At 65.7% G+C, this 57671-nt stretch carries 45 protein-coding genes and 1 pseudogene (1 of these 46 running past the window's edge); 31 read left to right on the top strand and 15 right to left on the bottom strand.

Going from position 1 to position 57671, the window contains the following annotated elements:
* Together clpA and clpS are read right to left on the bottom strand one after the other, a co-directional pair.
* Positions 1-1485 carry the 5' portion of an ATP-dependent Clp protease ATP-binding subunit ClpA gene (gene clpA / locus AC1MHZ_RS12550; protein ID WP_084855707.1) on the bottom strand. The gene continues 786 nt to the left of window position 1, outside the view, so only the first 1485 of its 2271 coding nucleotides appear in the window; it begins with the start codon at positions 1483-1485; the stop codon falls past the left edge of the window.
* Between the two features lie 30 nt (positions 1486-1515).
* Positions 1516-1878: an ATP-dependent Clp protease adapter ClpS gene (clpS, locus tag AC1MHZ_RS12545; protein WP_043212233.1), complete on the bottom strand. Its 363-nt coding sequence runs from the start codon at positions 1876-1878 to the stop codon at positions 1516-1518.
* A gap of 229 nt (positions 1879-2107) precedes the next feature.
* Here clpS and cspD point away from each other — a divergent pair, with 229 nt between their 5' ends.
* On the top strand, positions 2108-2365 hold the full coding sequence (cspD, locus tag AC1MHZ_RS12540) for a cold shock domain-containing protein CspD (protein ID WP_084855708.1): 258 nt from the start codon (positions 2108-2110) through the stop codon (positions 2363-2365).
* Between the two features lie 70 nt (positions 2366-2435).
* On the opposite strand, the gene icd is transcribed toward cspD, so the two are convergent.
* Positions 2436-3692 carry an NADP-dependent isocitrate dehydrogenase gene (gene icd, locus AC1MHZ_RS12535; RefSeq protein ID WP_084855709.1) on the bottom strand — a complete coding sequence of 419 codons (1257 nt, stop codon included), beginning with the start codon at positions 3690-3692 and terminating at the stop codon, positions 2436-2438.
* Between the two features lie 429 nt (positions 3693-4121).
* On the opposite strand from icd, the gene AC1MHZ_RS12530 reads away from it, so the two are divergent.
* From AC1MHZ_RS12530 to AC1MHZ_RS12495, 8 genes are all read left to right on the top strand, one after another.
* Complete coding sequence (locus AC1MHZ_RS12530; protein ID WP_084855710.1) at positions 4122-6347, top strand: NADP-dependent isocitrate dehydrogenase; 2226 nt, start codon at positions 4122-4124, stop codon at positions 6345-6347.
* A 191-nt stretch (positions 6348-6538) separates the two neighbouring features.
* On the top strand, positions 6539-6979 hold the full coding sequence (locus tag AC1MHZ_RS12525; RefSeq protein WP_084855711.1) for an NUDIX hydrolase: 441 nt from the start codon (positions 6539-6541) through the stop codon (positions 6977-6979).
* Positions 6980-7036: 57 nt separating this feature from the next.
* On the top strand, positions 7037-8161 hold the full coding sequence (mnmA, locus tag AC1MHZ_RS12520) for a tRNA 2-thiouridine(34) synthase MnmA (RefSeq protein ID WP_084855712.1): 1125 nt from the start codon (positions 7037-7039) through the stop codon (positions 8159-8161).
* Positions 8158-8784 carry a high frequency lysogenization protein HflD gene (gene hflD / locus AC1MHZ_RS12515; RefSeq protein WP_084855713.1) on the top strand — a complete coding sequence of 209 codons (627 nt, stop codon included), beginning with the start codon at positions 8158-8160 and terminating at the stop codon, positions 8782-8784. The genes mnmA and hflD overlap by 4 nt, the downstream gene beginning before the upstream one ends.
* 245 nt (positions 8785-9029) lie before the next feature.
* Positions 9030-10400 carry an adenylosuccinate lyase gene (gene purB, locus AC1MHZ_RS12510; RefSeq protein WP_084855714.1) on the top strand — a complete coding sequence of 457 codons (1371 nt, stop codon included), beginning with the start codon at positions 9030-9032 and terminating at the stop codon, positions 10398-10400.
* Between the two features lie 81 nt (positions 10401-10481).
* Positions 10482-11648 (top strand): ribosomal protein uL16 3-hydroxylase, encoded by a 1167-nt coding sequence (locus tag AC1MHZ_RS12505; RefSeq protein ID WP_084855715.1) that lies wholly within the window; start codon positions 10482-10484, stop codon positions 11646-11648.
* Positions 11641-12075, top strand: a complete 435-nt coding sequence (locus AC1MHZ_RS12500; RefSeq protein ID WP_084855716.1) for a GNAT family N-acetyltransferase — start codon at positions 11641-11643, stop codon at positions 12073-12075. Before AC1MHZ_RS12505 ends, AC1MHZ_RS12500 begins: the two co-directional genes overlap by 8 nt.
* A gap of 244 nt (positions 12076-12319) precedes the next feature.
* Positions 12320-14281: a DNA topoisomerase III gene (locus tag AC1MHZ_RS12495; protein ID WP_084855717.1), complete on the top strand. Its 1962-nt coding sequence runs from the start codon at positions 12320-12322 to the stop codon at positions 14279-14281.
* Between the two features lie 119 nt (positions 14282-14400).
* Here the strand turns inward: AC1MHZ_RS12495 and AC1MHZ_RS12490 are convergent, their stop codons facing one another.
* The 4 genes from AC1MHZ_RS12490 to AC1MHZ_RS12475 all read right to left on the bottom strand — a co-directional run bounded on the left by AC1MHZ_RS12490 (position 14401) and on the right by AC1MHZ_RS12475 (position 22403).
* Positions 14401-15498, bottom strand: a complete 1098-nt coding sequence (locus AC1MHZ_RS12490; RefSeq protein WP_084855718.1) for an extracellular solute-binding protein — start codon at positions 15496-15498, stop codon at positions 14401-14403.
* Positions 15498-16607: an agmatine deiminase gene (aguA, locus tag AC1MHZ_RS12485; protein ID WP_482966417.1), complete on the bottom strand. Its 1110-nt coding sequence runs from the start codon at positions 16605-16607 to the stop codon at positions 15498-15500. The genes AC1MHZ_RS12490 and aguA overlap by 1 nt, the downstream gene beginning before the upstream one ends.
* 95 nt (positions 16608-16702) lie before the next feature.
* Positions 16703-17590 (bottom strand): LysR substrate-binding domain-containing protein, encoded by an 888-nt coding sequence (locus AC1MHZ_RS12480; RefSeq protein ID WP_084855793.1) that lies wholly within the window; start codon positions 17588-17590, stop codon positions 16703-16705.
* A 94-nt stretch (positions 17591-17684) separates the two neighbouring features.
* Complete coding sequence (locus AC1MHZ_RS12475; protein ID WP_482966416.1) at positions 17685-22403, bottom strand: NEL-type E3 ubiquitin ligase domain-containing protein; 4719 nt, start codon at positions 22401-22403, stop codon at positions 17685-17687.
* A 166-nt stretch (positions 22404-22569) separates the two neighbouring features.
* On the opposite strand from AC1MHZ_RS12475, the gene AC1MHZ_RS12470 reads away from it, so the two are divergent.
* The 4 genes from AC1MHZ_RS12470 (at position 22570) to AC1MHZ_RS12455 (ending at position 26784) form a co-directional block, all read left to right on the top strand.
* Positions 22570-23859 carry an NAD(P)/FAD-dependent oxidoreductase gene (locus AC1MHZ_RS12470; protein WP_482966415.1) on the top strand — a complete coding sequence of 430 codons (1290 nt, stop codon included), beginning with the start codon at positions 22570-22572 and terminating at the stop codon, positions 23857-23859.
* A complete protein-coding gene (locus AC1MHZ_RS12465) occupies positions 23852-24430 on the top strand; it encodes a helix-turn-helix domain-containing protein (protein ID WP_324815589.1) in 579 nt (192 codons plus the stop codon). Before AC1MHZ_RS12470 ends, AC1MHZ_RS12465 begins: the two co-directional genes overlap by 8 nt.
* 9 nt (positions 24431-24439) lie before the next feature.
* Positions 24440-25795, top strand: a complete 1356-nt coding sequence (locus AC1MHZ_RS12460; RefSeq protein WP_084855723.1) for a glutamine synthetase family protein — start codon at positions 24440-24442, stop codon at positions 25793-25795.
* Positions 25796-26004: 209 nt separating this feature from the next.
* Positions 26005-26784 carry a TSUP family transporter gene (locus AC1MHZ_RS12455; RefSeq protein WP_084855724.1) on the top strand — a complete coding sequence of 260 codons (780 nt, stop codon included), beginning with the start codon at positions 26005-26007 and terminating at the stop codon, positions 26782-26784.
* Here the strand turns inward: AC1MHZ_RS12455 and nudC are convergent.
* Together nudC and AC1MHZ_RS12445 are read right to left on the bottom strand one after the other, a co-directional pair.
* A complete protein-coding gene (gene nudC / locus AC1MHZ_RS12450) occupies positions 26752-27582 on the bottom strand; it encodes an NAD(+) diphosphatase (RefSeq protein ID WP_084855725.1) in 831 nt (276 codons plus the stop codon). The genes AC1MHZ_RS12455 and nudC overlap by 33 nt on opposite strands.
* Before the next feature lie 36 nt (positions 27583-27618).
* Positions 27619-28431, bottom strand: coding sequence for a crotonase/enoyl-CoA hydratase family protein (locus tag AC1MHZ_RS12445; RefSeq protein WP_482966414.1), 813 nt, complete (start codon positions 28429-28431; stop codon positions 27619-27621).
* Between the two features lie 150 nt (positions 28432-28581).
* Here AC1MHZ_RS12445 and nhaB point away from each other — a divergent pair, with 150 nt between their 5' ends.
* The gene (gene nhaB, locus AC1MHZ_RS12440) at positions 28582-30084 is read left to right on the top strand and encodes a sodium/proton antiporter NhaB (RefSeq protein WP_482966413.1); all 1503 of its coding nucleotides are present in this window, start codon (positions 28582-28584) and stop codon (positions 30082-30084) included.
* Positions 30085-30136: 52 nt separating this feature from the next.
* Here nhaB and AC1MHZ_RS12435 read toward each other — a convergent pair whose 3' ends face one another.
* Positions 30137-30529 (bottom strand): GFA family protein, encoded by a 393-nt coding sequence (locus AC1MHZ_RS12435; RefSeq protein ID WP_084855728.1) that lies wholly within the window; start codon positions 30527-30529, stop codon positions 30137-30139.
* A gap of 211 nt (positions 30530-30740) precedes the next feature.
* On the opposite strand from AC1MHZ_RS12435, the gene AC1MHZ_RS12430 reads away from it, so the two are divergent.
* The 8 genes and pseudogenes from AC1MHZ_RS12430 to AC1MHZ_RS12395 all read left to right on the top strand — a co-directional run.
* On the top strand, positions 30741-31511 hold the full coding sequence (locus AC1MHZ_RS12430) for an HpcH/HpaI aldolase family protein (RefSeq protein WP_084855729.1): 771 nt from the start codon (positions 30741-30743) through the stop codon (positions 31509-31511).
* A gap of 32 nt (positions 31512-31543) precedes the next feature.
* Positions 31544-33619: a TonB-dependent receptor family protein gene (locus AC1MHZ_RS12425; protein WP_482966412.1), complete on the top strand. Its 2076-nt coding sequence runs from the start codon at positions 31544-31546 to the stop codon at positions 33617-33619.
* A gap of 77 nt (positions 33620-33696) precedes the next feature.
* The gene (locus tag AC1MHZ_RS12420; RefSeq protein ID WP_465001941.1) at positions 33697-34896 is read left to right on the top strand and encodes an ATP-grasp domain-containing protein; all 1200 of its coding nucleotides are present in this window, start codon (positions 33697-33699) and stop codon (positions 34894-34896) included.
* Complete coding sequence (locus AC1MHZ_RS12415) at positions 34893-36671, top strand: IucA/IucC family protein (RefSeq protein ID WP_465001940.1); 1779 nt, start codon at positions 34893-34895, stop codon at positions 36669-36671. Before AC1MHZ_RS12420 ends, AC1MHZ_RS12415 begins: the two co-directional genes overlap by 4 nt.
* A complete protein-coding gene (locus AC1MHZ_RS12410) occupies positions 36656-37798 on the top strand; it encodes an MFS transporter (protein WP_084855732.1) in 1143 nt (380 codons plus the stop codon). The genes AC1MHZ_RS12415 and AC1MHZ_RS12410 overlap by 16 nt, the downstream gene beginning before the upstream one ends.
* Complete coding sequence (locus tag AC1MHZ_RS12405) at positions 37795-39549, top strand: IucA/IucC family protein (RefSeq protein WP_482966411.1); 1755 nt, start codon at positions 37795-37797, stop codon at positions 39547-39549. Before AC1MHZ_RS12410 ends, AC1MHZ_RS12405 begins: the two co-directional genes overlap by 4 nt.
* Positions 39546-40730 carry a type III PLP-dependent enzyme gene (locus AC1MHZ_RS12400; protein WP_084855734.1) on the top strand — a complete coding sequence of 395 codons (1185 nt, stop codon included), beginning with the start codon at positions 39546-39548 and terminating at the stop codon, positions 40728-40730. The genes AC1MHZ_RS12405 and AC1MHZ_RS12400 overlap by 4 nt, the downstream gene beginning before the upstream one ends.
* Positions 40731-41144: 414 nt before the next feature.
* Positions 41145-41306: pseudogene (locus tag AC1MHZ_RS12395) on the top strand (hypothetical protein); the annotation flags it as partial.
* A 176-nt stretch (positions 41307-41482) separates the two neighbouring features.
* Here the strand turns inward: AC1MHZ_RS12395 and AC1MHZ_RS12390 are convergent.
* Positions 41483-42100: a dihydrofolate reductase family protein gene (locus AC1MHZ_RS12390; protein WP_324816773.1), complete on the bottom strand. Its 618-nt coding sequence runs from the start codon at positions 42098-42100 to the stop codon at positions 41483-41485.
* A 263-nt stretch (positions 42101-42363) separates the two neighbouring features.
* Between AC1MHZ_RS12390 and AC1MHZ_RS12385 the strand changes: the two genes are divergently transcribed.
* Positions 42364-44112 carry a BCCT family transporter gene (locus AC1MHZ_RS12385; protein WP_084855736.1) on the top strand — a complete coding sequence of 583 codons (1749 nt, stop codon included), beginning with the start codon at positions 42364-42366 and terminating at the stop codon, positions 44110-44112.
* 123 nt (positions 44113-44235) lie between these two features.
* On the opposite strand, the gene ehuA is transcribed toward AC1MHZ_RS12385, so the two are convergent.
* The 4 genes from ehuA to ehuB form a co-directional block, all read right to left on the bottom strand.
* The gene (ehuA, locus tag AC1MHZ_RS12380) at positions 44236-45093 is read right to left on the bottom strand and encodes an ectoine/hydroxyectoine ABC transporter ATP-binding protein EhuA (RefSeq protein ID WP_084855737.1); all 858 of its coding nucleotides are present in this window, start codon (positions 45091-45093) and stop codon (positions 44236-44238) included.
* Positions 45093-45749, bottom strand: a complete 657-nt coding sequence (gene ehuD / locus AC1MHZ_RS12375; RefSeq protein WP_084855738.1) for an ectoine/hydroxyectoine ABC transporter permease subunit EhuD — start codon at positions 45747-45749, stop codon at positions 45093-45095. The genes ehuA and ehuD overlap by 1 nt, the downstream gene beginning before the upstream one ends.
* The gene (gene ehuC, locus AC1MHZ_RS12370; protein ID WP_084855739.1) at positions 45746-46405 is read right to left on the bottom strand and encodes an ectoine/hydroxyectoine ABC transporter permease subunit EhuC; all 660 of its coding nucleotides are present in this window, start codon (positions 46403-46405) and stop codon (positions 45746-45748) included. Before ehuC ends, ehuD begins: the two co-directional genes overlap by 4 nt.
* Before the next feature lie 62 nt (positions 46406-46467).
* Complete coding sequence (gene ehuB, locus AC1MHZ_RS12365) at positions 46468-47328, bottom strand: ectoine/hydroxyectoine ABC transporter substrate-binding protein EhuB (protein ID WP_084855740.1); 861 nt, start codon at positions 47326-47328, stop codon at positions 46468-46470.
* 271 nt (positions 47329-47599) lie between these two features.
* Here ehuB and ehuR point away from each other — a divergent pair, with 271 nt between their 5' ends.
* The 8 genes from ehuR (at position 47600) to AC1MHZ_RS12325 (ending at position 57477) form a co-directional block, all read left to right on the top strand.
* The gene (ehuR, locus tag AC1MHZ_RS12360) at positions 47600-48994 is read left to right on the top strand and encodes a MocR-like ectoine utilization transcription factor EhuR (RefSeq protein WP_084855741.1); all 1395 of its coding nucleotides are present in this window, start codon (positions 47600-47602) and stop codon (positions 48992-48994) included.
* 245 nt (positions 48995-49239) lie between these two features.
* Positions 49240-50211, top strand: coding sequence for a hydroxyectoine utilization dehydratase EutB (gene eutB / locus AC1MHZ_RS12355; protein ID WP_482966410.1), 972 nt, complete (start codon positions 49240-49242; stop codon positions 50209-50211).
* 33 nt (positions 50212-50244) lie between these two features.
* Positions 50245-51237, top strand: coding sequence for an ectoine utilization protein EutC (eutC, locus tag AC1MHZ_RS12350; RefSeq protein WP_482966409.1), 993 nt, complete (start codon positions 50245-50247; stop codon positions 51235-51237).
* Positions 51238-51270: 33 nt separating this feature from the next.
* Entirely contained in the window at positions 51271-52461 is a 1191-nt protein-coding gene (gene doeA / locus AC1MHZ_RS12345; protein WP_084855744.1) for an ectoine hydrolase DoeA, read from the top strand.
* A 4-nt stretch (positions 52462-52465) separates the two neighbouring features.
* Positions 52466-53485 (top strand): N(2)-acetyl-L-2,4-diaminobutanoate deacetylase DoeB, encoded by a 1020-nt coding sequence (doeB, locus tag AC1MHZ_RS12340; RefSeq protein WP_084855745.1) that lies wholly within the window; start codon positions 52466-52468, stop codon positions 53483-53485.
* A gap of 44 nt (positions 53486-53529) precedes the next feature.
* On the top strand, positions 53530-54996 hold the full coding sequence (locus AC1MHZ_RS12335) for an NAD-dependent succinate-semialdehyde dehydrogenase (protein ID WP_482966408.1): 1467 nt from the start codon (positions 53530-53532) through the stop codon (positions 54994-54996).
* 12 nt (positions 54997-55008) lie between these two features.
* Positions 55009-56394 carry an aspartate aminotransferase family protein gene (locus tag AC1MHZ_RS12330; protein ID WP_084855747.1) on the top strand — a complete coding sequence of 462 codons (1386 nt, stop codon included), beginning with the start codon at positions 55009-55011 and terminating at the stop codon, positions 56392-56394.
* Positions 56395-56514: 120 nt separating this feature from the next.
* Complete coding sequence (locus AC1MHZ_RS12325; protein ID WP_084855748.1) at positions 56515-57477, top strand: ribonuclease Z; 963 nt, start codon at positions 56515-56517, stop codon at positions 57475-57477.
* The last annotated feature ends 194 nt before the right edge of the window (positions 57478-57671 follow it).

Raw genomic sequence — 57671 nt, 5'->3', positions numbered from 1 at the left:
GAACGAGCCGACCGGCTTGTCCGGCGCCTTGAGCCCGGCACGGGAGAGCTTGATCGCGGTCGCCAACGAGTCGATGGCGGCATCCTGGCCGAACACGGTGAGCTTGAGGTCACGCTCCAGATTGCGCAGCAGCTCCTTGTCGGAGCTGGTGACATGCTTGGGCGGGATCCGCGCGATCTTGGCGACGATGTCCTCGACCTGCGACACGTCGATCCGCTTGACCCGGCTACCTTCCGGCTGCAGGCGCTGATAGGCGCCGGCTTCGTCGATCACGTCGATGGCCTTGTCCGGCATGTGCCGGTCATTGATGTAGCGCGCAGCCAGTTCGGCGGCGGCGCGCAGGGCCTCATCGCTGTACTCGATGTTGTGGTGGGTCTCGAAGCGGCCCTTCAGGCCACGCAGGATGCCCACGGTATCTTCCACCGACGGCTCGGTGACGTCGACCTTCTGGAAGCGTCGCGCCAGGGCCCGGTCCTTCTCGAAGATGCCGCGAAACTCCTGGAACGTGGTCGAGCCGATGCAACGGATGTCCCCGGAAGACAGCAGCGGCTTGAGCAGGTTGGACGCATCCATCACCCCGCCCGATGCCGCACCGGCACCGATGATGGTGTGGATCTCGTCGATGAACAGGATCGCCTGCGGGCGCTTGCGCAGCTCGCCGAGCAGCGCCTTGAAGCGTTTCTCGAAATCACCGCGGTACTTGGTACCGGCCAGCAGGGCGCCAAGGTCGAGGGAGTAGACGACACTCTGGGCCAGCAGGTCAGGCACCTGGCCGTCGACGATGCGCTTGGCCAGGCCTTCGGCGATGGCGGTCTTGCCCACGCCGGCCTCGCCGACCAGCAGCGGGTTGTTCTTGCGCCGGCGGGCAAGGATCTGGGCGACCCGCTCGACCTCCTGCTCGCGCCCCACCAGCGGGTCGATGCGGCCCAGACGGGCCAGTTCATTCAGGTTGCTGGCATAGGCGTCCAGGGGGTTGCTCGAGGATGCGGCCTCGCCACCCTCCTCATCCTGCATGTCCTGGTCGCTTTCGCTGTGCGAACCGTGGCCCGGCACCTTGGAGATGCCATGGGCGATGTAGTTGACCACGTCGATGCGCGCCACGCTCTGCTGCTTGAGCAGGAACACGGCCTGGCTTTCCTGTTCGCTGAAGATCGCCACCAGCACGTTGGCGCCGGTGACCTCGCGCTTGCCGGAGCTCTGCACATGGAACACGGCACGCTGCAGGACACGCTGGAAGCCCAGGGTCGGCTGGGTTTCGCGGTCCTCGTCATGAACGGGAATCAGCGGTGTGGTGGAGTCGATGAACTCTTGCAGGTCGTGCTTGAGCTTGTCGAGATTGGCACCACAGGCGCGAAGAACGGTCGCGGCGGCCTCGTTGTCAAGGAGTGCAAGCAGCAGGTGTTCGACGGTCATGAACTCATGACGCTTCGAACGAGCCTCCTTGAAGGCCAGATTGAGGGTGACTTCGAGCTCGCGGTTTAACATAGCTTCACCTCATACCCAAGTGGTCGGCGATTAACCGTCCTTCTCGATTTCACAGAGTAGCGGATGCTGGCTTTCCCTGGCGTATTGGTTGACCTGCATGGCCTTTGTCTCGGCGATGTCACGGGTAAACAATCCGCACACTGCCCGCCCTTCGGTATGGACGGTCAGCATGATCTTGGTCGCCAGCTCGCGGTTCAGATTGAAGAACGTCTCGAGCACTTCGACGACGAAATCCATTGGCGTGTAGTCATCGTTGAACAAAACCACCTTGTACATCGGTGGCGCCTGCAGGATCGGCTTGGCTTCCTGTACCGCCAGACCGGAGCCGTCGTCCTCGTTCGATTGCGGGCGATCCTGATTGAATGTTAGTCGAATCTGGCTGAGTGGTTGCATGGAAAGAATTTCATCATATCGACAGGTTAAGGTAGTGGGTTGACCGCGCAGGCCGCTTCCGGCGCGGGCGCCGTCTGACCTTGACTATCGGCAAAACGGTGTTACAACCAATAAGAACCCACCGTGGTCGATAAAGATCCGCGCAGTCAACCAGATTTTTTCGCATGGTTCGTATGCGGATGACCGGATGATACTCCAGTGATGGAGTCCTTTGCAGAGGGACATGAGGATGGCGAGCGGTAAAGTCAAGTGGTTCAACAATGCCAAGGGCTATGGTTTCGTCAACGAGGAGGGTAAAAGCGAAGACCTGTTCGCCCATTATTCGCATATCCAGATGGACGGCTACAAGACGCTCAAGGCTGGCCAGGCCGTGACCTTCGACATCGTCCAGGGCCCGAAGGGGCTACACGCTGTGAACATCTCCAACGCCGGCGCCACCCAGGCCAAGGTCGAGGCCCAGCCGGCAGGCATCACCGTACAGGCCTGACCGGCCCCACCTTCTGCAGGCACATCGGCAGCCGGCCAGCCCCGCAAGGGCTGGCCGGTTTTCATTGGCCTCACATGTGCTTGATCATCTCATCGCCGAAGCCCGAGCTGCTGACCAGCGTGGCCCCTTCCATCAGGCGCTCGAAGTCATAGGTGACGGTCTTGGCGGCGATCGCGCCGTTGGTCCCCTTGATGATCAGGTCGGCCGCCTCGGTCCAGCCCATGTGGCGCAGCATCATCTCGGCCGAGAGGATCACCGACCCCGGGTTGACCTTGTCCTGCCCGGCATACTTGGGCGCGGTGCCATGGGTGGCCTCGAACATGGCCACGGTGTCGGAGAGGTTGGCCCCCGGCGCGATGCCGATACCGCCGACCTCGGCCGCCAGGGCATCGGAGAGGTAGTCACCGTTGAGGTTGAGGGTGGCGATCACGTCGTATTCAGCCGGGCGCAGCAGGATCTGCTGGAGCATGGCATCGGCGATGGCATCCTTGACGATCACTTCACGACCGCTCTTGGGGTTCTTGAACTTCATCCACGGGCCACCGTCGAGCAGCTCGGCGCCGAACTCATCCCGTGCCACCTCGTAGCCCCAGTCCTTGAAGGCCCCCTCGGTGAACTTCATGATGTTGCCCTTGTGCACCAAAGTCAGCGATTCGCGGTCGTTATCCACCACATATTGCAGGGCCTTGCGCACCAGGCGCTTGGTACCCTCGCGGGAAACCGGCTTGACGCCGATGCCGCAATCCTGGTCGAAACGGATCTTGGTGACGCCCATTTCCTCTTTGAGGAACTTGATCACCTTGTTCGCCTCCGCAGAGCCGGCCTTCCATTCGATGCCGGCATAGATGTCCTCGGAGTTCTCGCGGAAGATCACCATGTCGACGTCCCCCGGCTTCTTGACCGGGCTCGGCACGCCCTGGAACCACAGCACCGGGCGCAGGCAGACGTACAGGTCCAACTGCTGACGCAGGGCCACGTTCAGCGAACGGATGCCCCCACCGACCGGCGTGGTCAGCGGGCCCTTGATCGACACCACATAGTCGCGCACCGCGTCGAGGGTTTCCTGGGGCAGCCAGGTGTCCTGGTCATACACCTGGGTAGCCTTCTCGCCGGCATACACCTCCATCCAGGCGATCTTGCGCTTGCCGCCGTAGGCCTTCTGCACGGCGGCATCCACCACCTTGATCATCACCGGCGAAACATCGACACCGATACCGTCGCCCTCGATGTACGGGATGATGGGGTTGTCGGGAACGTTGAGCGAATGGTCTGCATTGACGGTGATCTTGGCACCGTCCGCCGGAACCTTGATTTTCTGGTATCCCATGCTGCACTACTCCGCGTTTTCCAGGTGTGATTGGACATCCTGCGATCCAATGAGCCTAAACCACATCCGCCGACCTGCAAGGCATGCGACAACCGACCACATTGCGGATACGTCTTTGGTCTTATAAATGGGCCGATATCACTTGGCCTTGCTGATTAGCCCGAATGGTTTGGTATACTGCGCCGCGACCGAAGGGTCATCGGGGCGATCCCTAGGCAAAATGCGGACCGCCCTTGGCCATGAATGGATACCAAGCCTGGCCACTAAGCCTGTGCTGTTACCGCAGCCCAGCACTTGACGCTCGACTGATGCATCCACCATCACCGCTCGCAGCCTCTCGACTTTCCGCTCATGGCGCTGCCAGGGCGATGCGCCTACCCTGCGCACCACGAGACTCGAGCACGCTCAGCACACAGAGAGTTAACCCGCATGCCCACCCGTTCCAAGATCATCTATACCTTCACCGACGAAGCCCCCGCCCTCGCCACCTACTCGCTGCTGCCGATCATCGAAGCCTTCACCGCTTCGGCTGACATCGCCGTCGAAACCCGCGACATTTCCCTGGCTGGCCGCATCCTCGCCGCCTTCCCGGAGCAACTGGGCGCAGAGAAGCAAGTAGGCGATCACCTGGCGGAACTGGGCCAGCTGGCTACCACCCCTGAAGCCAACATCATCAAGCTGCCGAACATCAGCGCCTCGGTACCGCAGCTCAAGGCCGCGATCAAGGAACTGCAAGCCAAGGGCTTCAACATCCCGGACTACGCCGACGAGCCGGCCACCGCGGAAGAGAAGGAATCCCGCGCCCGCTACGACCGCATCAAAGGCAGCGCCGTGAACCCGGTACTGCGCGAAGGCAACTCCGACCGCCGCGCCCCGCTGTCGGTCAAGAACTATGCCCGCAAGCACCCGCACAAGATGGGCGCCTGGGCCGCCGACTCCAAGTCGCACGTTGCCCACATGACCCAGGGCGACTTCTACGGCAGCGAGAAAGCCGCACTGATCGAAGGCGATGACAGCCTGCGTATCGAGCTGGTCGCCAAGGACGGTTCCACCACCGTCCTCAAGGAAAAGACCGCCGTCAAGGCCGCTGAAGTCATCGACTGCGCCGTCATGAGCCGCAAGGCCCTGAAAGCCTTCATCGCCGAGCAGATCGCCGATGCCAAGGCCTCGGGCGTGCTGCTGTCGGTGCACCTCAAAGCCACCATGATGAAGGTCTCCGACCCGATCATGTTCGGCGTCATTGTCGAAGAATTCTACAACGACGTGCTGGCCAAGCACGCCACCGAGCTCGCCCAGGTCGGCTTCAACGCCAACAACGGCATCGGCGACCTGTACGCCCGCATCAAGGACTTGCCAGCCGACAAGCAGGCCGAGATCGAAGCCGACATCCAGGCCCTGTACGCCGTTCGCCCGGCGCTGGCCATGGTCAACTCCGACAAGGGCATCACCAACCTGCACGTACCGAGCGACGTCATCGTCGACGCCTCGATGCCTGCGATGATCCGCGACTCGGGCAAGATGTGGAACACCGCCGGTGAACTGCAAGATGCCAAGGCTGTCATCCCTGACCGCTGCTACGCCGGCATCTACCAGGCCGTCATCGAAGACTGCAAGGCCAACGGCGCCTTCGACCCGACCACCATGGGCAGCGTGCCGAACGTCGGCCTGATGGCGCAGAAGGCCGAGGAATACGGCTCCCACGACAAGACCTTCCAGATCAAGGCCGACGGCGTCGTGCGCGTGGTCGACAGCAAGGGCCAGGTACTGCTGGAGCAGAACGTCGAGGCCGGCGACATCTTCCGCATGTGCCAGACCAAAGACGCGCCGATCCAGGACTGGGTCAAGCTGGCCGTCAACCGTGCGCGCCTGAGCAACACCCCGGCGGTGTTCTGGCTGGACCCTGCCCGCGCCCACGACGGCGTCATGATCGAGAAGGTACAAAAGTACCTGAAGGACCATGACACCAGCGGCCTGGACATCCGCATCCTGGCGCCGGTCGATGCCATCAAGTTCTCCCTGGCCCGCATCCGCGAAGGCAAGGACACCATCTCGGTGACCGGCAACGTACTGCGTGACTACCTGACCGACCTGTTCCCGATCATGGAGCTGGGCACCAGCGCCAAGATGCTGTCGATCGTCCCACTGATGAGCGGCGGCGGCCTGTTCGAGACCGGCGCCGGCGGTTCGGCACCCAAGCACGTGCAGCAGTTGGTCGAAGAGAACTTCCTGCGTTGGGACTCGCTGGGTGAATTCCTGGCCTTGGCCGCTTCCCTGGAGCACCTGGGCAACACCTACGACAACCCGCGCGCCAAGGTCCTGGCCAACACCCTGGACCAGGCCACCGGCAAGTTCCTCGACACCAACAAGTCGCCTTCGCGCAAGGTCGGCGGTATCGACAACCGCGGCAGCCACTTCTACCTGACCCTGTACTGGGCCGAGGCCCTGGCCGCCCAGAACGACGACGCAGCCCTGCAGGCACGCTTCGCGCCGCTGGCCAAGACCCTGGCCGAGAACGAAGCGACCATCGTCGCCGAGCTGGCCGCTGTCCAGGGCAAGCCAGCCGACATCGGTGGCTACTACGCCCCGGATGCCGAGCTGACCGCCAAGGTGATGCGCCCAAGCCAGACCCTCAACAGCGCCATCGCCGCCCTGTAAGGTTCGCTTGAAGTAACACCACAAACCCCGGCCACGCACCGGGGTTTGTGCTTTCTGGATAAACGATTTCTGGCCGCCAGCGCGGACTCTGTGGGAGCGGGTTTACCCGCGAATGCGATGGCGAATCCACTGACGCATTCGCGGGTAAACCCGCTCCCACAAAGGCTGTGCAAGCCTCCAAGGAGCTGTTCATGACCTGGCAACCCCACATCACTGTCGCCACCGTCGTCGAGCACGACGGCAAGTTCCTCTTCGTCGAGGAGTTCAAGGCCAACCAACACGTGTTCAACCAGCCCGCCGGCCACCTGGAGCCCAACGAGACCCTACCCCAGGCTGCCCTGCGCGAAACCCTCGAGGAAACCGCCTGGGAGGTCGAACTCACCGGCGTGGTCGGTATCTACCTCTATACAGCCCCCAGCAACGGCGTGACCTACCAGCGCGTCTGCTTCGCCGCCCGCCCCGTGCGCCACCACCCCGACCGCGCGCTGGACAGCGACATCGTGCGCGCCGTCTGGCTGACCCGTGAAGAGCTGCTGGCCGACCCTGCGCGCTGGCGCAGCGAACTGGTGCCACGCTGCCTGGACGACTACCTTGCCGGCCCGCTGCACAGCCTCGCGCTGCTACGCGACTGACGCGAAGGCCTTGGCCTGATAGAATCGGAATTTTTCCCCAGATACACACCGGTAGCCATGACCAGCCCAGCATTCAAAGACCCCGCCAAGACCCGCGTCATCGTCGGCATGTCCGGCGGCGTGGACTCTTCCGTCTCCGCCCTTCTGCTCATGGAGCAGGGCTACCAGGTGGAAGGTCTGTTCATGAAGAACTGGGAAGAAGACGACGGCACCGAATACTGCACCGCCCGCGAAGACCTGGCCGACGCCCAAGCCGTGTGCGACCGCATCGGCATCAAGCTGCACACCGCCAACTTCGCCGCAGAATACTGGGACAACGTGTTCGAGCACTTCCTCGAGGAATACAAGGCAGGCCGCACGCCGAACCCGGACATCCTCTGCAACCGCGAGATCAAGTTCAAGGCGTTCCTCGACTACGCCCTGTCCCTGGGCGCCGACCTGATCGCCACCGGCCACTACGTGCGCCGGCGCGACACCGGCGAGCTCACCGAGCTGCTCAAGGGCCTGGACCCGAATAAGGACCAGAGCTACTTCCTGCACGCTGTCGGCGGCAAGGAGATCGCCCGCACCCTGTTCCCGGTGGGTGAGCTGGAAAAGCCCGAGGTGCGCGCCATCGCCGAGAAGCACGGCCTGGCCACGGCCAAGAAGAAGGACTCCACCGGCATCTGCTTCATCGGCGAGCGCCGCTTCAGCGACTTCCTCAAGCAGTACCTGCCTGCCCAGCCCGGCGACATCGAAACCACCGACGGAGAAGTGATCGGCCGCCACCACGGCCTGATGTACCACACCATCGGCCAGCGCCAGGGCCTGGGCATCGGCGGCCTGAAGGATGCCGGCGACGAGCCGTGGTACGTGCTGCACAAGGACCTCGCCCGCAACGTGCTGGTGGTCGGCCAGGGCAACGAACACCCTTGGTTGTTCTCCCGCGCCCTGCTGGCCTCGGAGATCTTCTGGGTCAACCCGGTCGACCTGGGCAGCCCGCGCCGGCTCACCGCCAAGGTGCGCTACCGCCAGGGCGACCAGGCGTGCACCCTGGAACGCACCGAGGGCGGCTACCGCGCGGTGTTCGACGAACCACAGCGTGCCGTCACGCCAGGCCAATCGGTGGTGTTCTACGATGGCGAGGTGTGCCTGGGCGGCGGCGTGATCGAGGCTGCCGAGCCCTGGAGCCCACGCCAATGACCAATCTCCAGGAGCAACTGGTCGCCCTGGGCGGCGTGTTCCAGGCTGCGGTGCTGGTCGACCGCATCGCCCGAACCGGCCAGGCCAGCGAGCCCAATATCGGCTGCATGCTCGGCAGCCTGCTGGTCCGCGACCCCAAGGACACCCTGGAGGTGTTCGGCGGTGACGACCTGAACCTGCGTGACGGCTACCGCGCGCTGGTCGGCGCCCTGGAACGCGACCCCAGCAGCCTGCAGCGAGAGCCCCTGCGCTATGCACTGTCGATGCTGGGTCTGGAGCGTCAGCTGGCCAAGCGCGACGACATGCTCGACACCATCGGCAAGCGCCTGCCGCAGATCCAGGCCCAGGCCGACCACTTCGGCCTGGTTCACGATAATGTCATCGCTTCCAGTGGAGCCTTGTACCAGGACACCCTGAGCACCTTGCGCCAGCGGATCCAGGTGCACGGCGACATGCGCTTCCTGCAGCAGGCCGGCAACGCCTCGAAGATCCGCGCCCTGCTGCTGGCCGGCATCCGCGCCGCGCGCCTGTGGCGCCAGCTGGGTGGGCACCGCTGGCAGCTGGTGTTCAGCCGGCGCAAGTTGCTCAACCAGCTGTACGACATGATGCGCGCGCCTTCCTGAAGGACCGACGCAAGCCCTGTAGGAGCGGCCTTGCGCCGCGAAAGGGCCGCCAAGCGGCCCCGGCGATCCAAGCCAGATCCAAGACCCGGGGTCCGCTGCGCGCCCCTTTCGCGGCGCAAGGCCGCTCCTACAGGGGCACTGCAACATGATTCATAGCGCTGACCTTTGGTCAGCCACCCAACTGCGGCGCAATTTTCATGTATGATATGCGCCCTTCCAAAAGCCTGACTGTCCGAGAACACCCCATGCAGCTCTCCTCGCTCACTGCGGTTTCCCCTGTAGACGGCCGCTACGCCGGCAAAACCCAGGCCCTGCGCCCCATCTTCAGCGAATTCGGCCTGATCCGTTTCCGCGCCCTGGTCGAGGTGCGCTGGCTCCAGCGCCTGGCCGCCCACCCGCAGATCGGCGAAGTGCCGGCGTTCTCCGCCGAAGCCAACGCCCTGCTGGACAGCCTGGCCACCGATTTCAAGCTCGAGCACGCCGAACGCGTCAAGGAAATCGAGCGCACCACCAACCACGACGTCAAGGCCATCGAATACCTGCTCAAGGAACAGGCCGCGACCCTGCCGGAACTGGCCAAGGTCAGCGAGTTCATCCACTTCGCCTGCACCAGCGAGGACATCAACAACCTGTCCCACGCCCTGATGCTGCGCGCCGGCCGTGACGACGTGCTGCTGCCGCTGATGCGCCAGATCGCCGATGCCATCCGCGCCCTGGCCCACCAGTACGCCGACGTGCCGATGCTGTCGCGCACACACGGCCAGCCGGCTTCGCCGACCACCCTGGGCAAGGAGCTGGCCAACGTGGTCTACCGCCTGGAGCGCCAGATCGCCCAGGTCGCCGCCGTGCCGCTGCTGGGCAAGATCAACGGTGCCGTGGGCAACTACAACGCCCACCTGTCGGCCTACTCGCAGATCGACTGGGAAGCCAACGCCCGCGCCTTCATCGAGGACGAGCTGGGCCTGGTGTTCAACCCCTACACCACCCAGATCGAGCCGCACGACTACATCGCCGAGCTGTTCGACGCCATCGCCCGCTTCAACACCATCCTGATCGACTTCGACCGCGACGTGTGGGGCTACATCTCCCTGGGCTACTTCAAGCAGAAGACGGTCGCCGGCGAAATCGGCTCCTCGACCATGCCGCACAAGGTCAACCCGATCGACTTCGAGAACTCCGAAGGCAACCTGGGTATCGCCAACGCGCTGTTCCAGCACCTGGCCAGCAAGCTGCCGATCTCCCGCTGGCAGCGCGACCTGACCGACTCCACCGTGCTGCGCAACCTGGGCGTGGGCTTCGCCCACAGCGTCATCGCCTACGAAGCCAGCCTCAAGGGCATCGGCAAGCTGGAAATCAACACCCAGCGCATCGCCGCCGACCTGGACGCCTGCTGGGAAGTGCTCGCCGAGCCGATCCAGACCGTCATGCGTCGCTTCAACATCGAGAACCCCTACGAGAAGCTCAAGGAGCTGACCCGTGGCAAGGGCATCACCCCTGACGCGCTGCTGACCTTCATCGACGGCCTGGACATGCCGGCCGAAGCCAAGGCCGAGCTCAAGCTGCTCACCCCGGCGACCTACATCGGTAACGCCGCAGCGCAGGCCAAGCGCATCTAAGCTGATCCTCGCGTTCAACGCCCGGCTTGGCCGGGCGTTTTTATTCCCGGATAAAAACTACGTTTTTTCAATAGGTTGAACATGAATCCTGATACTCCACTGCAGCTGCTCGGCGGCCTGACAGCCCGTGAATTCCTGCGTGACTACTGGCAGAAGAAACCCCTGCTGGTGCGCCAGGCCTTCCCGGACTTCGAAAGCCCCCTCGACCCCGACGAGCTGGCCGGCCTGGCCCTGGAAGAGGAAGTCGAGTCGCGCCTGGTGCTCGAGCACGGCGAGCGCCCCTGGGAGCTGCGCCGCGGCCCGTTCGCCGAGGACAGCTTCGCCGACCTGCCGGCGCGTGACTGGACCCTGCTGGTCCAGGCAGTGGACCAGTTCGTGCCGGAAGTGGCCGAACTGCTGGAACACTTCCGCTTCCTGCCCAGCTGGCGCATCGACGACGTGATGGTCAGCTTCGCAGCGCCCGGCGGCAGCGTCGGCCCGCACTTCGACAACTACGACGTGTTCCTGCTCCAAGGCCATGGCAAGCGCAACTGGAAGATCGGCCAGATGTGCGACAGCGACAGCCCACTGATCGAGCACGCCGACCTGCGCATCCTCGCCGACTTCGAGCAGAGCAACGAGTGGACCCTGGAGCCCGGCGACATGCTCTACCTGCCGCCTCGCCTGGCCCACTACGGCGTGGCCGAGGACGACTGCCTGACCTACTCGGTAGGTTTCCGCGCCCCGAGCGCCGCCGAAGTGCTGACCCACTTCACCGACTTCCTCAGCCAGTTCCTGCCCGAAGAAGAGCGCTACAGCGACGCCGACGCCCAGCCGGCCAGCGACCCGCACCAGATCCAGCACGATGCCCTGGACCGCCTCAAGGCCCTGCTGGCCGAGCACATGGGTGACGAGCGCCTGTTGCTGACCTGGTTCGGCCAGTTCATGACCGAGCCGCGCTACCCGGAGCTGGTGTCCGGCGAGGAGCTGAGCGAAGACGACCTGGTCGACAGCCTGGAACAGGGCGCCATCCTGATCCGCAACCCCAGCGCGCGCCTGGCCTGGTCGGAGGTCGACGATAACCTACTGCTGTTCGCCAGCGGCCAGAGCCGCCTGCTCTCGGGCCACTTGCGCGAGCTGCTGAAGCTGGTGTGCGCCGCCGACGCCCTGCACATCGAAAACCTTGTACAGTGGCTGGAAGACGAAGAAGGCCTGACACTGCTCTGCCAACTGGTCAAACAAGGAAGCCTGGGGTTTGCCAATGAATAAGATCAGCGTTCGCCTCGCCGACTGGCACAAAGACAACGCCGATATCCGCCGTATCCGCGAAGCGGTGTTCGTTGCCGAGCAGCACATTCCGCCAGAGCTGGAGTTCGACGCGGAGGACCAGGACGCCCTGCACTTCCTGGCCCTGGAGGGCGACTACCCGATCGGCACCGCCCGCTTGCTGCCCGACGGTACCATCGGTCGCATCTCGGTACTCAAGGACTGGCGCGGCCTGAAGGTCGGCGACATGCTGGTGCGCGCAGTGATCATCGAGGCGCAGAACCGCGACCTCAAGCAACAGATGCTCAGCGCCCAGGTCCATGCCACGCCGTTTTACGAGCGCCTGGGCTTCCGGGTGGTCAGCGAGGAATTCCTCGAAGCCGGCATTCCCCATGTGGACATGGTGCGCGACTCTCGCGAGCCGGCCTGAGATTGCGCCTCCAGCACCTGTTGTAGGAGCGGCCTTGCGCCGCGAAAGGGCTGCATCGCAGCCCCGTCGCCTTGTGCGACGACGCTCGAACCTGGGGCCGCCTTGCGGCCCTTTCGCGGCACAAGGCGGCTCCTACAGGTCTGCGCCCACCCGAAAACTGTATATCCATCCAGATAAAGCTTGCCTACACGCCCTGGCTTGCGCATTCTAGTGCTCATCATTTTCCGATGAAGCACTTCCGGCCATGCGCCTGTTCCTCTGCGAAAAACCCTCCCAGGCAAAAGACATCGCCAAGGTCCTCGGCGCCAACCGCAAGGCCGACGGCTGCTGGCAAGGCACCGACGTCTGCGTGACCTGGTGCATCGGCCACCTGCTCGAAACCGCCCCGCCCGACAGCTACGACGAACGCTACAAGCGCTGGAACCTGGCCGACCTGCCGATCATCCCGGAAAAATGGAAGATGCTGGTCAAGCCCAAGACCGCCAGCCAGTTCAAGGCAGTCAAGCGGCTGCTGGGCGAAGCCCGGGAGCTGGTGATCGCCACCGATGCCGACCGAGAAGGCGAAATGATCGCCCGCGAGCTGGTGGAACATTGCCGCTACCGCGGGCCGATCCAGCGCCTGTGGCTTTCGGCCCTGGACGACGCCTCGATCCGCAAGGCCCTGGCGCGCCTGCTGCCAGGGCAGGACACCTTCAGCCTGTACCACTCGGCCCTGGGCCGCTCCCGCGCCGACTGGCTGATCGGCATGAACATGAGCCGCCTATTCACCCTGCTCGGCCGCCAGTCCGGTTACCAGGGCGTATTGCCGGTGGGCCGGGTGCAGACTCCGACCCTGCGGCTGGTGGTGGACCGGGACCGCAGTATCACCGACTTCGTGCCCGTGCCCTACTGGGCCATCGAGGTGCAGCTGGAAAGCGCCGGGAGCGTCTTCAATGCCCAGTGGCGCGCGCCTGAAGACGCCTGCGACGACCAGGGCCGCTGCCTGAACCAGGCCCTGGCCCAGCAGGCCGCAGCCGCCATCGGCGCCGCCGGCAGCGCCCAGGTGACCAAGGTCGCCACCGAGCGCGTACGCGAAGCCGCGCCCCTGCCCTTCGACCTGGGCACCCTGCAGGAGGTGTGCTCGAAGAAGCTCGGCCTCGGTGCCCAGGAAACCCTGGACATCGCCCAGGCCCTGTACGAAACCCACAAGCTGATCACCTACCCGCGCAGTGATTGCGGCTACCTGCCGCTCAGCCAGCATGCCGAGGCCCCCGCGATCCTGGCGGCCCTGCAACGCGTCGACGCCAGCCTCGCGCCACTGCAGCCGCACCTGGAACCGCAACGCCGCTCCCGGGCCTGGAACGACGCCAAGGTCAGCGCCCACCACGGTATCATCCCCACCGCCGCCGCCAGCGACCCCTCGCGTCTGCCGCCCAAGTACAAGGCGGTGTACACCCTCATCCGCGCCCGCTACCTGGCGCAGTTCCTGCCCAACCATGAATACGACCGCACCCAGGCCGAGTTCGACTGCGTCGGCCACGCCTTGCGCGCGGTGGGCAAGCAGATCGTCGAGCCTGGCTGGCGCCGCGCCCTGCCCGAGGCGCTGACACCCGCCAAGGGCCGCGAAGCACCGCCCGCGCAAGTGCTGCCGCCGTTGCATCACGGCCAGGCCTGCGCCGTGCATGGCCTGCAGCTCAAGGACCTGTGGACCCAGCCACCCAAGCCCTTCACCGAAGGCGACCTGATCAAGGCGATGAAGAACGTGGCCAAGCTGGTGGACGACCCACTGCTCAAGCAGAAGCTCAAGGAAACCACCGGCATCGGCACCGAGGCCACCCGCGCCAGCATCATCCAGGGCCTGCTCGACCGCGGCTATCTGGTCAAGCACGGCAAGGCCCTGTCCGCCACGCCAGCGGCGTTCAGCCTGATCGATGCCGTGCCCCGGGCCATCGCCGACCCGGGCACCACGGCCATCTGGGAACAGGCGCTGGACATGGTGCAGAGCGGTGAGATGAGCCTGGAGGAATTCGTCGCCCGGCAGTCGGCATGGATGGGCAAGCTGGTACAGCGCTGCAGCGGCATGCGCCTGACCATCAGCGGGCCGCCGGTGCCGGCTGGGGGGAAAGGGGCCCCCTGGAAGAAGAAGCGGCGCGCTTCCGGGAAAGGTACCGAGAACAAAACCACCAGCCGCAAGCCAAGGCAGCCACGGCGCAAGGCCTCCAGCTAATGTATCGCCTGCCTGGCCTTATCGCGGGACAAGCCCGCTCCCACAAGGATCGCACTGTCTCCAGCGTCTGTGGGAGCGGGCTTGCCCCGCGATTGCGCCGGGGTAGGCGAACCCCAGCCTCAGGTCCCGCTCTTGAGCCGACTGAACGCCCGTGTCAGCTCGCGGTTGAACTGCTTGCCATTGTCATTCTTGCTGTACAACCGAGCCCTCACCTCGGCAGGTGGGTAGGTCCCCGGCGACTGGCGGATCTGCGGGTCCACCAAGCGGTCCGCAGCCGTGATCGCATTGGCATAGTGGATGGTATCGGTGATCGGCGCGATCACCTCTGGCCGCATCAGGTAGTCCATCAGCTTCCAGGCGGCGTCAGGATGCGGCGCATCCTTGGGCACCACCAGGGCGTCGAGCCAGATCAGCGTGCCTTCCTTGGGAATGCTGTAGTCCAGGCTGAACCCCTTGCCCGCCGCCTGGGCCTGGGCCTGGGCGATGGCCACGTTGCCATTCCATGACATCGCCACGCAGGTCTCGCCGTTGGCCAGGTCGTTGATGTTGCGGTCGTTGTCGAAATAGCGGATGTACGGGCGGACCTTGCGCAGGTGCGCCTCGGCGGCCTTCAGGTCTTCCATGCGCTGCTGGTTGATGTCCAGCCCCAGGTAGCGCATCGCCGCGGCGAACACCTCGTTGGGGTCGTTGAGCAGGCTCACCCCACAATCGGCGAATTTCGCCACCACCTGCGGGTCGAACAGCATCGCCCAGCTGTCGCGTGGCGCATCCTCGAGCCGCGCCGCCACTGCCTGCGCCTGATAGCCCACCCCAGTGGTGCCCCAGGCATAGGTACCGGCATAGCGGTTGCCCGGGTCGAACACTGCCATGTGCTGGCGGAACTCCTCGCCGACGCCCGCCAGGTGTGGCAGCTTGCTTTTGTCCAGCGGTTGCAGGGCACCGCTGGCGATCGCCCGGCTCAAATGCTGGCCAGCGCTGAGCACCACGTCGTAACCGCTGCCGCCGGTGAGCAACTTGGTCTCGGCCGTCTCCAGCGAGTCGAAGTGGTCGGCCACCACATGGATACCGGTCTGCTTCTCGAAGTTGCTCAAGGTATCGGGCGCGAGGTACTCGCCCCAGATGTACAGGTTGACGGTCGGCTGTCGTGCGTCGGCTGCCTGGGCCGCCGACGCACAACAGCCCAGGGCGACCGCCAGGGCCAGCGGGCGCGCGTTCATCAGCGGCCTCCGGCAGCGTATTGCGGCATGGTGATGCAGGCGACGTTGCCGCCGCCGAGCAGGATTTCCCGGGAATTCTCGATGCCGATGATGCGATGGTCGGGGAACAGCTCGGCCAGGGTGGCCTGGGCCACGCTGTCGTTGCGGTCACCGAACAGCGGCACGACGATGGCCGAGTTGCCGGCGTAATAGTTGATGTAGGAGGCGCAGATGCGGGTACCGGCTTGGCGCAGGTGGGTGCCGTCAACCTGGTCCAGGCCTGCGGCCTCCTCGGCGGTCCACTCCAGCACCTGGGGTTGCGGCAGCTTGTGCACCTTCAGCTCACGGCCACGGCAGTCACGGGTACTGCGCAGGATATCGTAGGCCTCCTGGTAGATTTCCCACTGCGGGTCGTTGCGGTCATCGGTCCATTGCAGTACCACCTCGCCCGGACGCACGAAGCACGCCAGGTCGTCCACGTGGCCGTCGGTCTCGTCGAACTTGCAGCCACGCGGCAGCCAAATCACCTGCTCGGCGCCCAGGTAGTCCTCGAGCCTGCGGGTGACTTCCTCCTTGCCCAGATGAGCATTGCGGTTACGGTTGAGCAGGCACTGCTCGGTGGTCAGCAAGCTGCCTTGGCCATCGCTCTGGATGCCGCCGAGTTCCGCGATCAGCGGCGCGCGGTAGCGGTCCAGGCCTTCGATTTCGAGCATCTTCTGGGCAATCTGGTCGTCCTTGTCCCATGGGTAGTACAGGCCGCCGTCCAGGCCACCATAGGCGTTGAACTCGAAGTCCACGCCACGCACTTCGCCAGTGCCCTCGTTGACCACGAAGCACGCACCACTGTCACGGAACCAGGTGTCGTTGCAGGTCATCTCCACCACCCGCACCTGGGCCGGCAGCAAGCGCCGGGCATTGGCATACTGGGCAGCGGAAGCACACACGGTCACCGGCTCGCTGGAGGCAATGGCGGTGACGATATCGACCCAGACCTTCTGGGCAGGCTTGCCGCCGTTGCGCCATACATCCGGGCGCTCCGGCCAACCGAGCCAACAGCGCGCCTTGCGCTCGAATTCGCCGGGCAGGCGGAAACCATCGGCCTTGGGAGTGGTGGTCAGCGTACGCGCCATGGGTCGAACCTCGTCATCGGTGAGTGATGACTGCACGCTACGCCGGCCCGCCGCGCCCTTCCAACGATGAAAATTTCACGATAGGTGAATTGAATTCAGGATTCGGCAATCTGTTCGATGAACCATTCGATGAATTGGGCCACAGCGCCCCGCTCCAGGCGCAGCCGCTCGCACACCAGCGCGTATTGGCCCTGGGCTGTCACGCTGGCGCTGAACGGGCGCACCAGACGACCACTTTGCAGGTCGGCCTGGCAGGTCAGGTTGTCGCCCATCGCCACCCCCTGCCCCAGCACAGCGGCTTCCAGGGCCAGCGCCGCATGGGGAAAGTACAACTGGCGGGTGGGCAAGGCGTCCTCGGCATGGGTCGCCAGCCATGTGGTCCAGGTGCGCCCGTCCTGGTCGTCATGCAGCAGGCAATGGCGCACCAGGTCGCGCGGCCGCTTCAGCCCACCCTGGTTGAACAGCCCGGGGCTGCACACCGGGAAGAATTGCAACAGCGGCAAGGGCCGGACGAAATGGGTGCTGGCATCCAGCGCACTGGTGCCATAGGTGATGGCGATGTCCACATCCACCGCCGGAGCGCCGGCATCGATGGGCTGTTCGAGCAAATGAAGGGTGATGTGCGGGTAGCGGCTGCTGAAATCGGCGAGCCTGGCCACCAGCCATTTCTGCGCAAGCTCTGCCGTCACTGCGACCCTTAGCACCGCCTGGGATGCAGGGTCGCGCAGTTCGTCACAGGCCTTGCCGATGAGTTCGAAGGCCTGCTGCAGGTGATGCAGCAGACGCTCGGCCTCGGCACTGGGCCGCACCTGCCGGCCTGTCCGCTCGAACAGCGCAACGCCGAGCTGATCTTCCAACTGGCGGATCTGGTGGCTCACCGCACTGTCGGTCACGCACAGCTCGGCGGCGGCACGGCCGAAATGGCCGTGGCGGGCAGCGCACTCGAAGGTGCGCAGGGCGGTCAGGGAAGGCAGGCGGCGCATGGGCAGGTTTGCGCAACGGCAATCGGAGCGGGACATATAGCACAGTATCCTCGGCCCGTCACCGTACGACGCTGCCCATGCGCGACCAAGCCGCTCAGGGCTCCAAGTCGAACGTGATGGGCACTTTCCAGTCGCGTGCGTGTTTTCTCAGGGCCTTGCGCGTCAGGTCCATACGCACCTCCAGCTCACGCCGGTTGATCTCTTCCTGCATCCGATCGATCACCTCCCGTGGCGCCTGCGCCTCGAACAACCGCTCCAACGCAGCATGCTGGGCATCCGGTACTTCGAACATCGTTGGGTAGCGTTCATCGAGGTAGCGGTTCCAGAAAGGCTGTTCGGTGATCCAGACGACCAAAGTGCTTTCCAGCTGGTCCGCTTGCACCTGCAACGCTGCCCGCTCGACATCCTCGTCCGTGACATCGGCCAAGGGACGATAATCCATGGTCACCTGCTCCAGGTTCAGGTCCAGTCGGTCATTGAGCTCCAGGCGAAACGCCAAAGTCACCTCGATGGACTCGTTGCCCCGATTGGCCAGTTGCTGCGCATGCCTGTAGGCGAAGTCGTCCAGTTGATCCAGGCGCCAGAGCTGTCCTGCCAGCGCCAACAACGCCCGGGCACTCTCAGTGTCGCTGGACAACGCCTTCCAGACACGCACCCGGACTTCCAGATTGAGGAAGCACAGCATGGCGTTGTCCTGGCAGGTCTGCGCCAAGGCGTTGGCGAGCAGCTCCTGACGGATATCGGGATTGTCCCGCATCACCACGAGCATCTGCCCCACCCGGTTGGCCAGGTCTCGGGCCGAGGCATCCCAGGCAAAACCCTCGGACGTCGACAGTTGCGCGACCAGATGAAAGAAGTTCCGGCTCTCGGTCAATGTTTCCACGTGAGGCCAATCCATGGCCATATCGTCGCGTGCAGCCGGGGCAACGAAATCCTGCCAGCGCAGGCGCTGCAATACACGGCTATGGTCTGGCTCATGCCATCGGCGTTGCTGGGCAGCAGTGTCGATCGCTTCGTGCTCGATACGCACCCGCCCGTTGCGCCACACCAACGATCGCGTGAGATCAGCCGGAACATCGCTCAGTTCGTTGCCGCGGATATCGAAGTTGCTCAGGCGTTGGTGCTGCACCACCCCCTGCGGCACAGTCAGCAACTTGGCGTCCCGCAGCAGCAGTGTATTGAGGTCGGGCATGCCGGCAACGGAGGGCGCCGTGTACAACGGATTGTTCGAAAGATTCAGGTACACCAACGCACGGCATCTGGCTATTCGCTCAGCCTGGAGCCTGTTGAGCACGATGCGATTGCCCGAAAGGTCCAGCACCTCCAGCTGGTTGACGAATATCGGGTGCAACGGCAGCTCACGCAGTCGGCAATTGGTGATCTCCAAGCCTCGCAGGTTGAAAAAGGCCTGCAGGAACCCATCAGGGATCCGTTCCAGGCGCACACTACGCAACGCCAGCACACTCACATGCGGGAACTTGATCCGGTCCGGCAAGCTCGGCAGGCTTTTCAATGCACTCATGCCTTCACCGCCATAGGAGAGCATATAGACGGAGTCAATCTCCTGCCTGGCCTGCTCCGGGACCAGATGCCGCCAGCAATTGATCAACCCCTCCTGCACCATCCGCCGGCACCTGCGCTCCGCTGGGCTGATAGTTGCCCATTGCCAACGCCTGAGCGTTCGACGCAATTCGCGATATTGTTCATCCAGATCGTCCAGGACGGCTTGTACACCCCCTTCCCGCTCCTGCTCTTGTACCTGCACGATCCATTGTTCGATCTGCTGGTCATTGAAATCCGGGTACAGATGTCGCACGCGTGCGGCGATCCCGCGGGGCCTGCGAGCCCCTATCCGGAACCAGCCGCCACTGAGCGGGTAGCCGATACGGCCATCACTCAGTTGCAGAGGCGCCAGGAAGGCACCGGCGGGCTGATGCCCACCCAACACGCTGAGCATCTCCTCACGGTTGAGGACCACCCTGTTCACCAGCCAAGCCCGCAATGCCTGGGCAAAGGGCTGTTCACGGCCAAAGGCAGCCTGTTCGGTCTCGTCGAAGGCATCGGCCAGGGCTTCGAACAGTTCGCCGGCCTCGCCAAAGGCCTGGCCCTGTGCGTCGGTCAGCAGGAACTGACCCTCCAGGTGAACCAGGCGGTAGAGCGGGCCCTGGCCCGACGTCATCAACAACGGCCCCAGCCCCTCGCCGTCGAACAGCGCCCAACGCGCTCCGTTCGTCATGTGCGGGAGGTTCGCCAGCAGCCTGAGTACGACCTTGGCCAGGTCCAGGGTTTGCGGGGTGTCGAAACACAATGCCTCCAAGGCCCGGGCGCCCCGAATGCGCAAACTGTGCGCACGGGCCAGCTCGGCCAGGCGCCACGGCACCTGCCCGGTATCGATCAAGCGTTGGCGCTCTTCTTCGCTTGCCGTCTCCAGCACCTGCTCCGCCGCCCGGCGATGGAGGCTGGCAAAGTCCCGGCGCAAGACCTGCATCTCGGCGTCCAGCGGGTTGAGCGCGTCGTACAGGTGCTGCACAAAGCCTCGCCGCTGCGCCCATAGCGCATCGGCCAGGCCTTCGTCATCCACCACATCGACGGCCACATAGCTGCGTGCCTGGGTCAGAAGGGCCTGGTCGAGGTCAGACCGCCCTTGCCGCAAACCGCTCATCAGGTCCCGGACGCGGTTGGTCAGTACCACACGCTGTACCGTATCGACCAGCTCGCCGTCCGGCGCCCGGCCATAGACATGCAACCCACGCAGATCGTCCGCACCGAGCCCATGCAGGGCCATGACCTGCTCGATCTGCTCGGTCGAGAGCAACCGGAACAGGCCGCCCAGGCGACGGAACATCCTGTGGGTGTCGTCCCACTCGCCCGGCTGCTCGCTCCACAGTCGCCAGGCACCGGCCCCGTTGTGCACCACTTGCGGCGCATGACGGTCACGGGCACGCAGGCGCCAGGTTCCGGCCGTGTCCTGCCACACCTGGTAGAAACGCCCTTGCATGTTTATCCAGCGCAGCTCGCCCTGGCCATGGATGCCTTGCGCGTCGGGCGTTGCCTCGCTGGGCGGTGGCGCACTGCGGTAGACAACCAGGTCCGTCTGCTCGCCTGGCACGTACCACTGGCCTGCGCCGTTACGCATCACCACCGGCGAATCGCGGTCCTGGGTGCGCAAATGCCAGGTGTCTTCGTTGCGTTGAGCGACTTCGTAGTGATGACCGTCCAACTCGATCCACTGCTGTTCGCCCAGCGTCTGGATGCCACGCTCGTCCGCGAGCGCCTGCTCAGGCGGCGGCTCGCTGCGAAAGGGTGCCAGGTCCTGGTTCCACAGTTTCTCGCTGCCATCCTCCAGCAAGGTCGGCACCAGCCGGTCCACCGCCGCCGCACGGTTCCAGGACGAGCGCAGGGCAATCTCACCTGCACTCAACACGCCAAGGATCGCGACCTCTTCTATCACATTGGTGACGTGCTCGAGGGCTGCCTTGGTATCCCCTTCGTACCAATCCTTGACGGACTGGAACACCTGCTCCAGAAGCTCCCAGGCCATCACGGCGAGCAGCGCAGTGCCAATGGCGGGCACGAACAGCCCTGCCATGCCCAACAACGTCCAGCCTGCGGTTTCGAGCCAGGCGTGGTAGGCCTCCTGCTTGGCACGGTCGATCCTGGCGACAGGCGCTGCCAGGGTCGCCGCGTCTTCCTTGATCTGAGCGATGCGCGCTTTTGCCAGGTGTTCGAACAACGGCTTCGGGTAGGCCTTCATGTGCTCGTCCAGGTCGCGGGTGGCCCAGTCCGCGACGTCTCCCAGACGTTTGATGACCTTGCTGAAGAACGAGGGCCTGTCGCGATGGAGCACGAAGCGGCTGAAGAAATGCCGATACTCGGCGTTTCGCAGACGCTTGCCCAGGATCTTGCGGGCGAATGCATCGAGGTTGTCTGCCGCACACCACGGGCTGACCGGATCATCGGGGATGTAGACCAAAACCCGTTTGCTGGAATACCCCCCCAAGCCGCCCTTGACGGCATCGAGCACGACGATCTGTTGCAGGTCGCATCCGAATGCACGCAACTGCTTGGCAGTCACCGGCAACCCGTCCAACGATCCGGGTTCTGCACTTTCATGCAAGCGGATCACCACCTGCAGCTCAGACCAGGACAGTATCTTTTCGCTGTAGGCCTTGAATGCATCGACCGTCATCGATGAGCGCTGCAGCTCGGCCAAGGCAGTCTTGAAATCCCGTTCACCTGCAGCAGCGGGCGCATCGAGCATGGCACTCAGATGGTTCTGGTACTGCTGGCCGTGGTCGAGCTCGCGGCACAACTTGGCGAACTCCAATGCACTGGGCCGGTCCACCTCATTGCCCTGTGCATCGACCAGCTTGTTGCGCTTGGGCTGCCCGTCGGGCCGCGTCTCTTTCTCCTGGAAATTATGCAACGCAGCGGTGATCAGGGGGATGTCGAGCTCGTCACGGTCCTGCAGCGGGTAGTGCCCCGCCCAGACACCGGTGCTAGGGGAAATGAAGTGATACTGCTGGCGAAAATACAACTGGTCGATGTCGACAGCATCGCCATAGTCCTCGCGCATGCGCTCCTGCAGCTTGCGCTTGGCGAACACGTCGATTTTTTCCACCCCCGACCATAACGTCTGCAGGCGCAGGCGACACTCCAGGCCAGTCACCAGCGCATCGACGAAGACCGGGTAGAACATGGCGTGGATGTCGATGACCCAGGGCGGCAATCGCTTGACGATCCGCTGGTCCTGAAAGTGCTGGGCAATGGCCAGCGTATCGACCGTAGGCTTCCTGCGTCCGGTGGCAGCCATGGGGGTATCTCCCGCTGAGAATGGAGAGCGCAGGCTAACCACTGGTAACGCCTGACAACGGATAGATAGCTAATACCCAGTGCATTCGGTCGTGCACCGCTGGCGCTATGAAATTTATCTGCTATTTTTTCATGAAATAAATAAAAACAAATTTCACGAGGCCTGCATGTTCAAGCAATCCGCGCAGCACGTCGCCAGCTATTACGCCCAGACCTATCCCGACACCCTCCCTTTACGCCCTACCCTGCAGGGTATCTTGGACGTCGACATATTGATCGTCGGCGCAGGCTTCAGTGGTTTGCACACCGCCCTGCGCCTGGCCCTGGCCGGCAAGCGTGTGGCCGTACTGGAAGCCAGCCGGGTGGCCTGGGCAGCCTCCGGGCGCAACGGCGGCCAGGCCCTGCTGGGCTGGTCGTGCGACATGCCGCCCCTGGAAAAGGCCCTGGGCGTGGAGCGGGCACGTCGGCTCTGGGACAGCATGTGCTGGGCCGCCGAAGAGCTGCGCGACCTACCCGGGCGCCACGGATTCGACATCGATTACCGGGTCGGCAGCCTGTGGACCGCCGTCATGCCTCGCCGGGTGAAGCTGCTCGAAGAAGCCCTGCGCGAGGCGGAACAGAAATGGGGCTACGACTGCCTGCGCCTGATCCGCCGCGACGAGTTGCCCGAATGGATCGACAGCCCGCGCTACCAGGCCGCCTTGTACGACCCCAACGGCGCCCATCTCAATCCATTGAAGTTGGCCCAGGGTCTGGCCGCGGCCATCGAGGCCGCCGGCGGCAGGATCTTCGAGCAGAGCCAGGTGCTCGACTACCACGAAAGCGCCGCAGGGTTCGTCGCCCGCACCGGCCACGGCGAGGTGCGCAGCCAGGTGTTGGTGCTGGCCTGCAATGCCTATATCGACCGCCTCGACCGCAACCTCTCGCGCCGCCTGCTGCCGGTGGGCTCCTACCAGGTGGCCACGGCGCCCTTGGAGCCGGACTTCGCCCAGTCGCTGCTGCCGCGTAACAGCTGCGTGATCGACAACCAGTTCGTGCCCGACTATTTCCGCCTGACCCCCGACCACCGGCTGTTGTTCGGCGGCGGCTGCACCTACCTGGGTGGTATCCCCAAGGATGTCGCCAGCGCCACCCGCCCGTACCTGGAACGCGTATTCCCCCAGCTCACCGGTGTGGCCCTGGACTACGCCTGGGGCGGGCATATCGATTGCAGCATCCAGCGCACCCCAGACATCGGCCGCCAGGGCCAGCGCTACTGGCTGCAAGGCTTCTCCGGCCACGGCGTGCTGCCGACCCTGGCCGGAGCGCGAGCGGTCAGCGATGCGATCCTCGGCGATGACGGCCTGCTGGGCCTGTACCAGGACATCGACAACGGCCGCTTCCCCGGCGGGGAGCTGATGGCCGCGCCCTTGGAGGCCGCCGCCAAGGCCTGGTACAGGTTGCGCGACCATGTCTGAAGCCAACGCCGCACGGCGCACCGACGAAGACATCCAGGGCCTGGCCCTGCTGATCCGCGACCTGCGCAAGCACCGGGGCCTGACCCTGGGCGAGCTGGCCAGCCGGGTCAACCGCTCGCTGGGCTTTTTGTCCCAGGTCGAACGCGGCCTGTCGCGGCCGACCGTGGCGGACCTCACCGCCATCAGCGAAGCCCTGCACGTCCCGACCACCTATTTCTACCAGGCCAACCAGCCCCGGGCGCTGGGCTGGGTCACCCGTCCCGGCGAGCGGCGCACCATCTACTACGCCGAGGGCGTCACCGACGTGCTGGTCTCGCCCACCCTCACCGGCAGCTTCTCCATGCTCGAAAGCCACCTGGCGCCCGGCGCCAGCAGTGGCGAGGGGCACCTGGACGACAGCTCCGAACAGGGCGGGTTCGTGCTCGAAGGGCAACTGACTGTCTGGCTGGAAGGCCGTGACGAGCCGGTGACCCTTGGCCCCAACGACAGTTTCCAGCTGCCGCCGCACAGCCAGTTCCGTTACGCCAACCTGACCGACCAGACGACCCGCGTCCTCTGGGTATTCCGTTGAGAGCACAGCATGACAATGACAACAAAAAGCGTTCCCGACCTGCTCAGTGAAGTTCGCGCATTCCGCGCCCGACACCCCGATGTACGCCATGTGGACCTGATCAGCCTGGATATCCCCGGGCATTTTTATGGCAAACGCTACCCGGTGGACATGCTCGAGAAGGTCGCCGCCGGCAGCCCCCTGAAGCTGCCCCAGAACTGCGTGCTGCTGGGTGTGCAGGGTGGGCTGTTCCCGATCGGCGACTACTGCTTCGCCGACGGCGACCCGGACGCGCCGCGTCGCCTGGTGCCCGGCACCCTCAAGCCCGTGAGTTGGGAGCGCGAGCCCCTGGGGCAGATGCTCATCACCTCCGACGGCACCGCCACGCCCATCGAGTTCGAGCCCCGCGAAGTGCTCGCCCGCGTGCTACAGCGCCTGCAGCGTCGGGGCATCCGCCCGGTGGTGGCCTTCGAGCTGGAATTCTACCTGTTCGACCGTGCGCTCAAAGAAGGCCTGCCACAGTTCCCCCACGACCCGTTCAGCGACGATGCCGACGACCAGCCCAACATGCACATCGAGCGCCTATCGCGGTTCTCCGACGTGCTACGGGACATGGTCGATACAGCCAATGCCCAAGGTGTGGACGCCAACGTCATCACCGCCGAGCTCGGCCCTGGCCAGTTCGAGATCAACTTCGGCCATTGCGACGATGGCCTGCGCGCAGCCGACTGGGCGGCCATGTTCTGCCGCAGCACCCGAGGCGTTGCCCTCAAGCACGGCCTGCGCGCCTCGTTCATGAGCAAGCCCTACCTGCATGCACCGGGCAGCGGCATGCATGTGCATGTGAGCCTCTACGACGAGGCCGGCAACAACCTGCTGGCCGCCGACAGCCAGCGCCCGCTGCGCCACGCCGTGGCCGGTTGCCTGGCGCTGCTGCCGCACTGCATGCCGATCTTCGCCGCCAACCACAATGCGTTTCGCCGCTATGGCGCTATGGTCAATGCTGCCAGCCGCGCCAGCTGGGGCTTCGAGGACCGCGATGCGTGCATTCGCATCCCCGAGTCCGATGCCCGCAACCTGCGCATCGAGCATCGCCTGGCGGGGGCCGACGCCAACCCATACCTGGTGCTGGCGGCGATCCTGTGCGGCATGGAGCATGGGCTCGATGCCGCGCAGGAGCCGATCGCACCGCTCAACGAAGACCGCGACAGCGGCATCGACTTCCCCAAGGACATGCTCGCCGCCGTGGCGGCGATGCGCAGCGACCGGGCCGTGAACGAGGGGTTGGGCGAGGAGTTCGTGATGGTCTATTGCGAAAACAAGCGCCAGGACCACCTGGCGTTCATGCATGAGGTCAGTGCGCGGGAATATCGCTGGTTCCTCTGATAGGTGTGGGCTTGGTTGGGGGCGCTGCGCGCCCCTTCGCGGCACGAGGCCGCTCAGGAACACCGCAGTACCGTGTAGGAGCGGCCTTGTGCCGCGAAAGGGCTGCAACGCAGCCCCAAAGGCCCGATTGGCAACCGCTTCGTGTGCCGATTACCATGTACCCCCTCTAGCGCGGCCCTCGCCGTCTCCCCAGCCTGCCAAAGCCCCCCATGCCCTTCGAACTCACCGTAGAACCGCTCACCCTGCTGATCCTTGCCCTGGTCGCCTTCGTCGCCGGGTTCATCGACGCCATCGCCGGCGGCGGCGGGCTGCTCACCACGCCGGCGCTGCTCACCGCCGGCATGCCGCCGCACCTGGTGCTGGGCACCAACAAGCTCAGTTCCACCTTCGGCTCGGCCACCGCCGGCTTCACCTACTACCGCCGCAAGCTGTTCCACCCGGCGCAATGGCGCCCGGCGTTGCTGGGCACCCTGGTCGGCGCATTGCTCGGGGCCGTGGCGGCGCACTTCATGCCCGCCGACTGGCTGAACAAGATGCTGCCAGTGATCGTCTTCGCCTGCGGCGTCTACCTGCTGTTCGGCGGTACGCCCAAGGCACCGCTGGACGCCGACGTGCCGATCAAGAAGAAATGGCAGTTCCCGCAGGGCTTCGGCCTGGGCTTCTATGACGGCGTGGCAGGCCCCGGCACCGGGGCGTTCTGGACGGTGAGCACGTTGCTGCTCTACCCCATCGACCTGGTCCGTGCCAGCGGTGTGGCGCGCAGCATGAACTTCGTCAGCAACATCGCTGCGCTGACGGTGTTCATCGTTTCCGGGCAGGTGGACTACATCGTCGGCCTGGCCATGGGCCTGTCGGTGATGGTCGGCGCCTTCTTCGGCGCCCGCACGGCGATCAGCGGCGGCAGCAAGTTCATCCGCCCGGTGTTCATCGCCGTGGTGCTGGCCCTGACCGTGCGCCTAGTGTGGCAGCACTGGTTCGGGCAGGCCTAGGCGACGGGCCACATACAGGTCGATCAGGTAGCGGGCGATGGAGCGCCCGGCCGGCAGCGGCGGCAGGTCGTGCACATTGAACCATTGGGCGTCCTCGATCTCGTCCGGCTGCATGACGATCTCGCCGCCGGCGTACTCGGCGTGAAAGCCCAGCATCATCGAATGAGGAAACGGCCAGCACTGGCTGCCGATGTACTGGATGTTCCTGACCTCCACCGCCACTTCCTCACGCACCTCGCGCACCAGGCAGTCCTCGGCCGACTCGCCAGGCTCGGCGAAGCCGGCCAGGGTGCTGTACACGCCGGTGACGAAGCGCGGCGAGCGCGCCAGCAATACCTCGTCGCCGCGAGTGATCAACACGATCATGCTCGGCGAGATGCGCGGGTAACTGCGCAGGTCGCACGGCTGGCAGTACATCGCCCGCTCCCAGCGAATCTGAGCCATGGGCTGGCCACAGCTGCCGCAGAAACGGTGCTCGCGGGCCCAGGTGCCGATCTGCGCGGCATAGCCCAGCACCGTGTAGGTCTGCATGTCGCCTTCGAGCATGAACTGGCGCAGGCCGCGCCAGGTGCAGCCCGGCACCTGGGCAGTGGCGCGCAGCTCGAGCAGGAACACCGGCTGGCCGTCCAGGTAGCCGATGCCGTGCTCGCACAGCACGTCCAGGTCCTGGCCCTTGAGCCACTGGCGGGGGAACAGCGCGCCGTCGTCATCCACCAGGAACCCTTCCGGGCCGCGGGCGACGGCCAGGCCGCCGGTGATCTGCGGGTCGAGTACTGCGGTAGTCCAGCGTGCTGACATGTTCGGGGGTTCCTTGAAGCGCGTCCCCCGGCCCGGTCAGTCGGCGAACGTCGGTTTCTGTTTGCTCATGTGGGCCGCGATGGCGACCCGCAGGTCTTCGGACTGCAACATGGCGGCGTTCCAGGTGGCGATGTACTCCAGGCCATCGTCGATGCGATGGTCGCGCATGTAGTTGAGCATCTGCTTGGTGCCGCCCACGGCAATCGGCGATTTTTGCGCAATTTGCGCCGCCAAGGCAAAGACTCCGTCGAGCAGCGCAGCCTGATCGTCGAACACCCGGTTGACCAGCCCGATCCGCTGGGCCTCGGCCGCCGCCACGTTGCGACCGGTATAGGCCATCTCACGCATCACGCCATCGCCGATGATACGCGGCAAACGTTGCAAGGTGCCGACATCCGCCGCCATGCCCATGTCGATTTCCTTGATCGAGAACTGTGCGTCCGCGCTGCAATAGCGCATGTCGCAAGCCGAAACCAAGTCGATCGCCCCGCCCAGGCAATAACCCTGGATCGCCGCCAGCACCGGCTTGCGGCAGTTGTCCACGGCATTGAACGACGCCTGTAGGCCGAGGATGGTACGCCGCAGCAGGCGTGCGTTGCGGCCCACGTCCTTGCCCATCTGCCCGGCCAGCTGGGCCAGCAAGGCCAAGTCGATACCGGTGGAGAAATGCTTGCCGGCGGCGCTGAGCACCACCACGCGCACCGCGTCGGTGTCGTCGACCCACTGGAAGATGTCGCGGATCTCCTGCCAGAAATCGGCATTCATCGCATTGAGTTTTTCCGGGCGGTTGATCTGCACATGGGCGATGTTATCGGTCAGTTCAACCTTGAACGCGCGATACTCGGTCACAGATGGCACTCCTTACGTAACAATATTCACGCAGCGGACTATAACGCACCCACAAGGCCGCGCTTGTGCCAAAAGCGGGACTGAACGCCTTGCACCCAACGCGCGCATCGGGCACTTTGCGCCACTGCTGAATCATAAGGATACAAATTCATGTCCCGTTCCCTGACCGGCGCCTTCGCCCGCGGTTTCCTGGGCCACTCGCCGCTCTGGTACAAGGCGGTCATCTGCCTGTTCCTGGTGCTCAACCCTCTGTTGCTGACCACCCTCGGCCCGGTGGTCACCGGCTGGGTGCTGGTGATCGAATTCATCTTCACCCTGGCGATGGCGCTCAAGTGTTACCCGTTGATGCCGGGCGGCCTCCTGCTGGTCGAAGCGCTGTTGCTGAAGATGACCACGCCTGAAGCACTCTATGAGGAATTGCTGCACAACTTCCCGGTGATCCTGCTGCTGATGTTCATGGTGGCCGGCATCCACTTCATGAAGGAGCTGTTGCTGTTCCTGTTTTCCAAGATCCTCCTGGGCGTGCGCTCCAAGGCGGTCCTGTCGTTGCTGTTCTGCGTGCTGTCGGCCTTTCTCTCGGCATTCCTCGATGCGCTGACGGTGACGGCGGTGATCATCAGCGCCGCGGTTGGTTTCTATGCGGTCTACCACCGCGTCGCCTCAGGAGCCAACCCGCGTGAGGATTCGCAGCTGGACAGCGACCATGAGGTCGCCCAGCTGCACCGCGAAGACCTGGACCAGTTCCGCGCCTTCCTGCGCAGCCTGTTGATGCATGGCGCCGTGGGCACGGCCCTGGGGGGCGTCTGCACCTTGGTGGGCGAGCCACAGAACCTGCTGATCGGCCATGAAATGAGCTGGCACTTCGGCGAGTTCTTCTTCAAGGTCGCGCCGGTGTCGATGCCGGTGCTGGCCGCAGGCCTGGTGACCTGCGTACTGCTGGAAAAGCTGCGCCTGTTCGGCTACGGCACCCTGATGCCCGAACGCGTGCGCCAGGTGCTGGCCCGATATGCCGCCGAGGACGACGCAGCACGCACCCAGGCCCAACGCGTGGCCCTGCTGGTGCAGGGCATTGCCGCACTGATCCTGATCGTCTGCCTGGGCCTGCACGTCGCCGAAGTGGGCCTGATCGGCCTGCTGGTGATCGTGCTGATCACCGCCTTCACCGGCATCACCGATGAACACCGCCTGGGCCGCGCCTTCCAGGACGCCATGCCGTTCACCGCGCTGCTGGTGGTGTTCTTCGCCGTGGTGGCGGTGATCCATGAACAACAGCTGTTCCATCCACTGATCACTTGGGTCCTGGCCCTGCCCGCCGAACAGCAGCCAGGCATGCTGTACCTGGCCAACGGCCTGCTGTCGGCGATCAGCGACAATGTGTTCGTCGCCACCATCTATATCACCGAGGTCAAGCAGGCCTTCCTCGAGGGCGCCATGAACCGCGAGCATTTCGAGACGCTGGCGGTGGCGATCAACACCGGCACCAACCTGCCCAGCGTGGCCACGCCCAACGGGCAGGCGGCGTTCCTGTTCCTGCTGACCTCGGCGATCGCGCCGCTGGTGCGGTTGTCCTATGGGCGGATGGTGTGGATGGCGTTGCCCTATACCGTGGTCATGGGCGGACTGGGGTGGTGGGCGGTGACCTACTGGCTCTGAGGAACGCTCCTACATTGCCCAGTGCATGCCTTGGCATATGCGCACGACTCGATCAGCTTTCGGTGCGCCCCGTCCCTTCCCGGTCGCCCGCGTAATGCCGGGCGAGCGGGAACGCCGGCAACCACCCTTCACGCCGAACGGTCCAGCTTTCATAGGTCGGCGTGAACTGGTCCGGCGCATCCAGCGCGCCCAGGTGGAGCTCCACCTCGTCCCCGCTTCGCGAAAACACCGACGACCCGCAGCGCGGGCAGAAAAACCGCCCGGCATAGTCGCCCGTCCGCCCTTCGACCTTCACCGCCTTTTCAGGAAAAATCGCCGACGCGTGAAACAGTGCCCCGTGGTGCTTGCGGCAATCGAGGCAATGACAAATCCCTACCCTGTAAGGCTCACCCGAAGCCTCGAAACGAACCTGGCCGCAAAGGCAACCGCCTGTGAACAGGTGCATATCCGACCTCCTTTCGCCGTGATCTTGACGTCAATGAAAGGATAGCCCTACGCCTGTACCTTCCCTGTCGACGTCACGCGAAACCGTCTGGAACCCCCGTACCATACGGCTTTTAGCCATCATGCATTTCAGAAAAATAACAAAAATGTAATTTACATTTATTTGCGAGTCGTTATCATTCGCTAAAAATTCGTCAGGGAGTTCGTTCAGGATGATTCGACCCTCACCCATACTGGCAAGGCTAAGGAATGGCGAAAACGCCTATGGCCTGCTCAATTCCGTCCCCTCTCCCTGGCTCTGCGAAATGATCGCCCTCGCCGGCTATCACTTCCTCATCCTCGACATGGAACACCTGCTGCGCGCCGGCGACGAACTGATGCACTGCGTGCGGGCCTGCGAGTCTGCCGGGGTATCGCCCTGGCTGCGCGTTCCCGAGGTCGATCCCAAGCTGATCGGTCGCGCCCTCGATGCCGGTGTCGAGGCGGTGGTACTGCCCCGGGTGGAAAGCGCGGCCGAGGTCGCCCGCGCCGTCGAGGCTGCATTCTTTCCGCCCCTGGGGCGTCGCGGCATCACTGGTGGCCGGGTGACCGGCTTCGGCCGCCTGCCCCTGCCCCACTACATCGAGCAGGCCAACCAGGCCTGCCCCATCGTGCCGATGATCGAAAGCGCCGCCGGTCTGCGCGCATTGCCCGACATCCTCCAGTTGCCCGGCATCGGCATGGTCCTGGAAGGCGCACTGGACCTTGCCCTGGACCTGCAGCTGGGCCCCGACCCCCTGCATCCGCAGGTCTGGCAGGCCTTGCAGGAGGTGGCCAGTGCCTGCCAGCAAGCCGGCGTCCCGTTCTGCGCCAACCCGCGTACCCCGGAGCAGCATCGCCATTGGCAAGCCCTGGGTATCCGCAGCTACCTGGCCGGCGAAGACCGCGGCCTGCTGCACGGCGCCTTGAAAAAGCGCCTGGCCGAGCTGCAACCCACCACCTGATCCTTTCCAGCCACAAGCAGTTGCCAGTACGAATGAAAACAACAAGCCATCTACTCGCTCTCCCCCTCAGCCTGCTCGCAGTCGGTATCGCTCATGCCGCGGAGCAAGACGATCCGATCGTCGTCGAACCGATGGTCATCAAGGGCGATGTCCTGGGCAAGGCCAGCGCGCCGGAAGTGCTTACCTACAGCGGCAGCCGCAGCGTCGTCGACGAACAGGACCTGAAGAAAGGCAGCGTGCGCGGCCTGGACGATGCCCTGCAGCGGGTGCCGGGGGTGAAGATCTTCGACGAGACCGGTACCGGCGCGCTGCCGCAGATTTCCGTGCGTGGCCTGTACGAGAGCCGCAGCGGCCGTATCCAGGCGCTGTCCGACGGTATCCCGCTGGCGCTGGCCCCCTATGGCCAGACTGGCATGTCGCTGTTCCCGGCGACGCTGGCCACGGTGGACCGCATCGACATCGTGCGCGGTGGCGCGGCCGTGCAGTACGGCCCCAACAACGTCGGCGGGGTGATCAACTTCATCAGCAAGCCCATCCCGCGCAAGTGGGAAACCACCCTGCAGGAGCGCACCACCTTCGCCCCGGGCGGGCGCCAGCTGTGGGACAGCTACCTGGGCACCGGCGGCTACCTGACCGATAACTTCGGGCTGCAACTGGACCTGAACACCAGCAATGGTGAATACGGCCGCGAACACTCCGACACCGACGTGCAGAACTATCGCCTGCGCGGGCAGTGGAACATCGATGACGACCGCGAGTTCAGCTTCGGCATCCAGCGCTATGTCGCTGACATGGACCTGGCTGGCGCGCTCAGCGTCAAGGACTACAAGGACGACCCACGCCAGTCCACCCGCCCCCTGGACCGCTTCGAAGGCGACACCGACCGCGTCTGGGGTACCTATACCCAATACCTGGGCGCCATGGGGCCGTTCGATTCGGTGGAGTTCAGCTGGACCAACTTCGCCCACAACAGCTATCGCAACTTTGTCGTCGGCCTGCCGTTCACCCCCGATGGCGAAGCAGTCACCAAGCAGGACGGCCCACGTGATTTCAAGGTGTGGGGCAGCGAACCACGCCTGAGCATGAGCATCGACGGCGACACCGTAGGCCAGACCTGGCTGCTGGGTGCGCGCTACGTCAGCGAGGACGTCGACTACCGCGTCGACCGCCAGAGCCTGGCCACCGGCAATACCAGCGTGTTCCGCGACTGGCAGTTCGACAACGACGCCAAGGCCTTCTACCTGAGCAACGCCATCAGCCTGCTCGACCGCCGCCTGACCATCACCCCCGGCGTGCGTTACGAGAATGCCACCATGGACTACTCCGATGCGGTCACCGGCTTCAAGCGCACCAACAAGGCCAAGGAATGGCTGCCAGGCCTGACTATCGGCTACCAGGCCACCGATGAATGGTTCGTCTACGCCAACGCCCAGCGTTCCCTGCGCCCGCCACAGGTCACGCAGATCGTCAAGGAAGGCGCGGTGGACTCGGAGATCGCCTGGAACTACGAAACCGGCGTGCGCTATACCCCACGGGAAAACCTGCGGGTGGACTTCGGCCTGTACCGAATCGACTTCGATGACCAGATCGAATACAACGCCAGCACCGACCGCTTCGTGAACCTGGGCAGCACCCGCCACCAGGGCTTCGAGACCGAAGTCTTCTGGTCGCCGGAGGCCATCCGTGGCCTGGAGCTGCATGCCGGCTACGCTTTCCTCGACGCCGAACAGCGCAGCGGCCAGTACAGCGGCAATGACGTGCCCTACGCGTCCAAGCACCAGGTCATCCTCGACGGCCGCTATCGCTTCGCTGAGTCCTGGACCTACAGCCTCGATGGCCTCTATGTCAGCAAGGCCTTCACCGACGCGGCCAATAGCCATGACGAGAATGCCAACGCCTCGGTCGGCCGACTGCCCGCCTACTGGGTATGGAACACCGCCATCGAACGTGAATTCAAGCTGCCCAACCAAAGCGTGCTGACCGCCTCGGCTGGCATCAGCAACCTGTTCGACCGCCAGTACTACTTCCGTGGGATCGACACCAGCCCATGGGGACGCCAGCCGGCGCCCGGGCGCACGGTCACGCTCGGCGTGAACTACCGCTTCTAACCCACACCCTTTCCCGTACCACCCCACAGCCGTCCGCTCCCTGCGGAGGGACGGCTGCCGCCCATTCGGAGGCCAACATGCAACGACCGCTCGTGATCCTCACCCACATCGCCCACCCCGCCATCACCGAAGGTTTCCTGCCCGCGGCCCTGGCCCGGGACCTGCCGGTGGTACTGGTCACCGACCACGCCCAGCAGCACCGCCGCCTGCTGGCCAATGTCGGCTACCCGGCCGAGCGCCTGCAGATCCATGAGTGCGACGTGTTCAACCCGCTCGCGGTGATCGAGCTGGTCAATGCCCACGGCTGGGCGCCCCGGGCGGTGTTCTCCAACAGCGACCACCTGCAGACCGCCACCGCCCTGGTGGCCGAGGCTTTCGGCTGCCCCGGCAAGGACTGGCACCTGTGCCACGCTGCCAAGAACAAGGCCGCGATGCGCCAGCGCCTGCAGCAGCTCGGCCTGCCCAGCCCCTGGTTCCATGTCCTCATCCCAGGCGCGGCGCTGCCCGCCGATGCCTGCTACCCGCTGGTGGCCAAACCACGGGAAGGCGTTGCCAGCCTCGATGTACAGCTGTGCCGCAGTGCCAATGAGCTCAGCGCCTACTGCACGCGTTTCTGGCAACTCAACCCGGGCCGCGCGCTGCTGCTGGAAGCCTACCTGGAGGGTCCCCTGTTCACCCTCGAGACCCTCGGTGACGGCCAGCGCCTGAGGGCGATCGGCGGTTTCGATGTGAGCCTGTCCGAGCCCCCGTACTTCGTCGAGCTGGCCGCCCGCTGGAACGGCCCCCTGGGCCAGGCCCACCGTGCCGCAGCACTGGCCCAGGTGGCCGCGTTCGGCATCAATTTCGGGGTCTGCCACAGCGAGTTCATCCTCACCGCCCACGGCCCGGTGCTGGTGGAGATCAACTACCGCAGCATCGGCGACGGCCGCGAGTTCCTGCTCGAGCGCCTGCTGCCGCAAGGCTGGTTCGACCGCATCCTGGCCCTGCATCTGGGCGAGGCCCTCGCCGAACCCCAACCTGGCGACAACCATGCCCTGGTGCACTACTTGGTAGCTGAACGCTCCGGGCACCTGCGCGAGGCGCCCGGCAGCTTCCAGGACGAAGGTGACGGCCACTGGCACGACTATCGCGCCCTGCACCAGGCCGGTGATGACATTCGCCTGAGCAACTCCAACAAGGACTATATCGGCGTGCTGCGCCTGATCGAGCGCGACGATGCCCGCCTCCAGGCCCGCTTGCAGGCCACCCTGGCCGACCTGCGCTGGGTGATCGCATGAATGCCGCCCAAGCCTGCACCGACCAGGCGGTCATCGGCCAACGCATCATCGACTGTTTCCTGCGCGAGGACATCCGCGGCCTGGTCAGCCAGGGCCGCCTTGGCCCGCTGCCCACGGCGCTGGCCGCACATGCACTGGCGCAACCCTGCGACACCTGGCTGCAGGTCAGCCACTTGGACATCGGCGAGCTCTGGCTGCCCGTGCGCCGGGGAGCAGCACTGCAGGCCTGGAGCGCGGTCGGCGACGCCTGGCTGCGCGAGCAGGCTGGCCAGGTTCGGCACGAGCGTGGCCACGCGGCCTGGCTGGCCCTGATGAGCCAGGGGCTGGACGACGAGAGCCTGGCGCTGTTCCGCGCCTACGGCGAGGAGGCCGACTGCGCCGTGTCGCACCGCACCCTGTGCCGACAGGCTCGCGCGGAGCAAGGCACGCACCCGGCCGCGTTGCTCGATGCACCGACCTGGGATGCACGCCTGCTGGAAATCGACCGCCTGGCCAGCTACCTCGACCACCCGTTCTACCCCACCGCCCGCGCCAAGAGCGGCTTCGACCAGGACGCCCTGCAACGCTACGCGCCCGAGTTCGCCCCACGCTTGCAATTGAACTGGCTGGCCGTGCCTCAGGGCGACCTGGCGCTGACCTGCGCCCCACCCGCGCATTGGCCAAGCTTCGCCGAGGTGGGCCTGGCCCCGGCCCTGGCCCATACCCACGCATTGCTGCCAGTACACCCGATGACCTGGCCGGAGCTCGAGCGCCATGGCCTGCCGGACGGCGCCGTGCGTGCCCCGGCCCCTGCGCTGTGGGTGCAGCCGACCCTCTCGGTGCGTACCGTCGCCTGTGTCGACCAGCCGCGCTGGCACATCAAGCTGCCGCTGCTGGTACGCACCCTGGGGGCCCGCAACCTGCGCCTGATCAAGCCCAGCACCCTGTATGACGGCCATGCCTTCCAATGCATCCTGCAGGCCCTGGCCGAGCGCGACCCGGCCCTGGCCGGCCGCTACCGGCACGTCGACGAACTGCATGGCGGCCACGTCGGCGAGCACAAGCACCTGGCCTATATCGTGCGCCACTACCCAGAAGGGCTGGAGCAGACCACCCTGGTACCGGTGGCGGCCCTGGCCAGCCCGCTGGAGGACGGCCGGCTGTTCGTCCAGGCCCTGGCCGAGCGCTTCCATGGCGGCGACCTGCTGGCCTGGCTGGACCAGTACCTGGATCTGCTGCTGCAGGTGCACCTGCGCCTGTGGCTGCGCTACGGCATCGCCCTGGAAGCCAACCAGCAGAACGCCGTGCTGATGTTCCAGGCGGGCCAGCCCCTGCGCCTGCTGATGAAGGACAACGACGCCGCACGCCTGTGGCCGCACCGTTTCCTGGCCACCTGCCCGGACCTGGCCGAACGCTGCCAGGGCCTGCGCGACGAACGCATCCGTGTGGAGCGTTTCGAGCCGCTGGCGGAGATGTTCACCACCATCACCCTGCAACTGAACATCGTCGCCCCCCTTGAGGCCATCGCCGAAGCCGGGCTGGCCCCGCGCCAGGCGTTGTACCAGCGCCTGCGCGAGCGCCTGCACGCCTGCCTGGAACAGCTCGAAGGCGAAGGCCTGGACTGCGGCGAGGCACGCCGCTTCCTGCTCGACAGCCCCTACCTGCCGGTCAAGTACCTGCTCAGTGCCGGCAGCCTGTTCAGCAAGGCCTGGTCCGGGGCCCAGGACATCAACAAGTTCTATGGCTACAGCGCCCGGAACTTCCTGCTGGAGGGCCCGGCATGTCCCGACGCCTGATGTTCAGCGTGCTGCTGGGGCACTACCTGTCGGCGTTCACCGCCCTGGGCGTGCCCCTGTACCTGCCACGCATCCTTGCCGACCTGGCGCCGGACGCACCGGGCTGGAGCATCGGCGTGCTGTTCGTCCTGCCCACGCTGTGCACCGCCCTGGCGGCGCCGATCTGGGGCCGCTTGGCGGATCGCCACGGTTGCCGGCTGTCGCTGCTGCGCGCCCATGCCGGACTGGCCGCAGGCTTCCTGCTCGCGGGCCTGAGCCCGAACCTTGCGGTGTTCGCCCTGGCCCTGGTGATCCAGGGCACCTTCGGCGGCGCCATGGCGGCCTCCAATGCCTACCTGGCCACACAGCTCAACGACGGCAATCTATCGCGCGCCCTGAACTGGACCCAGTACTCGGCGCGCCTGGCGATGATCAGCGGGCCGATCCTGCTCGGCCTGCTCACCGCCAGCGGCATGGGCCAGGAGCTGTACCGTGTGCTGGCCTGGCTGCCGCTGCTGGCGTTCGTGCTGATCCTGCCGCTGCCCGACGACCGCGGCCAGGCCAAGGCGCGCAAGAAAGCCGGCGACACTGGCAGCGAGCTGCCCCAGGACTTGCCGCGCCTGCTGGTGGTGCAGTTCCTGTTCTGCTTCGCCATGGTCGTCACCTTCCCCTACTTCGTGCCCTACGGCGAAGCCCTGGGGGTGCGCAACGATGCCCTGATCGGCCTGCTCTACGCCCTGCCGCACCTGGTCTACCTGGTCGCCCTGCCGTGGTTCCAGCGCCATGAAAGCAACTTGCTGCTGCCGGGGCTTGCGCTGTTCGCCCTGGGCAACGTGCTGCAGTTCGGCGCCAGCGACCCGTGGCTGCTGTTCGCCTGGCGCCTGCTCGGCGGGCTGGGCATGTTGCTCGCCTTCATCGGCCTGCACCGCTGCCTCAGCCAGCGGCGCAACCAGGGCAGTGCCGGGCGCCTGTTCGCCTGGTTCGACTCCAGTGGCAAATGGGCCGGCGCCGCCGCCGGCGTGGTGGCGGGGCTGGTCAGCCAACGCCTTGGCATCGCTTCACCGTTCCTGGTCGCCAGCCTCGCCGCATTCGCCGCGCTGCTGCTGGCCCGCCCTCTACTTGTCGCTCAACGGGAGATCACCGCATGACCCTGGCCACCGATTACCCATCCCTGCACGAAAACGCCCTGGCCGGTGACGCCCAGCGTCACGCCATCGAGTGCCTGCTCAACTGCTACCTGCGCGAATACGCCCTGCCCCGTGGCGAGGCCTGCCTCGACGCCCAGGGCCAGGATCTGCCCATGAGCCTGCGCCAGCTCGCCGGCCAGCGCATCTGCATCACCCTGCCAGGCGGGCGCCTGGCCCTGGCCGCCGACCGCACCAGCGTGCTGGGGCGCTGCCGCTTCACCAGCGCCCCCTACTTCAAGGGCAACGGCCACGGCTGGCGCCCCCTGGGCGCCCTGGAGCTGGCCCAGTTGCTGCTGGCGCCTTTGACCTGCGCCGAGCGTCACGGCGAACTGATGCAGCAGATCAACAACAGCCTGAACATCACCCAGACCTTCCTGCGTCATGCCGTGCCGGCCCACCGTCAGCCCGCCGACAGCCTGCTGCGCTCAGAGCAGCACCAGGTATGGGGCCATGCCCTGCACCCCACCCCCAAGAGCCGTGAAGGTGTAGGCCTGGACGACCTGCTGGCCTGCTCGCCGGAAGTGGGCGCACAGTTCTCGCTGCACTGGTTCGAAGTGGCCCCCTCCCTGGTGCGCCACCTGGGCGAAGACCCACGCCCGACCCTGCGCCAGCTCTGCGGCGAGGACAACCTCTACCCCTGCCACCCGTGGGAGGTGGAGCGCATCCTGGCCAACCCGCTGGTGCAGCGGGCCATGGCCCAGGGCCTGATGACCTACAAGGGCGCACGCGGCGTACCGCTGTACCCGACCTCCTCGGTGCGCACCCTCTACCACCCGGAGCTGGCCTACTTCCTCAAGTTCTCGGTGCACGTGCGCCTGACCAACTGCATCCGCAAGAATGCCTGGTACGAGCTCGACAGCGCCGTCGCCCTGACCCACCTGCTGCAACCGGCCATGGCCGACCTGGCCGTCCACCAGCCCGGCTTCGCCCTGATGCCGGAACCGGCGGCCAGCACCCTTGATCTGAGCGCCTTGGGCAGCGCCGAAGAGGCCCGCGAGGTGACCGAATGCTTCGGCATTCTCTATCGCAGCAACTTCGATGCCGCCAGCCGCGAGGCCTTCCAGCCGCAAGTGGCCATGGCCCTGTTCACCTGGGGCCTGGATGGCCACGGCATGTGCGCCTCGCGCCTGCGCCAATGCGCCACCCGCCTGGGCCTGAGCCGCGAGGAAGCCGCCGCCCTGTGGCTGGAGCGTTATGCCGGGCTGTTGCTCGGCGGCGTATTGCATTGCCTGTACCGCCAAGGCGTGGTGCTTGAGCCGCACCTACAGAACACCTTGCTGGGCTTCGACGAGGACGGCCTGCCGTGCCGGGTGTGGGTACGCGACCTGGAAGGCACCAAGCTGGTGGCCGGGCACTGGCCCGAGCAACGCCTGGCCGACCTCGACGAGCGCACCCGCGCCTCGCTGTACTACAGCCCGGACAAAGCCTGGAAACGCGTTGCCTACTGCGCGCTGGTCAACAACCTGGGCGAGGCCCTGTTCCACCTCGCCGACGGCGACGCGGCGCTGGAGAAACGCCTGTGGACCCAGCTCGGCCAGCAACTGCAAGCGCAGTGCGAACATCTGGGCAACCCGGCCGAACTCAGCGAGCTGTGTGCCGGCGCCACCCTGCCCAGCAAGGAGAACTTCATGACCCGCCTGCTGCAGCGCGCCGACCGCGAAGCCGGCTACACCGCCCTGCCCAACCCCCTCTTCCACGGAGCCCGCGCATGACCCTGCCACCGCGTATCAGCCATGCCCTCGCCGACCTGCGCCGCGAGCAGCAGGAACCCATCTGCGCCTACCTCTACGACCTGCCCGCCCTGCGCGAGCGGGTGCGCGACATGCGCGCCGCGCTGCCGGGCAACTGCGAGCTGTTCTATGCTGCCAAGGCCAACCCGGAGGCCGCGGTGCTGCGCACCCTGGCGCCTTTGGTCGATGGCTTCGAGGCAGCGTCCGGCGGCGAGCTGGCCTGGCTGCGCCAGCACTGCCCCGAGCACCCGCTGATCTTCGGCGGCCCCGGCAAACTGGAAAGCGAGCTGGAAGCCGCCCTGGCCGGCAACCTCGACGCCTTCCATGTGGAAAGCCTGCACGAGTTGCGCCGCCTGGCGGCCCTGGCCCGAAGGACCGGGCAAGCCATTCCGTTGTTGCTGCGCCTGAACCTGAAACTCGACGAAGCCCCTGACAGCCGCCTGGTGATGGGCGGCAAACCGACCCCCTTCGGCCTGGATGAAGAGGCGCTCGACCAGGCCCTGGCCGTGCTGCGCGAAGAACCGTTGCTCACCCTCAAGGGGCTGCACTTCCACCTGCTCTCCCACCAGCTCGACGTGGCAGCCCACCTGCAGTTGATCCGCGCCTACTGCCGCACCTTCCGCCGCATCGCCCAGGACGCTCAGTTGCCGCTCACGCTGCTGAACGTCGGGGGCGGCATGGGCATCGACTACCGGGACCCGCACGGCTCCTTCGACTGGCCAGGCTTCTGCGATGCCCTGCACCAGGTGGTGGCCGAGGAAGGCATGGCGGATGTGCGCCTGCGGTTCGAAATCGGCCGCTACATCGCCGCGCCCTGTGGCTACTACGCCATGGAAGTGCTGGACATCAAGCGCAACCACGGCGAGTACTTCGCCATCGCCCGCGGCGGTACCCACCATTTCCGCACCCCGGCAGCCCAGGGGCACGACCACCCGTTCGTGGTGGTGCGGGGCGACCAGTGCGCGGAAATAGAGGAACAGACCGTCACCCTGGTCGGCCAGTTGTGCACGCCCAAGGACGTGCTGGCCCGTCGCCAGCCGATCCCGGCACTGGCGGTCGGCGACCTGCTGGTGTTCACCCTGGCCGGAGCCTATGCCTGGAATATCTCCCACCGCGATTTCCTCATGCACGCACCGCCGCGCATGGTCTTCCTGGAGGGTTGACCAGGCCGGCTATTTCGTCGGGCGGCTTTGAACGAAAGTCGCCGCGACCGGTCCATAGGACACATCACAACACTCGCCCCTGGAGGCGTTTAAATCATGAAGAAAACCCTGGCTGCCGTGGCTGCTTTTGCACTGGTATTGGGCACCACAGCCTTCCTGCCTGCTGAGATGTCACCGATCGCATCGGCTTATGCCAAAGGCGGTGGTGGCGGTGGCGGCGGTGGTGGCGGTGGTGGCGGTGGTGGTGGCCACGGCGGCGGCGGTGGTCATGGCGGCGGCCACGGTGGTGGACACGGCGGCGGCCTGGGCGCTGGGCATGGTGACGGTGGCCTGGGCCTGGGCAAATCCGACGGGCATGCCGGCAAGGCGTCTCGTGACCACGGCCTGAGCGGCAACCACTATGGTCAGGACCGTAACGACAGCAAAGGCCACGGTACTGCCACCTCGGGCATCGCCCAGTCGAAAGACACCCGCGGCCTGACCAAAGCCACTGCGATCTCCGGCACCACGCCGGGTACGCACAACAGCAAAGGGCTGTCGAACGCAGTGGACTCTTCCACCAAGAACGACCGCTAAGGCCAGAGGCCTGCTCGACAAAGCCGCACCTGACAAAGGTGCGGTTTTTTTTGCACTGGGCCACCGGGCCCAATCGCCGGCAAGCCGGCTCCCACAGGTATGGCGGTGCCGGACAGGTGGGAGCCGGCTTGCCGGCGATTGGGCTGTCCTGCAGCCGCCCTGCTTCCTCACCGGCGCTAGTCGAACGACCCGGTCCGCACCTCCCCGCTGCGCACATAGCGGCTGATGAGCACGCCGCTCGGCGTCGCGGTCGAGTCTGCCAGGGTAAAGGCTGCCGGCTGGGCATCGTCGCCAAACAGGCGCTTGCCCGCGCCCAGCAGGATCGGGTGGACCATCAGCAGCAACTCATCCACCAGCCCCGCCGCCAGCAGCTGCTGCACCAGTTCACTGCTGCCCTGGGTCAGCAAACGGTCGCCCGCTTGCCGCTTGAGCGCGCCCACGGCCTCCCGGACATCGCCCTGCAACCCATGGCTGTTGTGCCATTCCAGGGTTGCGGGGTGATGGGTGGCCACATGCTTGGGGATACGGTTGAACACCTCGGCGATCATGTGATCGCTCGATTCGGCGCCGATACGGGGCCAGTAACCGGCGAAGATGTCGTAGGTGCGCCGCCCCAGCAGCAGCTCGAACGGCTCGGCGAACAACGCATCGATGGCCTGGCCGAAGGCCTGGTCGGCATAGGGCACGAGCCAGCCGCCGAAACGGAACCCGCCGCTCAGGTCTTCGCTCGGACCGCCAGGGGCCTGCATGACGCCGTCGAGCGAAACGAATGCGGCAACGATGAGCTTGCGCATGGTGTGATCTCCAGTTCTGGGCCGCCGATATGCCGCCCCTGTTCATGGTCGAACGGCGCACAGCCAAATCGACAGCTGGCCAGGGCGTCGTTACAAGGACGTGTCAGGACGGTCTTGGGACAGGAAGCCCCCTTTTTTCAGCAGGATAATCCCGCCTCGACAGCACGGCCTGGTTCCGGGGCGGCTGTCGATGCACAGCGGCACGCTTAAAAAAACTACAACCTGCAGCGGCAAGGCACCCACCAAAGGGGCGTTATTACACTATGGCAACGGAAGAGAACGTTGAAACCCTCGCGCTTGGCGTGACGGACCCTTCGCAGACCGAAGAGGCCAAACGGGATCGTCACCTGGAGGGCAAGATCGACTGGATCGTCTTCGGCATCACCAGCATCCTCGCAATCGCATTCGTCATATGGGGCTTCGTCAGCCAGGCAAGCCTCGCGGCCAGCGCCTCCACGGCCCAGTCCTGGGTCATCGTCAACTTCGGTTGGTTCTTCGTCCTCACTTCCACGCTGTTCGTGGTGTTCGTGCTATGGCTGGCGGCGAGCCGCTACGGCAAGGTGCCGCTGGGACGTGATGGCGAACGCCCCGAGTTTCGTACCGTGTCGTGGGTGGCGATGATGTTCAGCGCCGGCATGGGCATTGGCCTGATGTTCTTCGGCGTGGCCGAACCGCTGTCGCACTATGTGTCTCCGCCGCCCGGCACCGCCGCGGCGCAAAGCAGCGAGGCGATGCAGGTGGCCATGGCCACCACGCTGTTCCACTGGACCCTGCACCCCTGGGCCATGTATGCGATCGTCGGCCTGGTGATCGCCTACGGCACCTTCCGCCGCGGGCGTTCGCAACTGATCTCCACGGCATTCCGTCCGTTGATCGGCCGCCACGCCAACGGCCCCATCGGTCGCCTGATCGACATGATGGCGATCTTCGCCACCCTGTTCGGCTCGGCCGCCTCGCTGGGCCTGGGCGCCCTGCAGATCGCCGGCGGCCTGGAGTACAACGGCTGGATCGAACACCCGGGCAAGATCTTCTACATCTCGATCATCACCCTGCTCACCGTGGCCTTCGTCGCCTCGGCGGTCTCGGGCATCGGCAAGGGCATCCAGTGGCTGTCCAACACCAACATGGTGCTGGCCCTGGCGCTGGCGCTGTTCACCTTCATCGTCGGCCCGACCCTGTTGATGCTGAACCTGCTGCCGACCTCCATCGGCGTCTACATCGAAATGCTACCGCAGATGATGGCCCGCACCAGTGCCAGCGGCGGCGAACAGATGGACAGCTGGCTGGCCGGCTGGACCGTGTTCTACTGGGCATGGTGGATCTCCTGGACACCGTTCGTGGGCATGTTCATCGCCCGCATCAGCCGCGGCCGCACCATTCGCCAGTTCGTCACCGGCGTGCTGCTGGTGCCGAGCCTGGTGAGCCTGATCTGGTTCACCGTCTTCGGCGGCGCCGGCATCGACGCCCTGCAGGAAGGCACCTACCAGCTGGTCAACGGCGCGGTGAACAGCAACCATGCGCTGTACCAGTTGCTGGAAAGCTACCCGTGGGCCTCGGTGACCTCGGTACTGGTGATGGTCCTGGTGGGTATTTTCTTCGTCTCCGGCGCAGACGCCGCTTCCCTGGTGATGGGCACGCTGTCCGAGCGCGGCACCACCGACCCGTCTCGTGCCACGGTGATCTTCTGGGGCGCCCTGACCGGCACGGTGGCGGCGATCATGCTGGCCATCGGCGACCCGAACAACCCGGGCGAGGCCCTGACGGGCCTGCAGAACCTGACCATCGTCGTGTCGCTGCCCTTCGTCATCGTGATGGTGCTGCTGTGCCTGGCGCTGTACCGCGACCTGCGCAAGGACCCGATGATGCTGCGCCACCTGCGCGGCACCGAGCTGATCGAAAAAGCCGTGCTCTACGGTGCGGTCAAGCATGGCGAGGAGTTCTACATCGTCGTGCAGGAGAAGAAATCCTCCACCAAGCGCGCCCACACCGAGGCCCAGGCCACGGAGCTCTGAAGTCGTACGGCGCGGTAGCGGCTGCCCTGCCGCTATCGCGTCGCCTGCTTCGCGGGTAAACCCGCTCCCACAAGGTGGCGCTGAGCCTGTAGGAGCGGATTACCCGCGAATGGCTTTACCCCGTCAGTTGGCCTCCCTGACCGCGCTCAGAAAAGCCCGGGTCCGCTCCTGCTGGGGGTTCTCGTAGAGCTGGGCCGGCGCGCCCTGTTCATGGATCTGGCCCTTGTAGAAGAAGCACACCCGGTCGGCGAACTCACGGGCGAAGCCCATCTGGTGGGTAACCATGAGCATGGTCAGGTTGTGCTCGCTGCCCAGCCGGCGGATCACATTCAGGACCTCCCCGCATAGCTCGGGGTCCAGCGCCGATGTCACCTCGTCGAACAACATCACCTTCGGCCGCATGGCCAGGGCCCGGGCGATCGCCACGCGCTGCTGCTGGCCACCGGAAAGCTGCGAGGGGTAGTGATCGAACTTGGTGCCCAGCCCCACCATCTCCAACAGCTCGGCGGCACGTTCACGGGCCTCGGCAGGCTTGACGCCCAGCACCTGAACCGGTGCCTCGATAACGTTCTGCAGGGCACTCATGTGCGGGAACAGGTTGAAGCTCTGGAACACCATGCCGATCTTCGCACGCACGCGGCGAACGTGGCGTTCGTTGGCACTGACCAGGCCACCGTTGCGCCCGGGCATGTGGGTCAGCGACTCGCCATCCACCTCGATCATGCCCTGGTCGATCCCTTCAAGGGTCATGAGCACACGCAGCAGAGTGGACTTACCCGAGCCGCTGGGGCCGATGATCGCCACTTTTTCGCCCGGGGCGACTTCCAAGTTCAGGCCATCGAGCACGGTGAAGTTGCCGTAGCGCTTGGTCACGTCGCGGAAGGCGACGATCGGCTGGGCGATAGTCGGTTCCGGCATGGCGTGGTCCCGCTGCTGGGGGCTGGTGGCAAGGGTGGCGAGGTTCGAGACAGGCGCGATCATTAGCGTAACTCCAGGCGCACTTCGAGGCGCCGAACCAGGTAGGCCAGAGCGACGCTCAAGGCCAGGAAGAAAAGACCGACCAGGGTGATCGGCTCCAGGTAGCGGAAGCTCTCGGAGCCGACGTTCTTGGCCTGCTGCATGATTTCCACCACGGTGATGGCGGACAACACCGGGGTGTCCTTGAGCATGGCGATCAGGTAGTTGCCCAGCGGCGGCAGGATCGGCCGCACGGCCTGGGGCAGGATGATCGTGCGGTAGGCGGTCCAGGGAGCGAAGTTCAGCGCCACCACGGCCTCCCACTGGCTGCGCGGTACGGCGTCCAGCCCGCCGCGGTACACCTCGGCGATGTAGCAGGCGTAGTGCAGGCCGATACCGAGGATGCCCGCCTGCATGGCGGTCATGTTCACGCCATAGTTGGGCAACACGTAGTACAGGAAGTACACCTGGATCAGCAGCGGCGTGCTGCGGATGAACTCGATCAGCAGGGTCACCGGCCAGGCGATGACCACTTGCCGGCTGCGCCGCCCAATGGCCAGGAACAAGCCCAGGACGATGGCGATCATGAAGCCCACCAGGGTGATGCCCAGGGTCTTGAGCGAGGCCTGCAGCAGGTCGGGCAAGATCTGCGCGACGTAGTTCCAGTCCCAGACGTTCATGACAGGCTCCCCCGCAGACGACCACGGCCCAGGCGTCGTTCGACGCCGCGCATAGCGAAGTTGATGACCTGCGCCAGGACGAAGTACAGCAGCAGGGTCAGGCTGAAGATCTCCAGGGTCTGGAAGGTCGCCTGGTCCAGCTGGCGGGCGCGGAAGCTCAGGTCCGACAAGGTGATCAACGACACCAGGGAGGTGTTCTTGAGCAGCTCGATCAGCAAGTTGGTGCCCGGTGCGATCGCCGCCAGCAGCGCCTGGGGCAGGATGACGCGACGAAAGCGCGTGGCCGGCGGCATGTTCAGCGCCACGCAGGCCTCGTATTGGCCCTTGGCCACCGAGCCTATGGCCCCGCGCATCACCTCGGCACCGTAGGCCCCGATGTGCAGCCCAAGGCCGACGATGGCCACGGTGTAGGCGCTCAGCTCCAGGTTGAACGGCGGCAACGGCAACACGAAGAACAGCCAGAACAGCTGCACCAGCAGCGACGTGCCGCGAAACAGCTCGATGTAGGCCACGCAGAACCAGCTCAAGGGCCGCCACGAAGAGCGCCGGCCCAGGGCGGCGAGGATCGCAGCGACGATAGCCAGCAACGAGCCGAAGAATGTGACCTGGATGGTGATCCAGGCCCCTTGCAGTAACAGCGGTATCAATTCACCCATGGTTCGACCTGAATAATCGGATTACGCAGGGAACGGCATGGCAGAGGCCATGCCACCTCGATTCATTGCTGGGCACAGAGCTCGGCGGCGGTCTTGTCGGTCACATTGGAGCGGTCGAAGCCGAACGGGGCCACGGCCTTGAGGTGCTCCTCGCTGCCCAGCCAACGCTTGAGCTCGGCATTGACCGCATCGCGCAGGTCCTTGTCCTCGGGGCGGAACGCCAGGGCGCCATAGCCGGTGTGGGCCGGGTCGTCCTTGAAGTCACCGATCGCCTCGACCTTCTCGCCGCCTTTCTTCGCCAGGCCCTTCATGGTCAGCTGGGTGCCCACCGCGGCATCGGCGCGCCCGGCGCGCACGGCCTGCAACTGGGCGGTGGTGTCCGGCACCTGGAGGATCTGCTCGTCCTTGACGCCAGAATCGCGGGCATAGGCCAGGTTGACCGTGCCGGCCATGATCGCCAGCTTCACCTCGGGGTTCTTGGCGATGTCGGCATAGCTGTGCAGGTTCTTCGGGTTGCCGGCGGCCACCAGCAGGGTGTCGGGCAAGGCGTACTGCGGGTCGGTGAAGATCACCTGCTTGCAGCGCGCCGGGGTGATGTACATGCCGGCGGCGATCACATCGAAGCGGCCTGCGCGCAATCCGGGGATCAATGCCCCCCATTCGGTGAGCACGCCATCGACCTGCTTGATGCCCATCTTCTGGAAGATGATCTTGGCGATCTCCGGCGACTCGCCCGTGACCCGACCGTCGGTCTCGGTGAAGGCGAACGGCGTTTCGTTGGCGTAGCCGATGCGGATACGGCTGTTCTCCTTGATCGTCTCCAGGGTGGTGGCCTGGGCACTGGCGACCAGGCCCAAGGCCGCACAGGCCACCAGCAGACGCTTGAAGGGGGATACCGCGTTGGCGGAAGGAGGCTGGCTCATCAATGAATCTCCTGTCTTGTTATCAAACCGTCGGTGACGGCTGTGTGTATAGGAGGCAGTGGAGCAAAACAGCGAAGGCCGGATGTGTCGTTCGATCGGTGCACAGCCCGAGCGTTCCGGCGGGCCGACAGGCTCTTGTTCGTGTAACGGGTGTCGACCTTGGGCCGGAGCATACAAAAGCCTCAACAGCGATGGCATTGCACTAGGACAATTGCCCGAAGATCCTGCACAGGCGATGCTGTGCGCAGTCCCGGCCAGCGAAGCGATACCCATGGAAAACTGGAAGAAAGTCCTCGATTCGGCACGCATCGGCGAGTCCAAGTACAAACTGCTGGTGCAGGCCATCACCGGGGAAATCGAACGCGGCGAACTGGTGCACGACCAGCGCCTGCCACCCCAGCGGCATGTCGCCGATGCCCTGGAGATCAGCGTGCAGACGGTGACCAATGCCTACAAGGAACTGGAGCGCCAGGGCCTGGTGCGCTGCGAGATCGGCCGCGGCAGTTTCGTCAGTCGGCGCATGAGCGACCGGGTGGCCGACGACATCATCGACCTGCCCGAGCGCACCCTGGTGGATTTCTCCATCACGCGCATCCTGCACACCCAGGTGCACGAGCGGATCTGGCGCGAGACCTGCGCCGAGCTCAGCGTGGAGGAGGAGCAGCCGTGGATCCACGCCTACCGCCCCATCGCCGGCTTCGAAAGCCATCGCGAGGCAGCGGTGCGCTGGCTGGCGGGCCTGGGCATGACGGTGGAGCGCGACGATGTGCTGGTCACCAACGGCGCGGCCCACGCCATCTTCCTGGCCCTGGCCTCGCTGGCCGGGCCCGATGACGTGGTGCTCTGCGAAGGCCTGACCGACCACGGCGTGATCGGCAACTCCCAGGTGCTGGGGTTCACTCTAAAGGGCCTGGAGATGGACCGCGACGGCATCGACCCGGAGCATTTCGAGGATATCTGCAGCAACGAGCGGGTCACCGCACTGGTGTGCACGCCGAACCTCAACAACCCCACCACCAGCCTGATGCCCGACGCCCGCCGCCGGGAGATCGCAGCCATCGCCCGCCGCTTTGGTGTGCACATCATCGAGGACGATGTGTACGGGCCACTGCTGGGCGAACGCCGCGCCCGGCCGATCAGCCACTATGCGCCGGAGCTGTCGTTCTATTGCACCAGCATGACCAAATCGGTGCTCACCGGGCTGCGGGTCGGTTACCTGGCCATGCCCAAGCGCCTGGCGCTGCGCACCGAGAGCATCCTGCGGGTCAACAGCTGGATGGCCACGCCGCTGGTGGCGGAGATCGCCACACGCTGGATCAACGATGGGCGCGCGGCGCAGCTGGCCGAATTGCAGCGCAAGCTGATCAGTGGGCGGCAGGCGATGCTGCGCGAGCACCTGGGCGACTACCTGCTGGGCAACCCGGCCCAGGCGCTGGGGGCCTGGCTGGGGATCCCCGCGCACTGGGAGGTGGACAGCCTGGTGCGGGCATTGCGCCGTCGGCACATCGCGGTGACCCCGCCGGAACCGTTCCTGGTGCGCGGCACGCCGCGGCCACGGGCGGTGCGACTGTGCGTAGGCGCCGAGTGCTCGGACGCCAAGATGCGCCAGGCGTTGGCCGACATGCATGAACTGTTCGGGCAATACCCGCAGATCCATGAACTGTGACCAGGGCCGCTGCGGCCTATATAACCCATTGATTTAGCAGAGGCCTGTGGGAGATTACCCAGCCCTTCGGGCTGCGCTGTCGCGCAGAGAACAAGCGGCCAATGCAGCCCGCTCCCACAGGGTGCTGCGATCGCTGCCGACGGCGGTCCAAAAAAATGTCCGGCAAATTGACCTAGTACATTCATCACGACAATTTGCCGCTCTTAGACTCCGCCCAACACCCGGTCACTCGTTGGGATGCGGTCATGTCAGAGCTTTCGCTTCACGATATCCACCTTGCCCACCAGCGCATCCAGGGGCTCGTGCGTCGCACGCCGCTGGAACATTCGCCGAGCCTGAGCCGCCTGGTCGGCGTGCCGGTGTACCTGAAACTCGAATCCCAGCAGCTCACCGGCAGCTTCAAACTGCGCGGCGCGAGCAACGCCGTGGCCTGCCTGGGTGAACAGCAACGGGCACGCGGCGTGGTCACCGCCTCTACCGGCAACCATGGCCGGGCGCTGGCCTTCGCGGCCTCGCAACTGGGCGTGCAGGCGACCATCTATCTGTCGCAGTTGGTGCCGGCCAACAAGGTCCAGGCGATTCGCGACCTGGGCGCCGAGGTGTGCATCGTCGGCCTCTCCCAGGACGACGCCCAGCACGCCGCCCAGCGTCATGCCGAGGAACAGGGCGCCGCGCTGGTGCCGCCCTTCGACCACCCTGCCGTCATTGCCGGCCAGGGCACCCTGGGCCTGGAGATCATCGAACAGTTGCCCGACGTCAGCCAGGTGCTGGTGCCCCTCTCCGGCGGCGGCCTGTTCGCCGGCGTGGCCCTGGCCCTCAAGGGTCTCAACCCGGCCATCACCACCCATGGCATCAGCATGCGCCGGGGTGCCGCCATGCACGCCAGCCTGCAGGCCGGGCATCCGCTCGAGGTGCAGGAGCTGCCGACGTTGGCCGACTCCCTGGGCGGCGGCATAGGCCTGGACAACCGCCATACCTTCGCCCTCACCCAGCGCCTGCTCGACCATCTGCACCTGCTCGAGGAAGCGTCCATCGCAGCGGGCCTGCGCCATGCCTACCACCAGGAGCGCCAGGTGCTCGAAGGGGCCGGCGCGGTGGGTATCGCCGCCCTGCTCGACGGCCTGGTGCCGGCGCGCGGGCCGATCGTGGTGGTGGTCAGCGGGCGCAACGTCGACACCGCCCAGCACCTACGGGTGATAAACGGCGACAACGCCTGAGGTTTTCCCTTTTCGCTCACTGGAGGTTCACCGATGCCGGCCATCACCTTGCTCAACGAAGCCGACCTGCGAGACTGCATCACCCTCGACCGCGCCGCGGTCGATACCGTCGAGCAGGCCTTCGCCCTGCTGGCCACGGCCAACGTGGCCATGCCGCCGATCCTGCGTCTGGACGTGCCCGAGCACAACGGTGAGGTGGACGTGAAGACCGCCTACCTGCCGGGCATCGAGCGTTTCGCGATCAAGGTCAGCCCGGGCTTCTTCGACAACCCCAGCCTTGGCCTGCCCAGCCTCAACGGCATGATGATGCTGCTCTCGGCACGCACCGGCCTGCTCGACGCCCTGCTGCTGGATAACGGCTACCTCACCGCCGTGCGCACCGCCGCGGCGGGCGCGGTGGCGGCGCGCTGGCTGGCCCGCGAGGACAGCCGCTGCGTGGCCCTGATCGGCAGTGGCGAGCAGGCCCGCCTGCAACTGCAGGCGCTGCGCCTGGTGCGGCCGATCGAGCGGGTGCAGCTGTGGGCCCGCGACCCGGCCAAGGCCGCGGCGCTGGCCGATGAACTGGGCCGCGACGGCACGTTGCAACTGGCGCTGTGCGACAGCATCGACCAGGCCATGCAGGGCGTGGACATCGCGCTCACCTGCACGCCCAGCCGCGAACCGCTGATCCAGCCCCGTCACCTGCAACCGGGCCTGCACATCACCGCCATGGGGTCGGACGCCGAGCACAAGAACGAGATCGCCCCGCAAGTGCTGGCCCAGGTCGACCGCTATGTCGCCGACCGCCTCGGCCAGACCCGCGTACTGGGCGAGCTACACCACGCCGTGCGCGCCGGCACGGTCACCGACGAGGCCGCCCTGTGCGAACTCGGCCAGGTGGTCGCCGGCCAGCAACCCGGCCGCACCGATGCCAGCCAGGTCACCCTGTGCGACCTGACCGGCACCGGCGCCCAGGACACCGCCATCGCCAACCTCGCCTTCGAGCGCGCCCGCGCCGCAGGCAAGGGCCTGGCATTCAACAGTTGAACCTCACCACCCCACTCATCAGAGGGCATTGCAATGTCTCAGTCAGTGGTCAACCTGCCGTTCAGTCGGCAAGAGTACGCCCAGCGCCTGGCCAAGACCCGCGCCGCCATGCAGGCGCAGGGCCTGGAGCTGTTGCTGGTCACCGATCCGTCGAACATGGCCTGGCTCACCGGCTATGACGGCTGGTCGTTCTACGTGCACCAGTGCGTGCTGCTGGCGCTGGACGGCGAGCCGATCTGGTTCGGCCGCGGCCAGGACGCCAACGGCGCCAAGCGCACGGTGTTCATGAACCACGACAATATCGTCGGCTACCCGGACATCTACGTGCAGTCGCGCGAACGTCACCCGATGGACTACCTGTGCCGGGAAGTGATCCTGGCCAAGGGCTGGGGGGCGCTCAACATCGGCGTGGAGATGGACAACTACTACTTCAGCGCCGCGGCCTACCAGGCCCTGTACCGGCAGCTGCCCCAGGCGACCTTCAACGACGCCGCCGGGCTGGTCAACTGGCAGCGGGCGGTGAAGTCGCCCCAGGAAATCGAATACATGCGCATCGCCGCGCGTATCGTCGAGAAGATGCACGGGCGCATCCTCGAGCGTATCGAACCGGGCATGCGCAAGAACGAACTGGTGGCCGAGATCTACAGCAGCGGCATCCTCGGCGTGGACGGCCATGGCGGCGACTACCCTGCCATCGTGCCCCTGCTGCCGACCGGCGCCGACGCCAGCGCCCCGCACCTGACCTGGGACGATTCGCCCTTCACCCTCGGCGCCGGCACCTTCTTCGAGATCGCCGGCTGCTACAAACGCTACCACTGCCCGCTGTCGCGCACGGTGTATCTGGGCAAGCCGCCGCAGCACTTCCTCGACGGCGAGAAGGCCGTGGTCGAGGGCATCGCCGCCGGCCTGGAAGCAGCCCGCCCCGGCAATACCACCGGCGACATCGCCCGGGCCTTCTTCAAGGTGCTGGAGAAGTTCGGCATCCATAAGGACAGCCGCTGCGGCTACCCGATCGGCATCAGTTACCCGCCGGATTGGGGCGAGCGCACCATGAGCCTGCGCCCCAGCGACACCAGCGTGCTGCAACCGGGCATGACCTTCCACTTCATGCCGGGGCTGTGGATGGATGACTGGGGCCTGGAGATCACCGAAAGCATCCTGATCACCGAGACCGGGGTAGAAACCCTGTGCAACGTGCCGCGCCAGCTGTTCGTCAAGGACTAACGCCATGAACGCATTCACGGACACCGCCACCGAGGTGGCCAACCCGATCAGCAGCACCGTGGACTTCACTCGCGACGGCGTACAGCACGGCTTCCTCAAGCTGCCCTACTCGCGCGACGACTCGGCCTGGGGCGCGGTGATGATCCCCATCACCGTGGTCAAGCACGGCGCAGGGCCTACCGCCCTGCTCACCGGCGGCAACCATGGCGATGAGTACGAAGGCCCGGTGGCGTTGTGCAAGCTGGCCCAGCAGCTGCGCGCCGAAGCGATTTCGGGCCGGGTGATCATCGTGCCGTTCATGAACACCCCGGCGTTCCATGCCGGCACCCGTACATCGCCGATCGACCAGGGCAACCTCAACCGCAGCTTCCCGGGCAAGCCCGACGGCACGGTCACGCAGAAGATCGCCGATTACTTCCGGCGCACCCTGCTGCCCCTGGCCGACGTGGTGCTGGACATCCACTCCGGCGGCCGCACCCTGGACTTCCTGCCGTTCGCTGCCTGCCACGTGCTGCCCGACAAGGCCCAGCAGGCACGCTGCGAAGCGGGCATGCGGGCATTCGCCGCGCCCTATGCCATGCGCATGCTCGAACTCGACGCCCAGGCCATGTACGACACTGCCGCCGAGGCCCAGGGCAAGGTGTTCGTCACCACCGAACTGGGCGGCGGCGGCACCTCGACCGCACGCAGCATCGCCTTGGCCGAGCGCGGCGTGCGCAACCTGCTGGTGCACGCCGGCATCCTCCAGGGCGAAGTGACGCCCGCCGAGTCGATCATGCTCGACATGCCCGACGGCGACTGCTTCATCGCCAGCGAGCACGACGGCCTGCTGGAAATGTGCCGCGATCTGGGCGAGCAGGTGCACCAAGGCGAAGTGATTGCCCGCATCCATGACATTCGCCGCACCGGCAGCGCACCAGTGGAATACCGCGCACGCCGCGACGGCCTGCTGGCCGCCCGGCATTTCCCCGGGCTGGTGCAGTGCGGCGACACCTTGGCGGTGATTGCCGACGTGTTGGCCTAGCCCCAGCGGACGCAACGACAACAAGAGGTATGGGAGAACAGCTCATGTCAGACGAATACCCGTTCAAGCAACTGTGCCACGTGGACGGCCAATGGCTGCACAGCACCAGCGGTAGCAGCATCGCCGTCCTCGACCCGGCCAACCGCCAGACCATCGGCCATGTGCCGCTGCTCGACCACGAGCAGATCGTCGCTGCGGTGGACGCCGCCCAGCGCGCCTTCACACCCTGGCGCAACCTGCGCCTGGAGGAACGTGTGACGCTGCTGCGCCGCTGGGGTGAACTGATCCTCGCACACCAGGAGGCCCTGGCGCGCATCCTCAGCCAGGAGCAAGGCAAGCCCCTGGCCGAGGCACGCGGTGAAATCGCCTATGCCGCCAGCTTCATTCCCTGGTTCGCCGAACAGGCGCGTCGCCTGTACGGCCAGACCATCCCCAGCCATATCCCCGGCGCCGACCTTGGCACGGTGAAGGAACCGGTAGGTGTGTGCGCGCTGCTCACGCCCTGGAACTTCCCCAGCGCCATGATCACCCGCAAAGCCGCCGCGGCCATGGCCGCCGGCTGCACCGTGGTGGTCAAGCCGGCCCACGAGACGCCCTACTCGGCCCTGGCATTGGCCCAGCTGGCCGAGGACGCAGGCCTGCCGCCGGGCGTGTTCAACGTAGTCATCGGCGAGCCGCAGATGGCCATGGAAACCCTGGTGCGCGACCCGCGGGTGCGCTCGGTCAGCTTCACCGGCTCCACCCGGGTCGGCAAGCTGGTGCTGCAGGCAGCGGCCCATGATGTGAAGAAGGTCGCCCTGGAGCTGGGCGGCAATGCCCCCTTCATCGTCTGCGCCGACGCCGACCTGGACCTGGCGGTGAAGGTCGCCGTGGCCGCCAAGTTCCAGACCTCCGGCCAGGACTGCTGCGCGGCCAACCGCATCATGGTCCAGCGCCCACTGTACGAGGCCTTCCTCGTGCGCTTCGCCGAGGCGGTGCGGGCCCTGCGCGTGGGGCCGGCGATGGTCGACGGCCAGGAGACCCCGGCCGACGTCGGCCCGCTGATGCACCAGGGCGCCTTCGACGCCACGGTGGCGCGGGTCGAGGATGCCATCGCCAAGGGCGCCCGCCGCCTGGTGGGCGGCGAGGCCCATGCCTTGGGCGGCTGGTTCTACCAGCCCACCGTGCTGGCGGACGTGACGCCGGCCATGCGCATCTACCAGGAAGAAAACTTCGCGCCCATCGCCGGGGTGATGCCCTTCGAAACCCTGGAACAGGCCATCGAGATGGCTAACGACACCGAGTACGGCCTGGCCGCCTACATCTGCTCCAACCGCCTGGACGTGGTGCACCCGCTGATCCGCCGCCTGGACCACGCCATGGTCGCGGTCAACGGCGTGAAGTTCACCGGCCATCCCATCCCGTTCGGCGGCATGAAGGCTTCGGGCCTGGGCCGCGAAGGCGGCATCGAGGGCTTCGAGCCCTTCATCGAGACCAAATATTTCTGCGTGCACCACCAAGGTCAATTCTAAGGAGTGTTTGCCATGAACCCCGAATACAACCAGCTGTTCGAGCAAGACCGTGCCCACTTCATGCACCCGTCCACCCACGCCCATGACCATGCCAGCGGCGCGCTCAAGGGGCGGATCATCACCGGCGCCGAGGGCATCCGCCTGCGTGACCACGAAGGCCGCGAACTGATCGACGCCTTCGCCGGCCTGTACTGCGTGAACATCGGCTACGGCCGCACCGAAGTGGCCGACGCGATCCATCGCCAAGCCAAGGAGCTGGCGTACTACCACACCTACGTGGGCCACTCCACCGAGGCGATCATCGAGCTCTCCAGCCGCATCATCGACTGGGCGCCTGCGGGCATGAAGAAGGTCTACTACGGCCTCTCCGGCTCCGACGCCAACGAGACCCAGGTCAAGCTGGTGCGCTACTACAACAACATCCTCGGACGCCCGAACAAGAAGAAGATCATCTCCCGCGACCGTGGCTACCATGGCTCGGGCATCATGACCGGCAGCCTCACCGGCCTGCCCAGCTTCCACCAGCACTTCGACCTGCCGGTGGCGGGCGTCACCCACACCGTCTGCCCGCATTGGTACCGCAAGGCCCCCGCCGGCATGGACGAGCAGGCCTTCGTGCGCTACTGCGCCGACGAGCTGGAAAAGCTCATCCTCGCCGAAGGCCCCGACACGGTCGCCGCCTTCATCGGCGAACCGTTGATGGGCACCGGTGGCATCATCGTCCCGCCCAAGGGCTACTGGGCGGCGATCCAGGCCGTGCTGGACCGCTACGACGTGCTGCTGATCGCCGACGAAGTGGTGTGCGCCTTCGGCCGCCTGGGCTCGAAGATGGGCAGCCAGCGCTACGGTATCCGCCCGGACCTGATCACCACCGCCAAGGGGCTGACCAGCGCCTATGCACCGCTGTCGGCAGTGATCGTCGGCGAGAAGGTATGGAGCGTGATCGAGGAAGGCTCGCAGAAGGCGGGCCCCATGGGCCACGGCTGGACCTACTCGGGCCACCCGATCTGCGCCGCGGCGGCCCTGGCCAACCTGGACATTCTCGAGCGCGAGGACCTGACCGGCAACGCCGAGGTGGTCGGCGCCTACCTCAATCAGCGCATGCGCGAAACCTTCGAGGGCCACCCGCTGGTGGGCGAGGTGCGCGGCGACGGCATGCTCTGCGCGGTGGAATTCATGGCCGACCGCGAGGCCCGCACTGCGTTCGACCCGGCGCTGAAGGTGGGCCCGCAGGTGTCGGCAGCGTGCCTGGAACGCGGCATGATCGCCCGCGCCATGCCCCACGGCGATATCCTCGGCTTTGCCCCACCGCTGGTGCTGGACAAGCAAGATGCCGAGCGCATCGTGGCCATCACCAAGGCAGCGGTGGATGAAGTGGCGGGGAAAGTGTTGGGTTGAGATGTCCTGGCCCTATCGCCGGCAAGCCGGCGATAGGGCCAACACCGACAACGACTGACTTCCTGCCCGTGCGCATGGTCGTACAATAACCCGACCTGCGACCCGCAAAGGAGCCAGCCAATGGACCTGCAGTTTCTGGGCACTTCCGCCGGCGTGCCCACCAAGGCCCGCAATGTCACCGGCACCGCCGTCATCGAAGCCACGGGCAGCCACTGGTACCTGGTGGACTGCGGCGAGGCCACCCAGCACCAGCTGCTGCATACCTCCCTGTCGATCCGCGACCTGCGCGGCGTGTTCATCACCCACGTGCATGGCGACCATTGCTTCGGCTTGCCGGGGCTGCTGGCCAGTGCCGGCATGTCCGGGCGCACCCAGCCACTGGACCTGATCCTGCCTGCCGCACTGCACGACTGGCTGCGCCTGGGCCTGGCCGTCAGCCACACCTACCTGCCATTCGAACTGCGCCTGCTGGCCCTCGAAGACCTCGGCACCTGGCGCAACGACAATATCCAGGTCAGCACCGTGCCGCTGTCGCACCGGGTACCCAGCCATGGTTTCGTGTTCACCGAGATCAACCCCGAACCACGCCTGGACATCGCGCGCCTGGAGGCCGACGGCATCCCCCGCGGCCCATTGTGGGGCGAGCTGGCCCACGGCAACCCGGTGCAGCATGAAGGCCGCGCACTGAACGCCCTGGACTACCTACGCCCGTCGCGCCCGCCACGGCGGATCATCGTCTGTGGCGACAACGACACCCCGCAATTGCTCGCAGACGTCGCCCAGGACGTGGATGTGCTGGTGCACGAAGCGACCTTCACCCAGCCGATCGTCGAGCGCACCCAGGTGACCTTCGGCCACAGCACCGCTGCGGCCGTGGCGCAGTTCGCAGAGACGGCCGGCATCGGCAACCTGGTGCTCACGCACTTCAGTGCGCGCTACCAGCCCAACCCGCGGCGCAGCCCATCCATCGAGGATGTGCGCGCCGAAGCGATGGCGCACTACAGCGGCAACCTGATCCTGGCCAAGGACCTGCAGCGTTACCACATGGGGCGCGATGGGCGGCTCGTACCGCTGGGCGATTAACCGAACCCTCCACCAGCCGCCCCCACAGGGACCTCGCAAGTCTTGAGAGCGGCACAATCTCGGTGGGAGATTACCCAGCCCTTCGGGCTGCGCTGGCGCGCAGAGAACAAGCGGCCACCTGTGGGAGCGGGCTTGTCCCGCGATCAAGGGCGAAGCCCTTGCCAGGCGACGGTGATATCGGGCCCGGCCTAATC

This window comes from Pseudomonas sp. FA-1 (assembly GCF_056856075.1).
This window is presented reverse-complemented; position numbering and strand designations above follow the sequence as displayed.

What these genes read in the sequence shown, in the direction of transcription:
- AC1MHZ_RS12420 (WP_465001941.1), top strand. Translation starts at nt 33,697, where the DNA reads ATGCAACGACCGCTCGTGATCCTCACCCACATCGCCCACCCCGCCATC.
- AC1MHZ_RS12455 (WP_084855724.1), top strand. Translation starts at nt 26,005, where the DNA reads ATGCCCTTCGAACTCACCGTAGAACCGCTCACCCTGCTGATCCTTGCC.
- AC1MHZ_RS12475 (WP_482966416.1), bottom strand. Translation starts at nt 22,403, where the DNA reads ATGGCTGCCACCGGACGCAGGAAGCCTACGGTCGATACGCTGGCCATT.
- cspD (WP_084855708.1), top strand. Translation starts at nt 2,108, where the DNA reads ATGGCGAGCGGTAAAGTCAAGTGGTTCAACAATGCCAAGGGCTATGGT.
- eutC (WP_482966409.1), top strand. Translation starts at nt 50,245, where the DNA reads ATGCCGGCCATCACCTTGCTCAACGAAGCCGACCTGCGAGACTGCATC.
- AC1MHZ_RS12495 (WP_084855717.1), top strand. Translation starts at nt 12,320, where the DNA reads ATGCGCCTGTTCCTCTGCGAAAAACCCTCCCAGGCAAAAGACATCGCC.
- nudC (WP_084855725.1), bottom strand. Translation starts at nt 27,582, where the DNA reads ATGTCAGCACGCTGGACTACCGCAGTACTCGACCCGCAGATCACCGGC.
- ehuA (WP_084855737.1), bottom strand. Translation starts at nt 45,093, where the DNA reads ATGATCGCGCCTGTCTCGAACCTCGCCACCCTTGCCACCAGCCCCCAG.
- AC1MHZ_RS12465 (WP_324815589.1), top strand. Translation starts at nt 23,852, where the DNA reads ATGTCTGAAGCCAACGCCGCACGGCGCACCGACGAAGACATCCAGGGC.
- AC1MHZ_RS12425 (WP_482966412.1), top strand. Translation starts at nt 31,544, where the DNA reads ATGAAAACAACAAGCCATCTACTCGCTCTCCCCCTCAGCCTGCTCGCA.
- AC1MHZ_RS12470 (WP_482966415.1), top strand. Translation starts at nt 22,570, where the DNA reads ATGTTCAAGCAATCCGCGCAGCACGTCGCCAGCTATTACGCCCAGACC.
- ehuC (WP_084855739.1), bottom strand. Translation starts at nt 46,405, where the DNA reads ATGGGTGAATTGATACCGCTGTTACTGCAAGGGGCCTGGATCACCATC.
- AC1MHZ_RS12460 (WP_084855723.1), top strand. Translation starts at nt 24,440, where the DNA reads ATGACAATGACAACAAAAAGCGTTCCCGACCTGCTCAGTGAAGTTCGC.
- AC1MHZ_RS12415 (WP_465001940.1), top strand. Translation starts at nt 34,893, where the DNA reads ATGAATGCCGCCCAAGCCTGCACCGACCAGGCGGTCATCGGCCAACGC.
- AC1MHZ_RS12330 (WP_084855747.1), top strand. Translation starts at nt 55,009, where the DNA reads ATGAACCCCGAATACAACCAGCTGTTCGAGCAAGACCGTGCCCACTTC.
- AC1MHZ_RS12435 (WP_084855728.1), bottom strand. Translation starts at nt 30,529, where the DNA reads ATGCACCTGTTCACAGGCGGTTGCCTTTGCGGCCAGGTTCGTTTCGAG.
- purB (WP_084855714.1), top strand. Translation starts at nt 9,030, where the DNA reads ATGCAGCTCTCCTCGCTCACTGCGGTTTCCCCTGTAGACGGCCGCTAC.
- AC1MHZ_RS12480 (WP_084855793.1), bottom strand. Translation starts at nt 17,590, where the DNA reads ATGCGCCGCCTGCCTTCCCTGACCGCCCTGCGCACCTTCGAGTGCGCT.
- hflD (WP_084855713.1), top strand. Translation starts at nt 8,158, where the DNA reads ATGACCAATCTCCAGGAGCAACTGGTCGCCCTGGGCGGCGTGTTCCAG.
- ehuB (WP_084855740.1), bottom strand. Translation starts at nt 47,328, where the DNA reads ATGAGCCAGCCTCCTTCCGCCAACGCGGTATCCCCCTTCAAGCGTCTG.
- AC1MHZ_RS12430 (WP_084855729.1), top strand. Translation starts at nt 30,741, where the DNA reads ATGATTCGACCCTCACCCATACTGGCAAGGCTAAGGAATGGCGAAAAC.
- icd (WP_084855709.1), bottom strand. Translation starts at nt 3,692, where the DNA reads ATGGGATACCAGAAAATCAAGGTTCCGGCGGACGGTGCCAAGATCACC.
- AC1MHZ_RS12410 (WP_084855732.1), top strand. Translation starts at nt 36,656, where the DNA reads ATGTCCCGACGCCTGATGTTCAGCGTGCTGCTGGGGCACTACCTGTCG.
- clpS (WP_043212233.1), bottom strand. Translation starts at nt 1,878, where the DNA reads ATGCAACCACTCAGCCAGATTCGACTAACATTCAATCAGGATCGCCCG.
- AC1MHZ_RS12325 (WP_084855748.1), top strand. Translation starts at nt 56,515, where the DNA reads ATGGACCTGCAGTTTCTGGGCACTTCCGCCGGCGTGCCCACCAAGGCC.
- doeA (WP_084855744.1), top strand. Translation starts at nt 51,271, where the DNA reads ATGTCTCAGTCAGTGGTCAACCTGCCGTTCAGTCGGCAAGAGTACGCC.
- aguA (WP_482966417.1), bottom strand. Translation starts at nt 16,607, where the DNA reads ATGGCGCGTACGCTGACCACCACTCCCAAGGCCGATGGTTTCCGCCTG.
- AC1MHZ_RS12530 (WP_084855710.1), top strand. Translation starts at nt 4,122, where the DNA reads ATGCCCACCCGTTCCAAGATCATCTATACCTTCACCGACGAAGCCCCC.
- AC1MHZ_RS12525 (WP_084855711.1), top strand. Translation starts at nt 6,539, where the DNA reads ATGACCTGGCAACCCCACATCACTGTCGCCACCGTCGTCGAGCACGAC.
- ehuD (WP_084855738.1), bottom strand. Translation starts at nt 45,749, where the DNA reads ATGAACGTCTGGGACTGGAACTACGTCGCGCAGATCTTGCCCGACCTG.
- AC1MHZ_RS12490 (WP_084855718.1), bottom strand. Translation starts at nt 15,498, where the DNA reads ATGAACGCGCGCCCGCTGGCCCTGGCGGTCGCCCTGGGCTGTTGTGCG.
- AC1MHZ_RS12405 (WP_482966411.1), top strand. Translation starts at nt 37,795, where the DNA reads ATGACCCTGGCCACCGATTACCCATCCCTGCACGAAAACGCCCTGGCC.
- AC1MHZ_RS12335 (WP_482966408.1), top strand. Translation starts at nt 53,530, where the DNA reads ATGTCAGACGAATACCCGTTCAAGCAACTGTGCCACGTGGACGGCCAA.
- mnmA (WP_084855712.1), top strand. Translation starts at nt 7,037, where the DNA reads ATGACCAGCCCAGCATTCAAAGACCCCGCCAAGACCCGCGTCATCGTC.
- AC1MHZ_RS12400 (WP_084855734.1), top strand. Translation starts at nt 39,546, where the DNA reads ATGACCCTGCCACCGCGTATCAGCCATGCCCTCGCCGACCTGCGCCGC.
- nhaB (WP_482966413.1), top strand. Translation starts at nt 28,582, where the DNA reads ATGTCCCGTTCCCTGACCGGCGCCTTCGCCCGCGGTTTCCTGGGCCAC.
- eutB (WP_482966410.1), top strand. Translation starts at nt 49,240, where the DNA reads ATGTCAGAGCTTTCGCTTCACGATATCCACCTTGCCCACCAGCGCATC.
- AC1MHZ_RS12500 (WP_084855716.1), top strand. Translation starts at nt 11,641, where the DNA reads ATGAATAAGATCAGCGTTCGCCTCGCCGACTGGCACAAAGACAACGCC.
- AC1MHZ_RS12390 (WP_324816773.1), bottom strand. Translation starts at nt 42,100, where the DNA reads ATGCGCAAGCTCATCGTTGCCGCATTCGTTTCGCTCGACGGCGTCATG.
- doeB (WP_084855745.1), top strand. Translation starts at nt 52,466, where the DNA reads ATGAACGCATTCACGGACACCGCCACCGAGGTGGCCAACCCGATCAGC.
- AC1MHZ_RS12385 (WP_084855736.1), top strand. Translation starts at nt 42,364, where the DNA reads ATGGCAACGGAAGAGAACGTTGAAACCCTCGCGCTTGGCGTGACGGAC.
- ehuR (WP_084855741.1), top strand. Translation starts at nt 47,600, where the DNA reads ATGGAAAACTGGAAGAAAGTCCTCGATTCGGCACGCATCGGCGAGTCC.
- AC1MHZ_RS12505 (WP_084855715.1), top strand. Translation starts at nt 10,482, where the DNA reads ATGAATCCTGATACTCCACTGCAGCTGCTCGGCGGCCTGACAGCCCGT.